Raw genomic sequence first — 56,629 nt, forward strand, 5'->3', positions numbered from 1 at the left:
CTCGGCGTGCAACTGGGCTTCAACGCCAACGATGGCGACTGAGGTCGGCACCATGCTGCGACGTCATGTGATCGGTCTGGGTAGCCTGCTGCTCGGCGCCTTGTCCTTCGGCGGCTGGAGCTTCAGCCGCCAGGGTAGCCAACCGCTGGTGCTGTCGGCGCGCGACGACGCCGATGGCCAGCATTACGCGGTGGGCTACCGCCTGGACGGCAAGTGCCAGTTCGCCACCCGCGTGGCCCAGCGCTGCCACGACATCGTCCAGCACCCGAGCCTGCCGCTGGCGCTGTTCGTCGCCCGCCGGCCAGGCACCGAAAGCTACCTGATCGACCTGAACGACGGTCGCCTGCTGCAGACCCTGGTCTCGCAGAAAGACCGCCACTTCTACGGCCACGGCGTGTTCCACCAGAGCGGCGAATGGCTCTACGCCACCGAGAACGACACTACCGATCCCGGTCGCGGCGTGCTCGGCGTCTACCGTTTCGACGGCGAGCGACTGCAGCACAGCGGCGAGATCTCTACTCACGGCCTCGGGCCGCACCAGGTTTCCTGGATGCCCGACGGCGAGACCCTGGTAGTGGCCAACGGCGGCATTCGCACCGAGGCGGAAAGCCGGGTCGAGATGAACCTCGACGCCATGGAGCCCAGCCTGGTGCTGATGCGCCGCGACGGCAACCTGCTGTCCAAGGAAACCCTGGCGCAGCAGATGAACAGCGTCCGCCACCTGGCGATCGGTCGCGACGGCACCATCGTCGCCGGCCAGCAGTTCATGGGCGATGCCCACGAACATGCCGACCTGCTGGCGATCAAGCGCCCCGGCCGTCCCTTCGAAGCCTTCCCGGTGGCCGAGGAGCAGCGCCTGGCGATGGCCCAGTACACCGCCAGCGTGGCGATCCACGACGACCTGCGCCTGGTGGCCCTGACCGCCCCGCGCGGCAACCGTTTCTTCATCTGGGACCTGGACAGCGGTGCCGTACGCCTCGACGCGCCGTTGCCGGACTGCGCCGGCGTGGGCGCGGTGAAGAACGGCTTCGTCGTCACGTCCGGACAGGGCCGTTGCCGCTTCTACGACTGCCAGGGCGAGCGCATCGCCGCGCAACCGCTGGAGCTGCCTTCCGGCCTCTGGGACAACCACCTGCACCTGGCCTGAGAGCGCGGCATCAACCTCTCGCCATACCGGTCCGCGAAAGTCGGAAGCGACCTGCAACACGCTTGAAATCTTTCGCCAATCCTGTGCTTTGACAAGCCTTGAAAGCTGCACGTAATGTGTCGGATTCGCCCCGAAACGGGGCGCTCTCGGCATACCAGGGACCAGGATTATGTTGCTCCGCCGCATGTTGATCATGCTCGCCGCGGTGATCGCCGTGGTGGCGATTCTCGCCGGCTACAAGGTCTACTCCATCCGTCAGCAGATCGCCCTTTTCAGCGCACCGAAACCGCCGATCAGCGTGACCGCCAGCCTGGCCGAAAAGCGTCCCTGGCAGAGCCGCCTGCCAGCCATCGGCAGCCTCAAGGCATTCCAGGGCGTGACCCTCACCGCCGAAGTCTCCGGCACGGTACGCGACGTACTGTTCCTTTCCGGCGACCAGGTGAAGCTGGACCAACCGCTGATCCAGCTGGAAAGCGACGTCGAGGAAGCCACCCTGCGCACTGCCGAGGCCGATCTCGGCCTGGCCAGGGCCGAGTACCAGCGCGGCCGCGAACTGATCGGCAGCAAGGCCATCTCGAAAAGCGAATTCGACCGTCTCGCCGCGCAGTGGGCCAAGACCAGCGCCACCGTCGCCGAACTGAAGGCGGCACTGGCGAAGAAGCGCGTGCTCGCGCCCTTCGCCGGGACCATCGGCATCCGCCAGGTGGACGTCGGCGACTACGTCTCGCCCGGGACGCCGATCGCCACCTTGCAGGACCTTTCCACCCTGCTCCTGGATTTCCACCTGCCCGAGCAGGACTTCCCCCTGCTCAGCCGCGGCCAGTTGGTGAAGGTCCGGGTCGCCGCCTACCCCGGCCAGGTGTTCGACGCCGAGATCGCCGCCATCAACCCCAAGGTCGACAACGAGACCCGCAACCTGCAGGTCCGCGCCGCCCTGGAGAACCCGGACGGCAAGCTGCTGCCGGGCATGTTCGCCAACCTCGAGGTGATGTTGCCTGGCGAGGAACAACGCGTCGTGGTGCCGGAGACGGCGATCACCTTTACCCTCTACGGCGACTCGATCTACGTCGTCGGGCAGAAGAAGGACGAGCAGGGCCAGGTGTCGAAGGATGACAAGGGCCAGCCGCAACGGGTCGTCGAGCGCCGCTTCGTCAGGATCGGCGAACGCCGCGAAGGCCTGGCGGTGGTGCTCGAAGGCCTGGAGGGCGGCGAGCAGGTAGTGACTTCCGGGCAACTGAAGCTCGACAACGGCGCCGCGGTGGCCATCGTCGCCGAGCGGGACCTCCAGCAAGAGCACTGAGTCGCGCGCCTTCCCGCTCCGAGGCGGAAGGCTTGCCAAGGGACTGAAACATGGCTTTTACCGATCCGTTCATCCGTCGTCCGGTCCTGGCGAGCGTGGTCAGCCTGCTGATCGTCCTGCTCGGCATGCAGGCCTTCAGCAAGCTGGTGATCCGCGAGTATCCGCAAATGGAGAACGCGCTGATCACGGTGACCACGCTCTACGCCGGAGCCAACGCGGAGACCATCCAGGGCTACATCACCCAGCCGCTGCAGCAAAGCCTGGCCAGCGCCGAAGGCATCGACTACATGACCTCGGTGAGCCGGCAGAACTATTCGACCATCTCCATCTACGCGCGGATCGGCGCCAATACCGATCGCCTGGTCACCGAGCTGCTGGCCAAGTCCAACGAAGTGAAGAGCCAGCTGCCGCCGGACGCCGAGGACCCGGTGCTGCAGAAGGAGGCCGCGGACGCCTCGGCGCTGATGTACATCAGCTTCTACAGCGAGCAGATGAACAACCCGCAGATCACCGACTACCTGTCGCGGGTGATCCAGCCCAAGCTGGCGACCCTGCCCGGTATCGCCGAGGCGGAGATCCTCGGCAACCAGGTGTTCGCCATGCGCCTGTGGCTGGACCCGGTGAAGATGGCCGCGTTCGGCGTCACCGCCGGCGAGATCAACCAGGCGGTGCAGCAGTACAACTTCCTCGCCGCCGCCGGCGAGGTGAAGGGCCAGTTGGTGGTCACCAGCGTCAATGCTTCCACCGACCTCAAGTCGCCCCAGGCCTTCGCCGCCATCCCGGTGAAGACCGACGGCGACCGCCGGGTGCTGATGGGTGATGTCGCACGGGTCGAACTGGGCGCCGCCAGCTACGACGCGATCAGTTCGTTCAATGGGATTCCCTCGGTCTACATCGGCATCAAGGGCACGCCCAGCGCCAACCCGCTGGACGTGATCAAGGAAGTGCGGGCGAAGATGCCCGAACTGGAAGAGCAATTGCCGCCCAACCTCAAGGTGTCCATCGCCTACGACGCCACGCGCTTCATCCAGGCCTCCATCGACGAAGTGGTTAAGACCCTCGGCGAGGCGGTGCTGATCGTCATCGTGGTGGTGTTCCTGTTCCTCGGCGCGTTCCGTTCGGTACTGATCCCGGTGGTGACCATTCCGCTGTCGATGATCGGCGTATTGTTCTTCATGCAGGCCATGGGCTACTCGATCAACCTGCTGACCCTGCTGGCGATGGTCCTGGCCATCGGCCTGGTGGTGGACGACGCGATCGTGGTGGTGGAAAACATCCACCGCCACATCGAGGAGGGCAAGCCGCCCTTCGAGGCCGCCCTGGAGGGCGCGCGGGAGATCGCCGTGCCGGTGGTCAGCATGACCATCACCCTCGCCGCGGTCTACGCGCCGATCGGTTTCCTCACCGGCCTCACCGGCGCCCTGTTCAAGGAGTTCGCCTTCACCCTGGCCGGCGCGGTGATCATTTCCGGGATCGTCGCCCTGACCCTGTCGCCGATGATGTGCTCGCGCCTGCTGCGCCACGAGGAGAATCCCTCGGGCCTGGCGCATCGCCTCGACCTGATCTTCGAGGGCCTGAAGCGACGCTACCAGCGCGCCCTTCACGGCACCCTGGACACCCGTCCGGTGGTCCTGGTGTTCGCCGTGCTGGTACTGGCGCTGATCCCGGTACTACTGATGTTCACCAAGAAGGAGCTGGCGCCGGAAGAGGACCAGGGCATCGTGTTCCTCATGACCAACTCGCCGCAGACCGCCAACCTCGACTACCTGAATCGCTATACCGCCGAGTTCGAAGGCATCTTCCGCAGCTTCCCGGAGTATTACTCGGCGTTCCAGATCAACGGCTACAACGGCGTCCAGGCCGGCATCGGCGGCATGCTGCTCAAGCCCTGGGACGAACGCGAAAAGAGCCAGATGGAATTGCTCCATGCGGTGCAGGCGAAGCTCAACGAGATTCCCGGCGTGCAGATCTTCGCCTTCAACCTGCCGTCGCTACCGGGCACCGGCGAGGGCCTGCCATTCCAGTTCGTGCTCAACACCGCCAACGACTACGAGTCGCTGCTGCAAGTGGCGCAACGGGTGAAGCAGCGCGCCAGCGAGTCCGGCAAGTTCGCCTTCCTCGATCTCGACCTGGCGTTCGACAAACCCGAGCTGGTGGTCGACATCGACCGCGAGAAGGCCGCGCAGATGGGCGTCTCCATGCAAGACCTGGGGGTGGCGCTGGCCAGCCTGCTCGGCGAGGGCGAGATCAACCGCTTCACCATCGACGGGCGCAGCTACAAGGTCATCGCCCAGGTCGAACGCCCCTATCGCGACAATCCCGGCTGGCTCGGCAGCTACTACGTGAAGAGCCGCAACGGCCAACTGGTCGCCCTCTCGACCCTGATCGAGACCCACGAACGGGCACGGCCGCGGCAACTGAACCAGTTCCAGCAGCTCAACTCGGCGATCATCTCCGGCTTCCCCATCGTCAGCATGGGCGAGGCCATCGAGACAGTTCAGCAGATCGCCCGCGAGGAAGCCCCGCGCGGCTTCGCCGTCGACTACGCCGGCGCTTCCCGGCAATACGTGCAGGAAGGCAGCGCATTGCTGGTCACCTTCGGACTGGCCCTGGCGATCATCTTCCTGGTCCTCGCCGCACAGTTCGAAAGCTTCCGCGATCCGCTGGTGATCATGGTCACCGTGCCGCTGTCGATCTGCGGTGCGCTGATACCGCTGTTCCTCGGCGTGTCGAGCCTGAACATCTATACCCAGGTCGGCCTGGTGACACTGATCGGCCTGATCAGCAAACACGGCATCCTGATCGTCGAGTTCGCCAACCAGTTGCGCCACGAACAGGGGCTGGAGCGTCGCGAGGCCATCGAGCAGGCCGCCGCGATCCGCCTGCGGCCAGTACTGATGACCACCGCGGCGATGGTGCTCGGGGTGATCCCGCTGATCCTCGCCACCGGCGCCGGGGCGGTCAGTCGCTTCGACATCGGCATCGTGATCGCTACCGGCATGTCGGTGGGCACCCTGTTCACCCTGTTCGTCCTGCCGTGCATCTACACCCTGGTGGCCAGGCCGGATGCCCCGCCAGGCGTGACGCAAGCGGCAAACGCACACTGATCGGAAACGGCGGATAGCGACAACAGCGCTGTCCGCCGGTGCTGTCGCCCCATCCCACAGCCCTCCGGGCGCGATCCTATGTCCGCCGGCAGCCGCCTCCAGTAGACTGCCCGCTGAAACGCAGTGGTGAGACGAGCATGGCCGAGAGCGCTTTTTCCGAACGTATCGTGCAGAACCTGCTGGATACCGACTTCTACAAGCTGACCATGATGCAGGCGGTGCTGCACAACTATCCCAACGCCGAGGTGGAGTGGGAGTTCCGCTGCCGCAACCAGGAAGACCTACGCCTGTACCTGCCGGCCATCCGCGAACAACTGGAATACCTGGCGGGCCTGGCGATCAGCGACGAGCAACTGGCCTTCCTCGAACGGATTCCCTTCCTCGCGCCGGACTTCATCCGCTTCCTCGGGTTATTCCGCTTCAACCCGCGCTACGTGCAGACCGGCATCGAGAACGACGAATTCTTCCTGCGCCTGAAAGGTCCCTGGCTGCACGTGATCCTCTTCGAAGTGCCGCTGCTGGCGATGATCAGCGAGGTGCGCAACCGCGCCCGCTACCCGGCCGCCACCGTCGAGCAGGCGCGCGAACGCCTGCAGGAAAAGTTCGATTGGCTGCGCCGGGAGGCCAGCGCCGAGGAACTGGCCGGCTTCAAGATGGCCGACTTCGGTACCCGCCGCCGCTTCTCCTATCGGGTCCACGAGGCGGTGGTGAGCGGTCTGAAGGATGACTTTCCGGGCTGCTTCGTCGGCACCAGCAACGTCCACCTGGCACGCAAGCTCGACCTCAAGCCCCTCGGCACCATGGCCCACGAATGGCTGATGGCCCACCAGCAGCTCGGTCCGCGCCTGATCGACAGCCAGAGTGCCGCGTTGGACTGCTGGGTCCGCGAATACCGTGGGCTGCTCGGCATCGCGCTGACCGACTGCATCACCACCGATGCCTTCCTGCGCGACTTCGACCTCTATTTCGCCAAGCTCTTCGACGGCCTCCGCCACGACTCGGGCGACCCGTTGCTGTGGGCGGAAAAGACCATCGCCCACTACCTCAAGCTGGGCATCGACCCGTTGACCAAGACCCTGGTGTTCTCCGACGGCCTCGACCTGCCGCGGGCCCTGAAGATCTATCGCGCGCTACAGGGCCGGATCAACGTCAGCTTCGGCATAGGCACGCATTTCACCTGCGACCTGCCGGGCGTCGAGCCGATGAACATCGTGGTGAAGATGAGCGCCTGCAACGGCCATCCGGTGGCGAAGATCTCCGATACGCCCGGCAAGGCGCAATGCCGGGACCCTGACTTCATCCACTACCTCAAGCACGTGTTCCAGGTCGCCTAGGGCAAGCCTGGCGCGCCGCGGCAAGGTGGCGCATGAGGCCTGGTCCTTATTCGGCCCATGCCTCCGACGATCTCATCGCCCATGAAAAAGCCCCGCCAAGGCGGGGCTTTTTCGACAAGGAGACTCAGCGCGACAGGCTGGCTCCCCCCTGGGAAAGACCGAACATCAGCAGCAGGATGTCCTTGTTCGGCTGGACCTCCTGGCGCGTCGGCCGCTCGGCCTTGAGCACCGAAGGCGTCGGGCAGTACTCATGACCGCCGTTCATCTGCACCACGTTCGGCGCGGGTTCGTGCCAGGCGGCAGCCGCGGCTGTAGCCACGGCGAGAGCGCCGACCAGCAACAAACCTCGAGTGATTTCTAATTTCATGTCTGCAACCCTTTGATGGCGCTGCCAAACGCCGTCTGGTAACCATAGATGAAGGCTTGCCACTGCGCGCCAGTCCACGACGAACGGCGCTTCAACTGCTTCAGGTCGTGCTGGGACGCCTTGTTCACCGTAAGGCGGCGGCGGCTCTTCTCCAGGTCGATCAGCGCTACTTCGATGGCCTCGCCCTCGACGCGGACGAAGATGTGCTTCGGATAGAGACAACCGTGCTGCCAGTGGGCGAGATTCATCCGGGCAATGGTAGCGCCGATTTGTTGCAGAATTCTTTGGTGCTTCGCTTCGCCCCAGCGGTCCTGGTCACCGCGCGCATAGCACTCGTCGAGGCTGGAGAAACCCTCCAGGGCTTCGGTCACCAGCAGCGCCTGCCATTGTCCGTCGACCTTGCGGCAGCCGGAATAGACCAGGCGCGGCACGCGAATACCAAGCGACTCGAAGGCCCGTAGCGCATCGCGCTCGCGCATGGCGGTGGGATAGCCGAAAGGGCGCTGCCAGTCGCGGTAGACGTGGCCGGTCTGCTGCTTGCGATAGAGCAGCCGTCCATCGCCGGTGTACACCCGCTGCACGCCGCTGGCCCCGCCGCGCCGCTCGTTGGGCTCCTCGACCCAGCTGCCGGGTACCTGCAACCACTGGTCGATGGCGGAGTCGCCGGAGATACGTTGCAGGGATGCCAGATCGGGAGCCATCGTTATTCCTTTCGCAAGATATAGACCCGCCACATGTGATACAGCGGGATGAAATCGAGATGCTTCTGGACGACGAAGCCGGCGTCGCGGAACTCGCGCTCGACCGTTTCGGCTGGTAACACGAAGCGGTTCTGGTAGCCGGTCTGTTCCCCGTTCGCTACCCGCCGTGCCTCCATGCGCCTACGCTTCCAGGCCTTGAAATTGCCATCGACCCAGAGGGAAAGAATCACGCTGTCCCGCGTGACCCGGTGAAACTCGCGGAGCAGGACACGTCGATCGTCCGCCTCGCCGATGTGGTGGAGCAGCCGCATGCAGAAGATATTGTCCACCGAGCTGTCCGGCAGGTCGATGGCGAAAGCGGAAGTCTGCAAGGGCCGTACCCGTTTCACCACACCGTCCGGCTGGCCGGCGCAGGCGACCGCCAGCATGTCCGCGGAATTGTCGGCGCCGATGATCACCCGGTTGTCCTTTTCCGCCAGCAGCGGCCAGAAGCGTCCGGCGCCGCAGGGCAGGTCGAGCACCAGGTTGGGCTGCCCCGCGAGCTTCAGCGCGTGCCGGGCGAGTTGGACGTCGCGCCGGTGGGAAAGTTTCCGGGCGAGGCCGTCCTGATGCTTCTTCAGGTAGGCCTCAGCATGCTCGCGATCATACTTGTGAGAAAAGTCGAGGTCGACAGGCGGATTGTTCATGACGGGAACTCCAGGATTCATGAGACGAACGGTATGAATCCAGCCGTCAAGCTCGGGTCAAGGGGTGGTGAATTTTTCGTCAAGCAACATCGAGTAAAACTTCGAACCGGCAGCCGTGCGGCTCCACCGCGCTGAGGGTTACGCTCCAGCCCTCGGCCGCGCAGATCCGCTTCACCAGCGAGAGCCCGAGGCCAAGGCCTTCGCCGCGCCCGGAGCTGGAACTGCCGCGAACGAAGGGCATGAAGATGCGTTCGCGTTGTTCTTCCGGGACGCCCGCCCCGGTGTCCTCGACGCTGAAACCATGCTCGTCGAGGGTCAGCGTGATGCTCCCGGCATCGGTGTAGTGGGTCGCGTTGCGCAACAGGTTGCCCATCACCGCGCGCAGCAGTGGCGCGTTGAACTGGCCGGCGCAGGCACCTTCGTTGCGGTAGTGCAGGGTCAGTCCTCGCGCCTCGACCTGTTCGCGCCAGACCTGGACCAGGTCGTCGGCGATGCTCTCCAGGCTACCGTGGGGCGCCAGGCTTTCCTCGCCCTTCTGCGCACGCGCCAGCAACAGGAAGGTTTGCACCAGGTCGCGCATCTCCTCGGTGGCCTTGGTCATCCGCTCCAGTTGGCCACGGGCGCGCGGGCCGAGGCTGGGTTCTTCGGCCAGCAGTTCGCACGAGGTGGCGATGACCATCAACGGCGTACGCAACTCATGACTGACGTCGCTGGTGAACAATTGCTCGCGCTTGAGCGCGTCGCGCAGGCGGCCAAGGGTCTCGTCGAAGGAAGCGGCCAGCTCGCCGACCTCGTCGTTGGCGTAGTCCGGCGCCAACGGCGGCGCCAGACCGAGCAACTGTTCGCGATGCCGCACCTGGCGCGCCAGGCGCACCACCGGCTCCATCACCTTGCGCGCGAGCATCCAGCCAAGCAGGCCGGCCAGGGCGATGCTCAGCACGTAGCCGGTCAGCACCGAGGCGTAGAGCACCTGCTCGCGCGCTTCGAAATCGCTCTGGTCCTGCAGCAGGACGAAACGGCGACCATCGATATCGCGCACCAGCGCATGGAACGACAAGTCGCCCTCGAACACTTCGTGGAAACCGACATCCAGTTGGTCCAGCGCCGGCGGCATGGCGTAGGAGCCCTGGCCGTCGCTGATGAAGAAGCGCATGCCGGGATCGAGCACCGGGTTGCGTCCCTGGGCCAGGTCGTCGCGCAGGATGCGCTCCAGTTCGCCGCCCAGGTCGCGGGAAATCAGGCGCTCCTCGATGATGTGGACCACGCCGACGATGCCGGCGGAGAACAGTCCCCCCACGGCGACCGTCATCAACATGAAGGCGATGACGATCCGGCGGGCGAGGCTCTGCTTATACTCCATTCGGCTCCTCCGCCAGGCGGTAGCCAACGCCATGCACCGTATGCAGCAAGGCCACGGAGAATGGCTTGTCGATCACCTGACGGAGTTGATGGACGTGGCTGCGCAGGCTGTCGCTGTCCGGGCAGTCGTCGCCCCAGACCGCTTCCTCCAGGGCATCCCGGCGCACCACATGGGGGCTCTTCTGCATCAGCACGGCGAGCAGCTTGAGGCCGATCGGGTTGAGCTTGAGCGACTTGCCCGCGCGCTTGACCTCCAGGGTGTCCAGGTCATAGCTCAGATCGGCCACGCTCAGCTCGCGGCGGCCGCCACCCTGGGCGCGACGCAGCACCGCCTCGATGCGTGCGGAAAGTTCGGAAAGGGCGAAGGGCTTGACCAGGTAATCGTCGGCGCCGGAACGAAACCCCTGCAGGCGGTCGTCCAACTGGTCGCGGGCGGTGAGCATGATCACCGGCGTATCGCGCCGTGCGTCTTCGCGCAGGCGCCGGCACAGGGCATAGCCGTCGATTCCCGGCAGCATCACGTCGAGCACGATCAGGTCGTAGTGCTCGGTGGCCGCCAGGTGCAGGCCGGACAGCCCGTCCTGCGCGCAATCCACGGTATAGCCCTTGAGCGACAGGTAATCGGCCAGGTTGGCCAGGATGTCGCGGTTGTCTTCGACCACCAGTATTCGCATGTCCCACTCCTTCGCAGGAAGACCGATCGAGCGCCTCTCGCGCATTTACGGATTCTTCACCGGCGATTCACACCGGCTCTACGCTCGCCACCAGAGACTGCATGGTGTCTTCCATGGCCGCCGATCATAGCGGCTTTGCGGATGCGCACGAACCCCGGCGGTGGATTTAACCAGCGTCGAAGTCAAGAGAACGTCAACGCCAGCGTTGGAGATCGCATGACCCAGGCCGCCGTCCATTCCCCTTCCCGTCCATTCAACCCCTGGCTGTTCCTCGCCCTGCCGCTGGGCCTGGCGGCACTGCTGCTGGCCTTCGAGCCGGTGACCCTCGACCTCGCCCTGGCCAACTTGATGTACGACCCGGGCGCCGGCTTCATCGGCCGGCACAGCTGGTTCCTGGAGAACATCCTGCACGACCGGGTCAAGCAACTGGTGATCGCCATCAGCGTCCTCGGCCTGCTGGTCTCCATCGCCGGACTGTTCCACCGGCCATGGCGCGCACTGAGCAGGCCGCTGGCCTATGTGTTCCTCGCCATGAGCCTTGCAGCCAGCATAGTCACTCCGCTCAAGGCGCTCACCGCCGTGCAGTGCCCCTGGAGCCTGGCGCAGTTCGGCGGCGAGGAAACCTACAGTTCGCTGCTCAGCCCGCGGCCGCCGACCGAGCACCCCGGACGCTGCTGGCCGGGCGGGCACGCATCGTCCGGATTCGTCCTGTTCGCGCTGTTCTTCGCCCTGCGCGACCGCAAGCCCAGGCTGGCGCGCTACGCCCTGGCCTTCGCCTTCGCCATGGGCTGCCTGCTGTCGCTGTCGCGCATGCTGCAAGGTGCGCACTTCCTCTCGCACAACCTGTGGACGATGCTGTTCGACTGGCTGATCTGCCTCGGCCTGTACCGCCTGATGCTCTACCGACCGGAGAAGCGAGGACAGCGCAACGGCGGCGCCGACGAAAACCGCGTTCAGGGAGACGGTTCGTCCGCTCCCAGCACGCCGAACTCGATGGGCACCTTCATGTAGAACAGCCGCACGCCGGCCTGGCGGATCGACTCGAACAGCCGTTCTGCCTGCTCGGGATCGACCGCCATGAGGATTTCCTGCGGCTGGTCGGCCAGCTCGAAGAAATGCATCGAATGCAGCCGGCCGCTCTGGCCGAAGCCTTCGCTGGCAGCCAACGCGGTGGCACCGCGCACGCCCAGGCGGCGCGCCTCTTGCAGCAGCCAGTCGCAGATCGGCTGGCCCTGGTGGCAGCGCCCCTGCTGGGTGATGAAGGTCAGTTGATAGCCTTGCATGGTCGGTCCTCCCGCTGCGCTATTTGCCCAGCATCCAGTTCATCGAGAACAACCCCAGCAGAGTCATCAGCAACGAGCCGCTGACGTGCGTCGCGATGGCCCCGGCGGCCCAACCCAGGCGGCCCTCCTGAAGCAGGCTGACGACCTCGGCGGAAAAGGTGGAGAAAGTGGTCAGGCCGCCGCAGAACCCGGTGATGATCAGTAGCCGCCATTCCGGAGCGATGCCCGGCGCCTGGGCGAAATAGGCAATCGCCGCACCGATGACATAGCCGCCGACCAGGTTGGCCAGCAGCGTGCCGGGGGGAATGCTGGACAGCAGGCTGTTCAGCTTGAGCCCGAGGAACCAGCGCAGCAACGCCCCCAGGGCGGCGCCGAGGGCGATGGCGAGAATGGATTTCCACATAGTCCTGTCCTTGTAGGAGCGATTCGGACAGGCGGCAGGCGAGCGCCTACGCGCCTTTCCAGGTTCATGCGTAGGCATCATCAGCCCCAGGGGCGGTTGAAGGAGGAATGCCATCTCCTGTCGGCAAGATTGGCACAAAGCGAGGCACCTATCAAAGGCCGGAGTACGCCGGATCGCCCGAAGCGTGCCAGTCTAGGGAACCTTTCCCCTTCCTTCGCCGGAGTCCCCCATGCGCCCAGCCCTGCTGCTTTGCTGCCTGTTCCTGTCCGCCACCGCCCAGGCCGAGGATTGCTCGCCGCAAACCTCTGTCGGTAGCTGGTGCGAGCTGCCGCTCGCGGCCCTCCACCCGACCCAGCAGAATGTCGGCCTGCTGCAGGTCGAGGATGACCAGGCCAAGCTCGCCGGGAAGAAGCCCAAGGCTCTCGAGCGCTACTTGCGCAAGAAGGAGATTCCGGTGGTGATCGGCCCCGGCGGCCGCTTCTACCTCACCGATCGCCATCACCTGAGTAGCGCGCTCTGGCGCCTGGACCCGAAACAGGGCGTACCGGTGAAGGTGATCGGCCGGCTACCCCAGGCCACCGACTTCTGGAAGAAGATGCAGGAAAACCACTGGGTCTGGCTGCACGATGCGCGTGGCGCGGAGATCCCGCCCGAGGCGCTGCCGGACGCTCTCGCCGGGCTTGGCGACGATCCCTACCGCGCCCTGGCCGGCTACGCCGAGGACGAGAACGCCTTCGACAAGGATCGGCAGAGCTATTTCATCGAATTCCACTGGGCGCGCTATTTCGGCGAACGCATGCACTGGCGGCCGATCAGCCGCGCCACTCTGCCCGACGACCTGAAGCAGGCGCTGCGCCTGGCCTGCGAACCGGCGGCAAAGGAGCTGCCGGGCTACCGCCAGGACTGCCCGCGCTGAGGAATAAAAAAAGCCCCGCCGAAGCGGGGCTTTTCCAACCACAGGGGCCGGTCGGCTGTCGGGTAAGAAACGGCCATTACTGACCGTCCCTCCCCTAAGAACTGTACGTGCGAGTTTCCCCGCATACAGCTCAAGCCTTTGTAAGCCCTTTCTCAGTTGAAAGAGCCGGTGCCGCACTGTGTAACTGTCGATGACAGTTGGGATGCAACAACACCAGATTGCCCAGCTCGTCGCATCCGCCCTTGTGCCGCTCGATAACATGGTGAATGTTCCACCCGCTTTCGAACGTAATCAACTGCTTGCACATCGGGCAGCGCTTGCTCTGGCCAAGCCACAGCGTCAGCGTCTTCCGCTTCCCCTCGTCCGAGCTTCGCCACGCATATTCCAGCCGTTGCTCGAAGTACATCTCGTCCTCTGGGGCGTATGGGTTAGCCTCCGCCTTGATCTTGGTGTGCCGCTTGATCGGCGTATCGCTGGCGTACAACAAGTGGAGCAGTTTGCCGCTGGGGTGTAGCCCGGAGAATACCCAACTACGTGTTCCCACGCGCTTGAAGTATTTTTCCTTGATCCAACGTTTGCAGCGATTCAGATGTCGCCGCCTGCACCATCGCCATAGCAATTTCCAGATCCTGTAATCCACGTAGTTGAAGGTCTGCTTGGCGACAATCGGCCGATGATAATTGGCCCAACCCCGAATAACTGGATTGAGCTGCTTGATCAACAGGCTGGCCGGTGCCGCTTTGTTCGCTTCAACCAACGCCTTAACCTTGGCCAGAAATGCTTTCACGTTCTTGTGGGCTGGCTTTATCAGCAGCTTGTCACCGTACTTGCGAATATTCTGACCGAGGAAATCGAACCCATCCGATACATGCGTGAACAACGTTTTCTCCACCGCAAGGCTCAACCCCCGCTCGGCCATGAAGGCTTCGACGAGTGGCTTCACCTCGTTTTCCAGCAGCTCTTTCGAGATGCCGGTGATGACGAAATCATCTGCGTATCGCACATAGTTGACCTTGGTCTTGTAGCTGGCTTTGGTATTACGCTGCCCGAACCGAGATTCGAGCTCCTTTTCCAGTCCATCAAGGGCCAGGTTGGCCAATACGGGCGAGATGATCCCTCCTTGCGGAGTTCCCGCCCCTGTCGGATTCAATCGACCGGATTCCAAATATCCCGCTTTCAGCCATTTCCTTAGAACCACTTTGTCCATCGGGACGTTAGTGATCAGCCAGTCGTGACTGATGTTGTCGAAACATCCCTTTATATCGCCCTCCATGACCCACTGCGCAGAATGCTTGCGACCGAGATTGACGAACAATTGCTCGATTGCATCTGCCGTGGAACGGTGAGGGCGAAAGCCATAGGAATTTCGGTCGGCTGTGGTCTCAGACACCGGTTCAAGTGCCAGCAGGTATAACGCCTGCATCGCTCGATCCAGCATCGTCGGAATCCCCAGCGGTCTACGCTGGCCATTTGCTTTGGGAATGTAAATCCGCCGCAGTGGCCGGGGCTTGTAGCCCCTGCGCTCTAACCGAAAAACTGCCTTCCATTTGCTTTCAGGCGTGCTCCAGGTTTCCCCATCGACGCCGGGAGTCCTGCGACCCCGGTTTTCAGTGACCCGTTTAACCGCCAATACCTTGGCGGCAAACGAGCGAACCAGCATACGCTGCAAGGTTTTCACCTGCCGCCATTGCTGATTCTTGGCTGCCTTCGCGATCCGTACCTGTAGCCCTCGCACCTGTCGATGACCTGTTTCCCAGTCTATCGAATGCCAACTGATGGCCAGATGGGAGGACGCAGGTACTTCTATTTCAGACGCACTCATCTTGCTTTTCCTCCAGAGAAGATTTCCCCAGAGGGCAGTAGACGCACGTCGCCCTTGTGGGGGAGTGAGTACACTGCCCCGCAAGGGATTTCTATGAGTTAGACGCAGCCGGTCAAACCGACAAACGTCTGTTCTTGATGGCTTTACAGGCCTTCTCGCGATCAAAGACCAGTCGGAAGTCAGCACCGTTTCCAGTCAGGGCAGAGCCCTTATCCAACCCCATTACAGGGAGGCATTCGCTTTATCCGACATCCTCTACCCGCATTTTCAACAGTCTTCCTCACGGTCGACCTGCCTTGCCATACAGGCCAATGGCGAAAATACGGGCTTACCGAGTTCCATAACCGTCACAAGGATGGGTTAGGCCCTGCCTATTCACCGATGACTCAATGTCAGCGTGCCCCCAGATGTAAAAGGGACAACCAGTCATGCACCATTTTGGTCAAAGCCTATCAGCAACTTTGGCTCCATGCGGTTGACGGTGTTTATCAGCAGTTCACTTACGTTGGCCATACCAACCAGCCTAGCGTCTCACCCGCGTGTTGCTCGCAGGGTCTGCATGGTGCCTCGCGGCGACCACACACCACAGAATCATGGGACTACATTGTCAGGAAGCTTCGCACCCCGCCGTTACCAGCGACGCACTATCCCTAGGCTACTTTTGGCTGAACAAAAGGTCTCGCGCCCCTCTACCTTGCGGTTTCCGGGTGAGACAATGACAGCTATGGCTTGCGCCCTATAGATAGGAGCAGGCCAGCTCTTTGGACACGATTTCCCATACCTCCCTCGCAGTGATTCAAAATCTGCAAGCTCAGTACGCATATCGTTCTGATGATTTCCAGAGAGAAAATCACGATATATAGGCGACATTACGCCGAATTCTAAGCACCTTGTGAGTGCCGGAAATCCGGGTTTTGACGCCCGGACTTCGGGTTTTTTAAGCTGTTTCTGCGGGAAAGTGATCACCGGTTCAACCGGTGATCACCTAAGATGTAGCCCGCTAGGTGCTTCTACCTATAGCGACTCTCGTCGCACTACATCATGCCGCCCATGCCGCCCATGCCGCCCATGTCAGGCATGCCGCCCATGGCCGGCTTGTCTTCCACGATCTCGGCAACCATGGCTTCGGTGGTGATCATCAGACCGCCGATGGAGGCCGCAGCCTGCAGAGCGGAACGAGTGACCTTGGCCGGGTCCAGGATGCCCATCTCGATCATGTCGCCGTACACGCCGGTAGCAGCGTTGAAGCCGTAGTTGCCGGAACCCTGCTTGACCTTGTCGACCACTACGCTCGGCTCGTCGCCGGCGTTGGCCACGATCTGGCGCAGCGGCGATTCGACGGCGCGACGCAGCAGGGCGATACCGACGTTCTGCTCCTCGTTGTCACCCTTCAGGCCTTCGATGGCTTGCAGGGCACGAACCAGGGCTACGCCGCCGCCGGGAACCACGCCCTCTTCCACCGCCGCACGGGTAGCGTGCAGGGCGTCTTCGACGCGGGCTTTCTTCTCTTTCATCTCGACTTCGGTGGCAGCGCCTACCTTGATCACGGCAACACCGCCGGCCAGCTTGGCCAGGCGCTCTTGCAGCTTCTCGCGGTCGTAGTCGGAAGTGGTTTCCTCGATCTGCTTGCGGATCTGCAGGACGCGGGCTTCGATATCAGCCTGCACACCGGCGCCATCGATGATGGTGGTGTTTTCCTTGTTGATCACGACGCGCTTGGCGTTGCCCAGGTGCTCCAGGGTAGCGCCTTCCAGGCTCAGGCCGACTTCTTCGCTGATCACGGTACCGCCGGTGAGGATGGCGATGTCCTGCAGCATGGCCTTGCGGCGGTCGCCGAAGCCCGGAGCCTTGACGGCCGCGACCTTGACGATGCCACGCATGTTGTTCACCACCAGGGTGGCCAGGGCTTCGCCCTCGACGTCCTCGGCGACGATCAGCAGCGGACGGCCGGCCTTGGCGACGGCTTCCAGCACCGGCAGCATTTCGCGGATGTTGGAGATCTTCTTGTCGACCAGCAGCAGCAGCGGGCTATCCAGCTCGGCAGCCATGGTGTCCGGCTTGTTCACGAAGTAGGGGGACAGGTAGCCGCGATCGAACTGCATGCCTTCGACGACGGACAGTTCGTTTTCCAGGCCCGAGCCTTCCTCGACGGTGATCACGCCTTCTTTACCGACTTTTTCCATGGCTTCGGCAATGATCTGGCCGATGGACTCGTCGGAGTTGGCGGAGATGGTGCCTACCTGGGCGATGGCCTTGGTGTCGGCGCAGGGCTTGGCCAGCTCTTTCAGCTGGGCGACGATGGCCACGGTGGCCTTGTCGATGCCACGCTTCAGGTCCATCGGGTTCATGCCGGCGGCAACGGCCTTCAGGCCTTCGTTGACGATGGCCTGGGCCAGGACGGTCGCGGTGGTGGTGCCGTCACCGGCAGCATCGTTGGCCTTGGAGGCAACGTCTTTCACCAGTTGCGCGCCCATGTTCTCGAACTTGTCTTTCAGCTCGATTTCCTTGGCGACGGAAACGCCATCCTTGGTGATGGTCGGAGCGCCGAAGGACTTGTCCAGAACCACGTTGCGGCCTTTCGGGCCGAGGGTGGCCTTGACGGCATCGGCCAGCACGTTCACGCCGACCAGCATTTTCTTGCGAGCGGAATCGCCGAACTTAACTTCTTTGGCAGCCATGTTCTCTTTCCTCTAAATCGAATTCGGTGAAAACGGAGTGGTGAGACCGATCAGTCTTCCAGGACGGCGAGGATTTCGGACTCGCCCATCACCAGCAGTTCCTCGCCATCGACCTTGATGGCGTTGCTGCCGGAGTAAGGCCCGAAGACCACCTTGTCGCCCACCTTCACTGCCAGAGCGCGCACTTCGCCGTTGTCCAGTACACGACCGGTACCTACGGCTACCACTTCACCGCGGTTCGGCTTCTCGGCGGCGGAACCCGGCAGCACGATGCCGCCTGCGGTCTTGGTCTCTTCCTCGCTGCGACGGATAACGACGCGATCATGCAGAGGACGAAGCTTCATAGTCGTAACTCTCCCAAACAGTGGTTTCCAACGGCCGGATCGAAGTCCGGCGGGTTTTGTTGAAGCCGGCGTTGCCGGGTTGCGACTCGACGCGCGAGCCGCGTAAGACAGCCTGCCCTTGTGGCAGGGACCTTGCGGTGACCGTTACATAAGGTCGCTACAAGCCATTTCAAGGGCATGCAGTGAAAATTTTTTTCAGTTGCGCGAATCGTCGCGGCGCTCGTACTCGCCCTCGATGACGTTCGGCCGCGACGGACCCTGTCCGTAGCGGGCGTTCAGGTCGTCGGCAAAGGCGCGCCGGCGCAGCGCCTGCTGTTCGACGCGGCGGCGCAGGCCGCCGAGCATCAGGCGACGGGTGAAAGGAATCAGGCAGAGGATGCCGAAGATGTCGCTGATGAAACCCGGCAGCATCAGCAGGCCGCCGCCGACGGCGATCAACAGGCCTTCGAGCATTTCCTGCTCCGGCAGTTCGCCACGGGCCAGTCGTTCGCGGGCGCGCCAGGCGGTGGCCACACCGGCCACGCGCAACAATGCGGCACCGATGAAGGCGCTGGCGACGATCAGGAACAGGGTCCAGCCGACCCCGATGACACTGCCGACCTTGATCAGGACGGCCAGCTCGACCAGCGGGAAGAGCAACAGCAGAAAGAGGAAAACGCGCATTTCAGAGTCCTTGGCGGGGCCCGTTTGCCCCCGGTACCACCAGTAGTTGGCGCCAGCCGGGGAAGAATTCAACCCTGCTCCGGCTCGACGGTCGGCCAGCGCTCGGCCCTGGCCAGTTGCACCAGCGCCTGGCGCACGGCCCCGGGGTTGCCGCAGGCGGCGGGGAACGGCAGCCAGTGCAGGCCCTGGCCGATGCGCAGGTGGAAACCTTCTGTATCAATTCCCGCCAGCTGCGCCGCGGCATGCGCCGGCAGTCCGGCCAGTTCCACATAGTGGGCGATGGCGGCGGCGTGGTCGCTGTTCATGTGCTCGACCATGCCGCGCTCGGCTTCTCCGGCGAACGGATTGGCCAGCGGCACGCGCTCGGCGGCCAGCCAGTGGATCGCGCCGAAACCGCCGATGAAACGCCACTGGACCGGCTGCAGCACCCAGAAATCGAAATCGTGGACCCGATGGTAGTCGGCGGACTCGGGGAAATAGCGGTAATAGCGCTCGGCCGCCGCGGCGACCTCCTCCTCCGCCAATTGCCGCGCCTCGGCCAGCAGGGTGAGGCGGCCGACAGCCTGGATATCCTCGGCGCCGCGCTCGCCTACCAGCATCGAGCAGCGCGGGTCCGCCTGCAGGTTGTGGGTGTGCTGGGCGATCCGGCTGATCAGGATCAGCGGCCGGCCTTCAGCATCCAGGCAATAGGGAACCACCGAGCCGAAAGGAAAGCCCGGCCATTTCTTCGAGTGGGTGGAAAGGACCGCACGGTATTCCTTGAGCAGCAATTCTCGGGCATTCTTTGCAGCTTCAACGCTCAATTTATGACTCCTTGCATAGAATCCGTCGTAAACGGACGGGCATATCAAAGTACGTTCGCAGGTGCCGGCAAGGTCCGCTTCCAGAAACTGCTCGTGGGGTTCCAAGCAATGCAATTGAAAGACAAGGTCATCATCATCACCGGCGGCTGCCAGGGGCTCGGTCGGGCAATGGGCGAATATCTCGCCGGCAAGGGCGCCAGGCTGGCCCTGGTCGATCTCAACCGCGAACGTCTCGACGAAGCCGTCGCTGCCTGCAAGGCCGCCGGCGGCGACGCTCGCGCCTACGTGTGCAACGTGGCGGACGAGGAACAGGTTACCCACATGGTGGCCCAGGTCGCCAGCGACTTCGGCGCGATCAACGGCCTGGTCAACAACGCCGGCATCCTCCGCGACGGCCTGACCATCAAGGTCAAGGACGGCCAGTTGAGCAAGATGAGCCTGGCCCAATGGCAATCGGTGATCGACGTCAACCTCACCGGTGTGTTCCTTTGCACCCGCGAAGTGGCGGCGAAGATGATCGAGCTGAAGAACGAAGGCGCGATCGTCAACATTTCCTCGATCTCCCGCGCCGGCAACATGGGCCAGGCCAACTACTCGGCAGCCAAGGCCGGGGTCGCCGCGGATACCGTGGTCTGGGCGAAGGAACTGGCGCGCTACGGCATCCGCGTGGCCGGCGTGGCGCCGGGCTTCATCGAGACCGAGATGACCGCCGGGATGAAACCCGAGGCGCTGGAGAAGATGACCGCCGGCATCCCCCTCAAGCGTATGGGCAAGCCGGTGGAGATCGCCCACTCGGTGGCCTACATCTTCGAGAACGACTACTACACCGGCCGCGTTCTCGAACTGGACGGCGGCCTGCGCCTGTAGGCCCCGGCCCCGCAAGGAAAAAGCCCCGCTATCGCGGGGCTTTTTCGTGCAGGCCGGCTTACCAGCCGACCCCGAGGCCGAAGGTATAGCGGCGCTGGTTGACGTTGCCGTCGTTGCCGCTGAACTTGTCCCATTCCGCCTTCATGCTCAGCGAAGCCCAGCTGGTCAGCTTGTAGCGGATCCCCGCCTCGGTCTGCAGCTCGTAGTCCAGGCCGGATTGCAGCGGCTTGCTGACCTCGCCGTTGGTGAACAGCTCGAACTGCTTGGCCAGCAGGTAGCGGTTGTAGTCCCACTTGAAGCTCGACGAATAGAAGTGCTCCTTCTCGCCATCGGCGAACTCGTAGTCGTTGCGGTTGACCAGGGTGGCGATGGAGAACGCGCCCAGCTCGTTGTCCCAGAACTGGTAGCCGGGGCCGGTACCGACGGTACGCTTCTTCGCCAGGTCCTCGATCATGTCGCGCTTGTAGGCGACCTGGCCCTGCCAGAACCAGTGGTCGTCGATGAAGCGGTCCAGCGCGTACTGGCCGGAATAATTGTCGGTGCTGACCTGGCCGTTCTTCTTCTCGCGGTTGTACTCGCCCTGCACGTTGTGGCGCCAGAGTCCGTGGCGGGCGTTGGTCTTGAAATCGATGTCGTAGTCGGACACATCGTTCTCGGCCTGCTTGCGGTCCAGCGAGAAATCGACGTTGCCGTTCCATACCCAGTCCTGGAGGATCGGCTTGGGCGGCATCATCTGCTGGATGCTGGCCAGCTCCACGGTCTTCGGCTCGCCGTTGACCAGGGTCACCTGGCCCGGCCCGGCGGCCTTGATGCCCTTGGAGTGCTCGCCAGTCTCGGCATCCTGCTTGACCAGCAGGTTCTGCTCGCTCTCGAAGGTGGAGATCTTGTCCCACTTGAGCGTGATGTCGCCGCCATAGTCGGTCTTCAGCAGCAGCTTGCCGCCGTCGAACAGGGTGATCTTGCCGGTAAGGCGGTCACCGTTCTTCATCCAGACCGTATCGGCAAGGGCAGAGGTGGAACTTGCAAGGGCAGCGAGGCACAGCAGGATTCTCGACAACATGAGCACAAATCAACTGAGTTGGGTTCGAAGAGGCCGGCATTATCCAAATGCCGGGCGGCAGAGCAAGGACCGGGGCACGGGCGGTAAAGTTCAGCCGGATCGACCGAAAGGTGAGCCGCGTCACCAGCCGACGCCGACCCCGATCAGGTAATGCCGGTCGGACTGGGTGCCCCCCTCGGTGCGCAACTGGTCCAGTTCATAGAGGAACGAAAGACGCGCCCAACTGTTCAGGCGATAGCGCAGGCCGTATTCGCTGTCGAGCAGGTAGTCGATCCGCTCGATGCCGGGAACCAGCACGGTCCCCTTGCTGTACAGCTCCAGCCGGGTGCCGGCGAGCAGCCGCTTGTAGTCCCACTCCAGCGAATAGGAGGTGAAATCCTCGCGCGGCTGATCGCGCCACTCCAGTTGCCAGCGACTGATCTCGGCGACCAGGTCGAAACGCCCGAGTTCGTCGTCCCAGAACTGGTAGCCGGGGCCGGTTCCCAGCGCACTCTGGCGATCGAGGTTGTCGATCGCATCGTGCTTCTGCGAATAGCTGCCGCGCCAGAACCAGTGTTCGTCGAAGAAGCGATCGAGGTCGTAGTCCAGCTCCCAGTTGTCCTCGACCTTGCGCCCGTCCTTCTTTTCCCGCTCCACTTCCCCCGCCAGCACGTGGCGCCAGGCACCGTGGCGAAGCCGGGTATCGCCCTTGAGCTTCCATTCGTCCTTGTCGCTGTCGTTGCGCTTGCTATCCAGCTTGACGTCGAGATTGCCCTCCCAGACCAGGTCCTCCACCAGCGGTCGCGGCGGCACCATCTGGCGAATACTGGCCAGCGGGACGGTATGGCTGCCGCCATCGACGATCCGCACCATGCCCTTGCCCGCCGCCTCCAGGGTTCGGCTACGCTGCCCGGATACGCCCTGCTGCTTGATCAGCAGGGGTTTGTCGGAACTGATGGTGTCGATATCCTTCCAATCGATCAGCACCTGGCCGGCATAACGGGTCTTCAGCGCCAGCTTGCCGCCGTCCATCAGCACGATCTCGCCGGACAGGCGGTCACCGTTGTCCAGCCATACGGTGTCGGCCAGCACGGGGCCGGCCAGGAGCATCACGACGATTGAACAGAGGGCTCTGAGCGACATGGGCGTTCACAAGGCGGACAGGAAAGGGAAAACCGATGAGCATGCCTGGGCCGGCAGCGACCCGGCAAGTGCCCAGGCGCGCCGCGAGGCCCTGTACCTGGTGCTGGCGCAGGTGCCGCCGGGGCAGGTGGTCAGCTACGGGCAACTGGCCGAACTGGCCGGCCTCGGCCGCGCCGCCCGCTGGGTCGGCAGGACGCTCAGCCAGTTGCCGGTGGATACCCGCCTGCCCTGGCATCGGGTTCTCGCCGCCGGCGGTCGCATCAGCCTGCCGGCGGACAGTCCCGGCGGTCGCGAACAACGCGCACGCTTGCGCGAGGAAGGCGTTCTCCTGCACAACGACAGGGTGGACATACGTCGGCATGGCTGGCTTACAGCGAAGTAGAGCGGTTAGAGTGCGCGTTATTTTTTGCGGAACGGTTACCCCATGACTCAGCAATCCTGGCGAGAGGCCCTGGTCGCCTACAAGTCTCCCGCCAGCCTGGCCCTCCTGCTGCTCGGCTTCGCCGCCGGCCTGCCGACCATGCTGGTGTTCAACACCCTGTCGGTGTGGCTGCGCGAAGCCGGCGTGGCGCGGGATACCATCGGTTTCGCCAGTTGGCTGGGGCTGGTGTACGCCTTCAAGTGGGTCTGGTCGCCGATGCTCGACCAGTGGCGCCTGCCCTTCGTCGGCCGTCTCGGCCGGCGCCGTTCCTGGCTGGTGTTCTCGCAGGTGCTGATCGCCCTGGGACTGCTCGGCATGGCCCTGTGCAATCCGCAGAGCCACCTGCCCTGGCTGATCGGCCTGGCCCTGCTGGTGGCGTTCGCCTCCGCCACCCAGGACATCGCGATCGACGCCTACCGCCTGGAAATCGCCGAGGATAGCCGCCAGGCCGCCCTCGCTGCCTGCTACATGACCGGCTACCGCGCGGCGATCCTGCTGGCCAGCGCCGGCGCGCTGATTCTCGCCGAATGGTTCGGCTCCACCAGCCTCAACTACAGCCAGTCGGCCTGGGGCCTGACCTATGCATTGTTCGCCCTGCTGATCCTGCCTGGGCTGGTCACCAGCCTGCTGATCCGCGAGCCGGCGGTGGACGTGCCGATCCACGTCAACCCGTCGCGTTTCGACTTCAACCACCAACTGCTCTCGGTGCTCCTGCTGCTGATCCTGCTGATCTCGCTGCCGGCGATGATCACCGCCCTCCTCGACCGCGCCTGGCCGCGCGCCGGCCTCTACGCGCTGCTCATGGGGATCTGCCTGTCGCCGTGGGGACGCCAGCAGATCCGCCCGGTCCGCGAACTGCTCGCCACCGTGCGCAGGCCGCTGCTGGTGGCGGCGCGCGGCAAGGAAGTGCCGCTGTTCGATTTCGTCCACCAGGCGGTCTCGGTGATGGTGCTGATCATCCTCCTCGTCACCGTCACCGCCATGTGCCGCGCCTACTACTCCGGTGCCTGGCCGCGCGGCACGCTGTTCCTGCTGATCGCCGCGTCCTGCCTGTCGGCACCCGGACGCCTGCTGATGGCCCCGGTGCTGACGCCGATCACCGAGTTCGTCCAGCGCTATCGCTGGCAGGCCCTGCTGCTGCTCGGCCTGATCTCCACCTATCGCCTGTCGGACACGGTGATGGGGGTGATGGCCGGGGTCTTCTACATCGACATGGGCTTCTCCAAGGAAGTCATCGCCAGTGTCAGCAAGGTCTTCGGCGTACTCATGACCCTGATCGGCGCCGCCGCCGGCGGGGTGCTGATCGCCCGCTTCAGCATCCTCTCCATCCTGTTCATCGGCGGTGCCGCTTCGGCTGCCACCAACCTGCTGTTCGCCATGCTCGCCCAGCTCGGCCCGCTGCACGCCGAGGCCCTGCCCAGCCATGACGTGATCAGCCTGGTGATGGCGCTCGAGCCGCACGTGCTGATGCTGGTGATGACCATCACCCTCGACAACTTCAGCGGCGGCCTCGCCGCCTCGGCCTTCGTCGCCTACCTGTCGAGCCTGACCAACCTGAAGTTCTCCGCCACCCAGTACGCCATGCTCAGCTCGACCATGCTCCTGCTGCCGCGCTTCATCGGCGGCTACTCCGGAACCATGGTCGAGAGCCTCGGCTACGAGCACTTCTTCTACGTCACCGCGGTGATGGGCATTCCCACCCTGCTGCTGATCGGCTGGTTGTGGCTGCGCCGCGCGCCGTCCAGCGAGACGCCGGCGCCGGGCCACCAGAACGCCGAGCAGCACTGAGGCAAGAATGAAAAAGGCCGGCATTCGCCGGCCTTTTTCGTGGATCGTGCGGGCCTCAGTCGGCCATCGCGCCCTGCACAACCTTGACCACCCGCTGCGGGAAGGGAATGCCGATACCTTCCTTGCCCAGCGCGTCGCGGGCCTTTTCGTTGAACATGAACATCACGTCCCAGTAGTCGGCGTTCTTCACCCAGACCCGCAGGGACAGGGTAATCGCGCTTTCGCCGAGATTGGAAACCACCGCCACCGGTGCCGGGTCCTTCAGAACCCGCGGATCGTCGGCCATGGCCAGGAGAATGTTCTGCGCATTCTTCAGATCGGCGTCGTAGTCGATGCCGACGTCGAAGATCACCTTGCGCAGCGGCTCGGCGGAGTAGTTGGTCACCGTTCCGTTGGACAGCGCCCCGTTGGGCACGATGATCCGCTTGTTGTCGCCGCTACGCAGCACGGTGTGGAAGATCAGGATCGAATCCACGGTACCGGCCACGCCCTGCGCCTCGATCCAGTCGCCGACCTTGAACGGGCGGAACAGCAGGATCAGCACGCCGCCAGCGAAGTTAGCCAGGCTGCCCTGCAGGGCCAGGCCGATGGCCAGGCCGGCGGCGCCGATGGCGGCGACGAAGCTGGTGGTCTGGATGCCGATCATGGAAGCCACGCTGACCACCAGCAGGATCTTCAGGACGATGCTCACCAGGCTGCCGACGAAGCCCTGCAGGGTGCGGTCGACGCTGCGCCTGGCGAGCAGGCCGCCGACCCGGCCGGTCAGGGTGTTGATCAGCCACCAGCCGATCGCCAGGGTCAGCAGCGCCAGGGCGACCTTGCCGCTGTACTCCAGCACGATCGGCAGCCAGGACTCGGTCTGCTGCACCAGTCGGTCGTAGTTCAATTCCATGCATTACCTCCATTTCTCGAAAAAACACCCCTCCCTTCCGCAACGGAAACGGGACGGGCTTGCAGATTCCTGCCCGGACGCCGTGGGCCGACGTTCCCGGGCCTGGATACGAATCGGCGCAGCGCGGACGAACCGACGCTGCGCCGACAGGGGCGGACAACGCGGGAGAGGTCGCGGCGGCGCTACTCCCTATTGCGATGCCCGGGATGGCGAGAGGTTCCGAAAAACCTCGTCAATCGCGGAAGTTGGTGAACTGCAGCGGCATGCCGAGGGATTCGCCGCGCAGCAGGGCGATGGCCTCCTGCAGATCGTCGCGCTTCTTGCCGGTGACGCGCACCTGCTCGCCCTGGATGGCGGCCTGGACCTTGAGCTTGCGCTCCTTGATCAGGCCGACGATCTTCTTCGCCAGGTCCTTGTCGATGCCCTCGCGGAAGTTCACTTCCTGCTTGACCACCTTGCCCGACGGGTAGGCATCCTTGATCTCCATGCACTGGCTGTCGACCTTGCGCTTGACCAGGTTGGAACGCAGGATGTCGAGCATCTGCTCGAGCATGAAATCGGCTTCGGCGGTGAGGGTCACCGACTTGTCCTTGGCTTCGAAACTGCATTTGCCTTTCAGGTCGAAACGGCGATCCAGTTCCTTGATGGCGTTGTCCACGGCGTTGGTCAACTCGTGTTTGTCCAGTTCGGACACCACGTCGAACGAACGCATGTCATCTCTCCAGATGGACGGCGCGACAGGGTTCACAGACGGAACCGCGCCTGGCTTGACGGTAAAAAATGCCCGCCCATTATAACCGAGCCCTCGCGAGCGAATGCCCGCCGGTGTGGCGGAGACCGACGATTTCTTCCCGATGGCGCGCGCGATCGCGGCCGGGACCCGGCCTCCCGCGACGAACCGGGCCCTTGCCGGCAGCGTACCGGCGCCCATCCTCTTCTCGAGTCCGTTCATGCCCAACCCCGATCTCAGCATCCTGGTCGTCGACGACGCCAAGTTTTCCAGCGCCATGATCGGCCGCGCCCTCAGCCAGGCCGGCTACCAGGACATCCGCTTCGCCAGCAGCGCCAGCGAGGCCCTGCAGCAGCTCGAACAACGCCCGGTCAGCGTGCTCCTGGCCGACTGGCTGATGCCGGAGATGGACGGCCTGGAACTGACCGCCCGGGTCCGCCAACTGGACGAAAGCATCAACCACTACACCTACATCGTCCTGCTCACCGGCAAGGAAGGCGAGAACGTCCTCGGCGAGGCCTTCGACCGCGGCGTCGACGACTTCGTCAGCAAGGCCGCAATGAACGAGCAACTGGTGCCGCGCATCTACGCAGCCGACCGCCTGTGCAACACCCTGCAACGGTTGCTGGTGGAAAACCGCCTGCTCACCGAAAACATCGCGCGGATGGAAGAACGCAACCTGGTGGATACCCTCACCGGCCTCGGCAATCCCCGCTACCTGCGCCAGAAGCTGGCCGACAGCCTGCGCCAGGTGGAAACCCGCGGTGGAGCGCTGTGCTACCTGCTGGTCGGCATGCCCGAGGCACCGGTCCTGCGCCAGCGGCACGGCGAGGCCTTCCATCGCGAGCTGCTGCTCGGCGTGGCCAGGCGCCTGCAACAGCTGGTCCGGCCGCTGGACGTGCTGGTGCGCCTGGACGAGCAGCATTTCGCCCTGATCACCCTGGTGGAGGACCTGCACGAATGCTCGTCGAGCAGCTTCAAGCGGCTGCACGACGGGCTCAACCTGAAGGCCTTCAAGACCAGCGAAGGCTTCATCAGCCTGAAAGCCGGCATCGCCATGCTCGGCCTCGACAGCGGGGCATTGCCGCTGGGCATCGACGAACTGCTGCAGCGCACCGAGGCCCTGTTGCCCGATGCCTATGCCAGCGGCAGGATCGCAACCTGCCGGCTACCGGCACTGCGCTAGACTTCGCTCTATCGTCAGCCATTCGCAGTAGCCACCATGACCTGGCATATCCTCGGCGCCGGTAGCCTCGGCAGCCTCTGGGCCGCGCGCCTCGGGCGCGCCGGCCTGCCCGTCCGCCTGATCCTGCGCGACCGACAGCGCCTGCGCCGCTACCAACAGGCCGGCGGACTGAGCCTGGTGGAAGACGGCCAGGCCAGCCTCTACCCGATCGCCGCGGAAACCCCGGACGGCGGGCAACCCATCCAGCGCCTGCTGCTGGCCTGCAAGGCCTACGACGCGGAGGAAGCCGCCTCCAGCGTGGCCCATCGCCTGGCCGGAAACGCCGAACTGCTGTTGCTGCAGAACGGCCTGGGCAGCCAGCAGGCGGTCGCCGCCCGCCTGCCGCGCAGCCGCTGCCTGTTCGCCTCCAGCACCGAAGGCGCGTTCCGCGATGGCGATTTCCGCGTGGTCTTCGCCGGCCGCGGGCACACCTGGCTCGGCGATCCGCGCGACACAAGCGCCCCCGCCTGGCTGACGCAGCTGTCCCAGGCCGGGATCCCGCACAGCTGGAGCGACGACATCCTCGAACGCCTGTGGCGCAAGCTGGCCCTGAACTGCGCGATCAACCCACTGACCGTCCTCCACGATTGCCGCAACGGCGGCCTGCGGCAGCACCCGGAAGAGATCGCCGCGCTTTGCGACGAACTCGGCCAGTTGCTCCACGCCAGCGGCTACGACGCCGCCGCCAGGAGCCTGCTGGAGGATGTCCGGGCGGTGATCGACGCCACCGCAGCCAACTATTCCTCGATGCATCAGGACGTCACCCGGGGCCGGCGCACGGAAATCGGCTATCTGCTCGGCTACGCCTGCCAGCACGGGCAGCGCCTGGGACTACCGTTGCCGCGCCTGGGAACCTTGCTCGCCCGCCTCCAGGCCCATCTGCGCCAGCGCGGTTTGCCCGACCGCTAAAGCGCGTTACCCTGCCCGCCATTCCTTTTCGCCGCGGACCGCCAGAGCCCATGAACCTGCGCCAGCGCCTCGACAACCTGCCCGTAGGGCAGAAACTGCTCGCCGCCCTGCTGATCCTGCTGGCCACCGTGCTGCTGGTGGCCAACCTGGCGTTCATCAGCGCCGCCTACTGGATTTCCCAGGAAAGCGTCGCCCCCCAGGCGATGCAGACCATCGGCCGGCTGATCGCCAACCCGGCGCTCAGCCAGCCGGCGCTCAGTTCGCCGCAGACCGCCGAGGTCCTGCTGCGCCAGCTCAACGATTACCAGCCGTTGCGCGCCGCGGCCCTGTACGACAGCAATGGGCTGATGCTAGCCGACCTGCAACGCGGCGACACCCTCAAGCTGCCGGCCCGCCTGGACCGCCTGGAGCACTGGAGGCGCGGCGAGTACCGCCTCAACGCGCTGATCGAACTGCCCCAGGAAAACGCCCGCCCCGGCTACCTGCTGCTGGTGGCCAGCGGCGAACTGCCGAGCGCGTTCTACACCGGAACCCTCACCGCCAGCCTGGCGATCCTCGGCGTCAGCGTGCTGCTCTGGCTGCTGGTGGCGCAGCAGATACGCCGCCTGATCACCCGGCCGATCCGCGATCTCGAGGAACTGTCGCGACAGGTCACCCGCGAGGAGAACTACGCCCTCCGCGCCCAGCGCGGCAACGGCGACGAAATCGGCCGCCTGGCCGACGCGTTCAACACCATGCTGACCCGCATCGAGGCCCGCGAGCAGCAGCTCAAGCGCGCCCGCGACGATGCCCAGGAAGCGGTCGAGCAGGCCCAGAGCCTGGCCGAGGAAACCCGCCGCTCGAACCGCAAGCTGGAACTGGAAGTGCAGGTGCGCAGCAAGATCGAGAAGAAGCTTACCGGTTTCCAGCACTACCTCAACAGCATCATCGACTCCATGCCTTCGGCGCTGATCGCGGTGGACGAGCAACTCTACGTCACGCAGTGGAACCAGGAGGCCAGCCAGCTTTCCGGCACCAGCCTGGACGATGCGGTCAACCAGCCGGTGTTCCTCGCCTTTCCCTCGCTAAAGCCGTTCCTTCCGCAGCTCACCCGGGCTGCCGAGAAGCACAGCGTGGAGCGTGTCGAACGGGTCACCTGGGCGCTGATCGACACGCCACGCCACTACGCCCTGACCTTCTACCCGCTGATGGGCGGCACCGGCCGCGGCGCGGTGATCCGCATCGATGACATCACCCAGCGGCTGAGCCTGGAAGAAGTGATGGTGCAATCGGAGAAGATGCTCTCGGTCGGCAGCCTCGCCGCCGGCATGGCCCACGAGATCAACAACCCGCTCGGCGCGATCCTGCACAACGTGCAGAACATCAAGCGGCGCCTGTCCCCGGAGCTGGCGAAGAACGTCGAGCTGGCGGCCGAGGTCGGAGTGCCGCTGGAAGACATCAATCACTACCTCGACGGCCGCGACATCCCGCGCCTGCTGGAAGGCATCCAGCACGCCGGCTCGCGGGCAGCGAAGATCGTCACCCACATGCTCGCCTTCAGCCGCCGCAGCCACCGGCAGATGACCGCTTGCGAACTGCCCGCACTGCTCGAACAGGCGGTGGAAATCGCCGGCAACGACTTCGACCTGGCCGAAGGCTTCGACTTCAAGTCGTTGCAGATCGTCCACGAGTTCGATCCCAACCTCGGCCCGGTGCCGGTGATCGCCAACGAGGTCGAGCAGGTCCTGCTCAACCTGCTGAAGAACGCCGCCCAGGCCATCCACCAGCGCGACGACGAAGAGGAAGGCGAACAGGGTCGGATCGTCCTGCGCACGCGCCTGACGCCGCCCTGGGCGGAAGTCCAGGTGGAAGACAACGGCAGCGGCATGCCCGAACTGGTGCGCAAGCGTATCTTCGAGCCGTTCTTCACCACCAAGGAAGTCGGCCAGGGCACCGGTCTCGGCCTGTCCGTCTCGTATTTCATCATCACCAACAATCACAAGGGCCAGATGGAAGTACGTTCGGAACTGGGCCGCGGCACCTGCTTCAGCATCCGCCTGCCGCTGGAAAGCTCCGAAGCGGTCGCCCCGGCACAAGCCAAGGCCCTGCCGCCCGCTCTGCCGCAACCCGGTAGCAGCCTGCGGCGGGGCGACGAAGAGGAAGGTTGAAACCATGGGCAATCGATTGTCGAAGATCTACACCCGTACCGGCGACCGCGGCGAGACCGGCCTGGCCGGCGGACGCCGGGTGCCCAAGAGCCATCCACGCATCGAGGCGATCGGCGCGGTGGACGAATTGAACAGCCAGTTGGGCCTGCTCCTTGCCGAGCTGCTGGAAGCGCGTGGCGCACATCCCGGCCTGGAGGAGATCGTCCAGGCGCTAGCGCCAGTGCAACACCGCCTGTTCGACCTCGGCGGGGAGCTGGCGATGCCGGAGTATCGGGCCCTGGACGAGACGGAAGTGGCACGCCTGGAAAGCTGCATCGACCGCTGGAACGACGAGCTGGGCCCGCTGAAGAATTTCATCCTCCCCGGCGGTTCCCGCCTGGTCGCCCAGGCCCATGTCTGCCGCAGTCTGGCGCGCAGCGCCGAACGGCGCTGCCAGGCGCTGGACCAGGAGGAAACGCTGGAGGGCGTCGGCCTGCGCTACCTGAACCGGCTCTCCGACCTGCTGTTCGTCGCCGCCCGCGCCATCGCTCGGCGCCAGGGCGTGGCGGAGATTCTCTGGGAGGCGGCGGCAAAACCGGACTGACGGCGAGCGAGGGCTCGGCATCGAGACGAAAAAAGGAGGCCGAAGCCTCCTTTTTTCTTCATTCCACCGTCAAAGGCCGCCCGGCCAGAACGCACGGATACCCGCCACGCCCTGGGCTCCATGCTCCCAAGCCTGCTCGGCTTGCTGCGGACCGACGCCACCCAGCAGGTAGACCGGCTGGTTGAAGCCGGCGATCAGTTCGGCGGCCTTGTCCCAACCCAGCGCCGGCTCGCCGGGATGGCTCTCGGTCGGCTGTACCGGCGAAAGGGTGACGAACTCCACTCCCATCGAGGCGGCCAGGGCCAGTTCCTCCGCGTCGTGGCAGGAAGCGGCCAGCAGGCGCCCTTCGGGGAACGGCCGACCGGCGCTGGCGTATTTGCGCAGTTGAGCGGAGGTCAGGTGCCAGCCGGCAGCCGGGAAGTCGCCCAGCCACTCCAGCGGGCCTTTCAGCATCAGTTGCGCCTTGCCGGCGCAGAGTCCCTGGATATCGATGGCGAGATCGCGGTATTCGGGACTGAACATGTTCGGCGCGCGCAACTGGATGAGGCGGATGCCCGCCTCCACCGCCTTGCGTACGCCGCTGATCAGCTCGCCCGGCTCCAGGCCGTCCGGGGTGATCAGATAGTGCGCCGGCAGGCGCGCGGCCTGGACGATCGGCGCGTTGGCGGCGGGGAACTCGTAGTCCGCCAGCTCGCGCGGCTCCACCCAGGCCAGCGGTTGGCCCTCGACGCCGTGGGCTTCGCCGGAAAACCCGTCGACCTCCCAGACATCGAGCAGGACGTGCTTGTCGGCATAGTCGTGACGGACCTGGATCAGCGGCCGGGCCCGCTCGACACGGATGCCCAGTTCCTCTTCCAGCTCACGGGCCAACGCCGCGCGCACCGGCTCGCCGTCCTCCACCTTGCCCCCGGGAAACTCCCACAGGCCGCCCTGATGCTTGTCTTCCGGCCGCCGAGCGATCAGCACCCGGCCATCGGAGCCACGAATCACGGCCGCGGCGACATGTACTCGTTTCACGGATCATCTCCTCGCTACTGCCGTCACGCACCGCCGGAAGCGGCGGACGGCCATCAACTACCGGCCTGCTCGCGCAATGCCGCGTCGTACCAGGTGCGGAACGCAGGCCACTGATAAATCGTCTCGACATAGGTCCGGGCGATATCCGGCAACTCCACCGCATAACTGCGGAAACGCGCCGCCACCGGTGCGTAGAACGCATCCGCCAGGCTGGCGTGGCCGAACAGGAACGGACCGTCCTGGCCGAAGCGCCGCCGGCAATCCGCCCAGGCTTCGCAGATACGTTGAATATCCTGTCGTGTCGCCTCGGACAATTCCACCAATGGCTGCTGGCGCCGCAGGTCCATCGGCAGCTCGCCGCGCAACGCGGCGAAACCGCTGTGCATTTCCGCGCAAACCGAACGGGCCAGCGCCCGCGCCGCCTCGCCGCGCGGCCACAGGTGGGCCTCGGGGAAGCGCTCGGCGAGGTACTCGGCGATGGCCAGGGAATCCCAGATGTCGCCATCCTCGCTTTTCAGCAAGGGCACCTTGCCGGTCGGCGAATATTGCAGGATCCGCTCCCGGGTATCGGGCCGCCCCAGCGGGACGAGTATCTCGTCGAACGCCGCCCCGCTCATGCGCAGGGCCAGCCAGCCCCGCAGCGACCAGGACGAGTCATTGCGATTGCCAATCACGATGGTCAGGGCCATGCGCCTCTCCTCTTCGGCCGCCCGACGCGGACGGCCATGCACCAGAGAACTTAAGAGGCGCACGGACCGATGGCAAATTCCCGATTTTCATCCATCGATGAAGGATCGGAATGCCTGGCTTCAGGTGCGGTACTCTGCGTTGATCTTCACGTATTCGTGGGACAGGTCGGTGGTCCAGATGGTCTCGCTGCAGGTGCCGCGTCCCAGTTCGATGCGGATGCCGATCTCGGCCTGGGCCATCACCGCCGCGCCCTGCTCCTCGGTGTAACTGGCCGCCCGGCCGCCACGGCTGGCGATACAGACGTCGCCAAGGAACACGTCGATCTTGCTCACGTCCAGATTGGCCACGCCGGCACGTCCGACCGCGGCGAGGATGCGTCCCCAGTTCGGGTCGGAGGCGAACAGCGCGGTCTTGATCAGCGGCGAGTGGGCCACGGCGTAGCCGACATCCAGGCACTCCTGGTGAGTGGCGCCGCCGTTGACCTGGACAGTGACGAACTTGGTCGCGCCCTCGCCGTCGCGAACGATGGCCTGGGCCAGCTCCATGGAAACCTCCAGTACCGCTTGCTTCAACGCGGCGAACAGCGCGCCGCTGGCCTGGGTGACTTCCGGCAGCGCCGCGCGACCGGTGGCGATCAGCATGCAGCAGTCGTTGGTGGAGGTATCGCCGTCGATGGTGATGCGGTTGAAGGACTTGTTGGCGGCGTCGCGCAACAGATCCTGCAGCACGCCCTGGGCGACCTTGGCGTCGGTGGCGATATAACCGAGCATGGTCGCCATGTTCGGCTTGATCATCCCGGCGCCCTTGCTGATCCCGGTGACGGTGACGGTCACGCCATCGTGCACGAACTGGCGGCTGGCGCCCTTGGGCAGGGTATCGGTGGTCATGATCCCCGCGGCAGCTTCGGCCCAGCGGTCCTCGGCCAGGTCGGCCAGGGCCGCAGGCAACGCCGCCTCGATCTTGGCCACCGGCAGGGGCTCGCCGATCACCCCGGTGGAATATGGCAGCACCGAAGTCTCGGCGACCCCGGCCAGTTCGGCGAGCTTGGCGCAGGTTTGCGCGGCGGCGGCGAGGCCGGCCTCGCCGGTACCGGCGTTGGCGTTGCCGGTATTGGTCAGCAGGTAGCGCACCTCACCGAGGAAACGCTGCTTGGCCAGGGTCACCGGCGCGGCACAGAACGCGTTCAGGGTGAACACCCCGGCCACGCTGGAGCCTTCGGCGCAGCGCATGACCACCACGTCTTTGCGCCCCGGTCGCTTGATGCCGGCGGAAGCGATGCCGAGTTCGAAACCGGGGACCGGGTGCAGGGTGGACAGGGGGCCAAGACCGACAGCCATGGGAACGCGCTCCTTTACCAAACAGTGGACTCGATGCCGTCTGCGACGGCGTGACGGAAAACGCATCGGCGCCGGTCTGGCGCCAATTCGAACAAACGCCGCGAGCGGCAGGACCGGTCGCGGCGTTGGTGAACCAGGCGGGAAGCTTAGTCCAGCTGCCCGTGGCAGTGCTTGTATTTCTTGCCGGAACCGCACGGGCAAGGCTCGTTGCGGCCGATCTTCTGCTCGTTGCGCACAGGCTCGAGCGGCACGACCGGAGCCGGGCCCTCGGGAAGCTCTTCTTCCTCGCCGGCCACGGCCTGCTCCATCGAGGGAGCCTCGGCGTGCTGGAACTGCATGCGCTTGGCCAGTTCCTCCGCCTCGCGACGCAGGCGGGCCTCCTCTTCGGCCGGGTCTTCGCGACGGACCTGGACGTGGGACAGCACGCGGATGGTGTCGCGCTTGATCGAGTCCAGCAGCTCCTGGAACAGGGTGAAGGACTCGCGCTTGTATTCCTGCTTCGGATTCTTCTGCGCGTAGCCACGCAGGTGGATGCCGTGCCGCAGGTGGTCCATGGTCGACAGGTGGTCCTTCCACAGGTCGTCCAGTACCCGCAGCAGCATCTGCTTCTCGAAGGCGCGCAGGGCTTCGGCGCCGGCCAGCTCTTCCTTCTCGTAGTAGGCGGCGACGATCTGCTCGAGGATCTTGCTACGCAGGGTTTCCTCGTACAGCTTGTCGTCTTCGTCCAGCCACTGCTGGATCGGCAGGCGCACGGCGAAGTCGCTGTACAGCGCAGCCTCCAGGCCTTCGATGTCCCACTGCTCGGGCAGCGACTGCGGGGGAATGTGCTGGTTGATGGTGGCGCTGAGGGTTTCCTCGCGGAACTCCTTGATGGTCTCGCCCACGTCCTCTGCCGACAGCAGGGTGTTGCGCATGTGGTAGATCACCTTGCGCTGCTCGTTGGCTACGTCATCGAATTCCAGCAGTTGCTTGCGGATGTCGAAGTTGCGCCCTTCGACCTTGCGCTGGGCCTTCTCGATGGCGTTGGTCACCATGCGGTGCTCGATCGCCTCGCCGGACTGCATGCCCAGCGCCTTCATGAAGTTCTTCACCCGGTCGGAGGCGAAGATCCGCATCAGGTTGTCTTCCAGCGACAGGTAGAAGCGGCTGGAACCCGGGTCACCCTGACGACCGGCGCGGCCGCGCAACTGGTTGTCGATCCGGCGGGATTCGTGGCGCTCGGAAGCGATCACGTGCAGGCCGCCCGCCTCGATCACCTGCTGGTGGCGCTTCTGCCATTCGGCCTTGATCTGGGCGATCTGCTCCTCGGTGGGGTTCTCCAGGGCCGCGACTTCGACTTCCCAGTTGCCGCCGAGGAGGATGTCGGTACCGCGGCCGGCCATGTTGGTGGCGATGGTCACCGAACCGGGCGCGCCAGCCTGGGCGATGATCTCGGCTTCCTTCTCGTGGTACTTGGCGTTGAGCACCTTGTGCTCGATGCCTGCCTCTTGCAACAGCTTGGAAACGTACTCGGAACTCTCGATCGACGCGGTGCCGACCAGGATCGGCCGGCCGAGGGCCTGGCACTGCTTGATGTCGGTGATGATCGCCGCGTACTTCTCTTCCTGGGTCAGGTAGACCAGGTCGTTGAAGTCCTTGCGCGCGATCGGCCGGTGGGTCGGGATCACCACCACGTCGAGACCGTAGATCTGGCGGAACTCGAAGGCCTCGGTATCGGCGGTGCCGGTCATGCCGGCCAGCTTGTTGTACAGGCGGAAGTAGTTCTGGAAGGTGGTGGAGGCCAGGGTCTGGCTCTCGGCCTGGATCGGCAGGCCTTCCTTCGCCTCGATGGCCTGGTGCAGGCCCTCGGACAGGCGACGGCCAGGCATGGTGCGGCCGGTGTGCTCGTCGATCAGGAGGATCTGGTCGCCCTGGACGATGTACTCGACGTTGCGGTGGAACAGGGTGTGCGCGCGCAGCGCTGCGTAGACGTGGGTCAGCAGGCTCAGGTTGTGCGCCGAGTAGAGGCTCTCGCCTTCGCCGAGCAGGCCGTTCTGGCTCAGCAGGTCCTCGATGAACTGGTGGCCCTGCTCGTTGAGTTCGACCTGGCGGGTCTTCTCGTCGATGCTGTAGTGGCCTTCCTCGGTCGGCTTGCCCTCGACCTCTTCGACCTGGCGCTTGAGACGCGGGATCAGCTTGTTGATCTTGATGTACAGCTCGGAGCTGTCTTCGGCCTGGCCGGAGATGATCAACGGGGTACGCGCCTCGTCGATGAGGATCGAGTCCACTTCGTCGACCACGGCGAAGTTCAGCTCGCGCTGGAACTTGTCGTCCAGGCTGAAGGCCATGTTGTCGCGCAGGTAATCGAAGCCGAATTCGTTGTTGGTGCCGTAGGTGATGTCGGCGGCGTAGGCGGCGCGCTTGTCTTCCGGCGGCTGGAAGGGAGTGACCACGCCGACGCTGAGGCCGAGGAACTCGTACAGCGGGCGCATCCAGTTGGCGTCGCGGCGCGCCAGGTAGTCGTTCACCGTGACCACGTGCACGCCCTTGCCGGACAGCGCGTTGAGGTAGACCGGCAGGGTGCCCACCAGGGTCTTGCCCTCGCCGGTACGCATTTCGGCGATCTTGCCGTCGTGCAGGGTCATGCCGCCGATCAGCTGGACGTCGAAGTGGCGCATGCCCATCACCCGCTTGCCAGCCTCGCGAACCACGGCGAAGGCTTCGGGCAGCAATTGGTCGAGCGTTTCGCCCTTGGCGTAGCGCTGCTGGAATTCAGCCGTTTTCGCCTTCAACTGCTCGTCGGAGAGCGCCACCATCTGGGGCTCGAGCGCATTGATGGCCTGTACAGCCTTGGCCATGCGCTTTACATCACGCTCGTTCTTGCTTCCAAAGAGTTTCTTCAACAAAGGCGCAAACATATCGACTTGGTCATCCACACGTGGGGAATGGAAGGCTCACCCATCCGGCGGCCCGTGCCGATCAACGGCATGAAAGGGAACATTCTACCCGGAAACGGGTATGAGAAAAGTACAGCAGATCAATGCGCGTCGCTCACTCGGAAACAGACGCGCGTGCGATAAAGCTTTGCGGATTCATTACCCGGCCATCCTTCATCACTTCGAAATGTACGTGGTAGCCGGTGGAGCGTCCGGTGCTGCCGACCTTGGCCAGCACCTGGCCGCGCTTGACCAGGTCACCGACCTCGACCAGGTTCTTCTGGTTATGGGCATACAACGTGGTGTAGCCATCGGCGTGCCCGACCTCAACCACGTTGCCATAGCCGTTCTTGCGCCCGGACCAGGTCACCACCCCCGCCGCCACGGCCACCACGTCGCTGCCGGCCGGCGCGGCGAAGTCGATGCCCTTGTGCATGCTCAGGCGGCCGCTCACCGGATTGACCCGGCGCCCGAACGGCGAGGAGATGTAGCCCTGGCGCACCGGCTGGCCGGCCAGGTAGGTCGACTGGCTGATGTGCTTGTCGGCGAGCAGTTGCTCCAGCACCTCGAGCTGCTGCTCGCGGGTATCCAGGCGTGCCGCCAGTTCGTCCAGCGTCGCCATGAACGACGGCGGGGCATAGGCGCTGCCCTCCAGCGGTTCGTCGACGCCACCCTGGCCGACGCTCAGGGAGAAGTCGAACTCGTCGGGGTCGACGTCGGCCAGCTCGGTGAGACGTTCGCCGAGGGCATCCAGCCGAACCAGGCGCGCCTGCAGTTCGCCGAGATGCACGCTCAGTGCGTCCATCTGCCGCTGCGCGTCCTCGCGGGCGCTGCTGATCTCGGCGCTCTGCGCCTGCAGCGCGGCATCGACTTCGATGCCGGCCACCGGAGCCGGCGCGCGGAACAGCCAGGCGCCCATGAAGCCCCCGGCCAACAGGCTGGCACCGACCACGCAGGCCCCGGCCAGCATCAGCAACCGCGGCTGCAGATGGACGGAGCGAGCGGCCCCATGGTGCCGGCTCAGAAAAATGATGTGCATGACTTATCCTTCATACGGGCCGGCAGTAGCGAAACGCTTTCTGCTACCATTCCGACTCAGTAACCCCCAGGCTTCCCGCCATGTCTTTTCGTCCCTTGCCCGCCCAGGCATCGACCCAGTTGCTGCGCCAGGCCAGGCCGCTGCAGATGCTGTTCGCCGAAGCCCAGCGCATCTGCCGCCTGCAGCAACTGCTGGAAAGCCAGTTGCAACCGGCGGCGCGCCCGTACTGCCATGTGGCTTCGTGGCGCGGCGGTTGCCTGCTGCTGATCGTCACCGATGGCCACTGGGCCACACGCCTGCGCTATCAGCAGCGGCGCCTGCAGCGGCAGCTGCAGGCTTTCGAAGAATTCGCGAACTTAGCGAAAATCCTTTTCAAGGTGCAACCCACCACGTCCACACAACGTGCGGCACGTCGCAGCTTGACCCTGTCTGCCGTCGCGGCGGAAAACCTTCGCGAATCCGCCGACATCGTCGGCAATCCACGCCTGCGGGAAGCGCTCGAGCGGTTGGCAAGCCGCGCCGAGAAAAGCCGGCAAGAATAAATCCCGAAATAAAAAGAGGCCACCCTGAGGTGGCCTCCAAATATGGAAAGGAGAGTTTTCCTACACTGCCGCCGCCGGGCGCATATAGGAAATAGGCGCGGTACGCGCGTCTTCGAAGGTCACCACTTCCCAAGCATCCTTGTCTGCGATCAACGTACGCAGCAGTTGGTTGTTCAGGGCATGGCCGGACTTGAAGCCACGGAACTCGCCGATAAGACTGTTGCCGAGCAGATACAGGTCGCCGATGGCATCCAGGATCTTGTGCTTGACGAACTCGTCCTCGTAACGCAGGCCGTCTTCGTTGAGCACGCGGTTCTCGTCGACCACGATCGCGTTCTCCACGCTACCGCCGAGTGCCAGGTTCTGCGAACGCAGGTACTCGATGTCGCGCATGAACCCGAAGGTACGGGCGCGGCTGACCTCCTTGACGAAGGAAGTACTGGAGAAATCGACCGAGGCCTGCTGGGTGCGACCACGGAAGACCGGATGATCGAAATCGATCTCGAAGCTGACCTTGAAGCCGTCGAACGGAACGAAGACGGCGCGCTTGTCGCCCTCTTCCACGCTGACTTCGCGCTTGATGCGGATGAACTTCTTGGCAGCTTCCTGCTCTTGCAATCCGGCGGACTGGATCAGGAATACGAACGGACCAGCGCTGCCATCCATGATCGGCACTTCCGAAGCGGACAGCTCGACGTAGGCGTTGTCGATACCCAGGCCGGCCATGGCCGAGAGCAGGTGCTCCACCGTATCCACTTTGACGTCACCCTTGACCAGGGTGGTCGACATGGTGGTTTCGCCGACGTTCTCGGCCCGGGCCGGGATTTCCACTACCGGATCCAGGTCGGTGCGGCAGAACACGATACCGGTGTCCACCGGCGCCGGTTTCAGGGTCAGGTAAACCTTTTCCCCCGAGTGCAGACCGACGCCAGTAGCCCGGATGATGTTCTTCAAGGTGCGTTGTTTGATCATGGCTTTGGCCGCTTAAGCGCTGACTGCGAACTGTTTTCAACAATGGCCGGCGATGATAGCAGAACCGGCCTTTGCTGAACACCAATCACATCTCTACTCCTGATTAATTACTTCAATCGGCCTGACGACGCAGGAACGCCGGGATATCCAGGTAATCCAGGTCATCCTGCGGGTTCAGCTTGGCCGCGGTCGCCGCGCTGCCGTGAGACTGGTTGCGCATCACGGTAGGACGGTCGAGGTCGCGGTAGTTCACCGACTGCTGCTCGCGCTGGGCCGGAGCGGCTGCCTGGGCTGCACTGCCCTGCACGGTGTTGTCGACGACCTTCACCGGTTTCTCCAGGCGCGCGCCCAGGCCGGTGGCGACTACGGTGACGTGCAGTTCATCGCGCATGTCCGCGTCGATCACGGTGCCCACCTTCACAGTGGCGTGCTCGGAAGCGAACTGTTCGATGATGTTGCCGACATCGGAGTACTCGCCCAGGGACAGGTCCGGACCCGCGGTGATGTTCACCAGGATGCCGCGCGCGCCCTGCAGGTTGACGTCTTCCAGCAGCGGGTTGCGGATTGCCGCCTCGGTGGCCTCGCGGGCACGGTTCGGACCGCTGGCGCAGCCGGTACCCATCATCGCCATGCCCATTTCGCTCATGACGGTCTTCACGTCGGCGAAGTCGACGTTGATCATGCCCGGACGCTTGATGATGTCGGAGATACCGCGCACGGCACCGGCCAGCACGTCATCGGCCTTGGCGAAGGCAGCCAGCAGGCTGGCATCCTTGCCGAGGATGGTCAGCAGCTTCTCGTTCGGGATGGTGATCAGCGAATCGACGCTCTCGGCCAGCGCGCGGATGCCCTCGTCGGCGATCTGCATGCGCTTGCGACCTTCGAACGGGAACGGACGGGTCACCACCGCGACGGTGAGGATGCCCATTTCCTTCGCCACTTCGGCGATGATCGGCGCGGCGCCGGTACCGGTGCCGCCACCCATGCCGGTGGTGATGAAGACCATGTCGGCGCCTTCCAGCACTTCGGAAATGCGCTCGCGATCTTCCAGAGCCGCCTGACGACCGACTTCCGGATTGGCGCCGGCACCCAGCCCCTTGGTGACGCCCGGGCCGAGTTGCAGAACGGTGCGCGCCGCGATGTTCTTCAGCGCTTGTGCGTCGGTGTTGGCGCAGATGAACTCGACGCCCTCGACGTTGTTCTTGGCCATGTGATTGACGGCGTTGCCGCCACCACCACCTACACCGATCACTTTTATGACGGCGGTTTGTGCGATGTTATCGACCAGTTCAAACATTTCCCCTCTCCTTCCTTTCTAGTTTTGTCGCCTACTGTTACCGCGTTGAATCAGAAATTGCCCTGGACCCAGCGTTTGAGCCGCTCCAGGACAGGTGCCTTGGGTTCGTCGCTGCTGTAGCTGCTGCCTGACACAGACATCGACATGCCATCGGACTGCTTCTGCAGTCCGTACATCAGCAGGCCGACGCCCGTCGAATAGATCGGGTTGCGCACCACGTCGGTGAGGCCCTTCACGCTATACGGCACGCCGAGGCGTACCGGCATGTGGAAGATTTCCTCGGCCAGCTCGACCGCGCCTTCCATCTTCGAGGTGCCGCCGGTGAGGACGATCCCGGCCGGGATCAGGTCCTCGTAGCCGCTGCGGCGCAGCTCGGCCTGGACCAGGGTGAACAGCTCGTCGTAACGAGGCTCGACCACTTCGGCCAGGGCCTGGCGCGACAGTTCGCGCGGCGGCCGATCGCCGACGCTGGGCACCTTGATGGTCTCGCCGGCACCGGCCAGCTTGGCCAGGGCGCAGGCGTAGCGGATCTTGATCTCTTCCGCGTACTGGGTCGGCGTCCGCAGGGCCATGGCGATGTCATTGGTGACCTGGTCGCCGGCGATCGGGATCACCGCGGTATGGCGGATCGCACCTTCGGTGAAGATCGCGATATCGGTGGTGCCGCCGCCGATATCCACCAGGCACACGCCCAGTTCCTTCTCGTCCTCGGTCAGCACCGAATAGGCCGAGGCCAACTGCTCGAGGATGATGTCGTCGACCTCGAGGCCGCAGCGGCGCACGCACTTCTCGATGTTCTGCGAGGCATTCACCGCGCAGGTCACCACGTGCACCTTGGCTTCCAGGCGCACCCCGGACATGCCCAGCGGCTCGCGCACGCCTTCCTGGTTATCGATCACGTAATCCTGGGCCAGGGTATGCAGCACCCGCTGGTCCGCCGGGATCGCCACCGCCTGGGCGGCATCCAGTACCCGTTCGATATCCGCCGGGTTCACCTCGCGATCGCGGATCGCCACGATGCCGTGGGAATTGAGGCTGCGGATGTGGTTGCCGGCGATGCCGACGAACGCCGAGTGGATACGGCAACCGGCCATCTGCTGGGCCTCGTCGATGGCGCGCTGGATCGACTGCACGGTGGACTCGATGTTCACCACCACGCCCTTCTTCAGGCCGCGGGACGGATGAGTACCGATGCCAACGACCTCCAGCTGGCCATCGGCCGTCACCTCGCCCACCAGCGCCACCACCTTGGAGGTACCGATGTCGAGGCCGACGATCATCTTGCCGCTCTGCACGCTTGCCATGGTTATTACTGTCTCCTCAACTCACTGCACGGCGCTGGCCGTGGCCACCGTCGCGGGCGTGACCGGCTCGCGCCACGCAACGGCGAGGCCGTTGGGGTAACGCAGGTCGATCCGCGCAATGTTCGAAATCTGATCTTTGAGTGCCTTGTCGTAGATGCTTACGAAGCGGCGAATCTTGTCTACCACGTGGTCGCGCCCGATCTGGATCTCGACGCCCTGGGCCGTGGTCAGCGCCCAACCGCCGCGATCGCTCATTTCCAGGCGGGCAATGGAGAACCCGAGGGGACGCAGCAACTGGCTGAGCAACTGGTATTGCTGCATCACCTGCTGTTGCGCCCGCTGTGGACCATGCAAGCGGGGCAGATGTTCATAATTCGCCAGCTCCTTTGGCGTAAAAGCCTGTCCCTGGTTGTTCAGCAGCGCTTCGTCGCCCCACCGGGCGATCGGCAGTTGCTCGTCCAGGCGGATCACCACCTGGTCCGGCCACACCCGACGCACCTCGGCGTGGGCGATCCAGGGCATCTGTTCCAGTTGCCCGCGCATGCCCGCCAGGTCGATGGTGAAGAAGCTCGCCGCCAGGTACGGGGAAATCCGCTGCTGCACCGCGCGCTGGCTGATGTAGCTGAGGTCGCCCTCGACACTGACCTTGGCGATCGGCCGGTCGGCGTACGGCAGGATGTACTCGGCGCCGCGATAGGCGCCATAGCCGAGAACGGCCAGCAACAGCGGCCAGGCCAGGTACTTGAGGAAACTGAAGTCGGCTTTCGGCAGGCGCACGCTCAGCGGTTCCTTGGCCACCAGACGGCTGGCGCCGCGCGGCATCGGCTTGCGCGGAGCGCGGCCGAGTCCACCGGGTTGCTGATGACGGAGCAGTACGCCGTTCATGGCTTATCCCCTCGCCTCGCGGCTATCGGCCAGGATCGCCAGCACCAGTTGCTGGAAATCCAGGCCGGCGGCCCGAGCGGCCATAGGCACCAGGCTGTGGTCGGTCATGCCTGGTGCGGTGTTGACTTCAAGCAGCCAGAAACGCCCTTCGGCGTCCTGCATCACGTCCGCCCGCCCCCAGCCCTGGATGCCCAGGGCGTCGCAGGCGCGCGCGGTGAGTTCCTTCAGCTCGCGTTCCTTGGCCTCGTCGAGACCGCAGGGCACCTGGTAGCGGGTATCGCTGGCCAGGTACTTGGCGTCGTAGTCGTAGAAGGTGTGCGGCGTGCCCAGGCGGATCGCCGGCAGCACCTGCCCGCGCAAGGTCGCCACGGTGAATTCCGGGCCGCTGATCCACTGCTCGACCAGCACCTGCGAGTCGTAGCGGACCGCTTCGCGCCACGCCGCGATCAATTCGTCGAGCCCGCCGACCTTGGCCATGCCGATGCTCGAGCCTTCGTGAGCCGGCTTGACGATCAGCGGGAAACCCAGTCGCTGCGCCGCGTCGCGGCAGTCATCCTCGCTGGCCAGCACCGCGTAGTCCGGGGTCGGCAGGCCGAGGCTGAGCCAGACCCGCTTGGTCCGCAGCTTGTCCATCGCCAGCGCCGAGGCCAGCACGCCGCTGCCGGTGTAGGGAATGCCCGCGCACTCGAGCAGGCCCTGCATGCTGCCATCCTCGCCGCCACGACCGTGGAGAATGATGAAGGCGCGGTCGATCTTCTCCTCGACCAGGCGTTGCAGCAGGTCTTCGCCGACATCGATGCCGAAGGCATCGACCCCGGCGGCCAGCAGGGATTGCAGGACCATCGCGCCGGACTTCAGCGACACCTCGCGCTCGGCGCTCTTGCCACCGAACAGCACGGCGACACGGCCGAACGCCTTGGGATCCTGGGTGCCGTTCAGCAGGCTATCGAGGCAAAGGTTCATGCGCCCTTCCCTCCCTTGCCGGCGAACAGCGGGTTCTTGATCAGTTGCGGGGCCAGGCCGCCGACATCGCCAGCGCCCTGGCAAAGCAGGATGTCGCCAGCGCGCAGCAGCGGCTTGACCAGCGGCGCCAGGTCGGCGTCGCGCTCGAAGTAGATCGGGTCGAGCTGACCGCGCTGGCGGATGCTGTGGCACAGCTGGCGGCTGTCGGCTCCCGGGATCGGCTCTTCGCCGGCCGGATAGACCTCCATCAACAGCAGCACGTTGGCTTCGCCCAGCACCTGCACGAAGTCTTCGTACAGGTCGCGGGTACGGGTATAGCGATGCGGCTGGTAGACCATCACCAGGCGACGCTCCGGCCAACCGCCACGGATCGCCTTGATCACCGCGGCGACTTCGCGCGGATGGTGGCCGTAGTCGTCCACCAGCATCACGCTGCCACCCTCGACCTGCAGCTCGCCGTAGACCTGGAAGCGCCGGCCCACGCCCTGGAAGCCGGACAGCCCCTGGACGATGGCTTCGTCGGAGATGCCCTCGTCGGTAGCGATGACGATGGTCGCCAGGGAATTCAGCACGTTGTGCAGGCCGGGCATGTTCACCGAGACGTCCAGCGGCTCGCGCTCCGGGCGCAACACGGTGAACCAGGTGCGCATGCCTTCCTGGCGGATGTTGATCGCGCGCACGTCGGCGTCTTCGCTGAGGCCGTAGGTCACGGTCGGGCGGGCGATCTGCGGGAGGATCTCACGCACAACCGGATCATCCACGCACATCACCGCCAGTCCGTAGAACGGCAGGTTGTGGAGGAACTCGACGAAGGTCTTCTTCAGCTTGTTGAAGTCGCCGCCGTAGGTCGCCATGTGGTCGGCGTCGATATTGGTGACCACCGCGACCATCGGTTGCAGGTGCAGGAAGCTGGCGTCGCTCTCGTCGGCCTCGGCCACCAGGTAGCGGCTGGCGCCAAGCTGGGCGTTGGTCCCGGCGGCGTTCAGTCGGCCGCCGATGACGAAGGTCGGGTCCAGGCCGCCGGCGGCGAACACCGAGGCGATCAGGCTGGTAGTGGTGGTCTTGCCGTGGGTGCCGGCTACCGCGATGCCGTGCCGGTAGCGCATCAGTTCGGCGAGCATCTCCGCACGCGGCACCACCGGAATCCGCCGTTCCAGGGCCGAGGCCACTTCCGGGTTGGCCCGGTTGATGGCACTGGACACCACCAGCACGTCGGCGCCGTCGGCGTTTTCCGCCTGGTGGCCGATGAAGATCTGCGCGCCGAACTTCTCCAGGCGCTCGGTCACCGCCGAGGCCTTGAGGTCCGAGCCGGATACCTCGTAGCCGAGGTTCAGCAGCACTTCGGCGATTCCGCACATGCCGGCGCCGCCGATGCCGACGAAATGGATACGGCGGATACGGCGCATGGTCCGGGTGACGCCATTCGGTTCTTTAACCACGGGCCACCTCCAGGCAGGCATCGACCACCGTCCGGGTAGCCTCGGGTTTCGCCAGGCTGCGTGCCTGGTCTGCCATGGAGCGCAGGGTTTCGGGATGCATCAGGACCTCGGACAGCTGCGCGGCCAGTTCGGCCGCGCCGGTAGACTTTTGCGGCAGCAGGCGGCCGGCGCCGCTGCGTACCAGGAATTCGGCATTGCGGGTCTGGTGATCGTCGATCGCGTGAGGCAACGGCACCAGGAAGGCGGGCAAACCCGCCGCCGTCAGCTCGCTGACGGTCAGCGCGCCGGCGCGACAGATCACCAGGTCGGCCCAGGCATAGGCCGCGGCCATGTCGCTGATGAAGGGCGCGACGTCCGCTTCGACCGCCACTGTGCGATAACGCTCGGCGGTAATCTCGGCATGCTGACGACCGGCCTGATGGCGGATTGCCGGACGGATTTCCAGCGGCACCTGCGCCAGGGCCTCTGGCAACAGCTTGTTCAGCGGTTCCGCGCCAAGGCTGCCGCCGAGCACCAGCAGATTGACCCGACGGCCGGTCAGCGGCGCGCGGGCATGCGCGTCGAGGAACAGCTCGGCGCGCACCGGATTGCCGGTGGTCAGACGCTTGTCGCTGGCCGGGAAGGTATCCGGGAATGCCTCGCAGACGCGCCTGGCGATCGGCGCCAGGCTGCGGTTGGCGGTGCCGGCCACGGCGTTCTGCTCGTGGATCACCAGCGGCACGCCGTTGAGGCGCGCGGCCAGGCCGCCCGGGCCGGTGACATAGCCACCCAGGCCGAGCACGCAGACCGGCCTCAGCTGGCGGATCAGCCGCAGCGCCTGGAACAGCGACTTGAGCAGTTCCAGCGGCGCCTTGACCAGCGACTTCAGGCCCTTGCCGCGCAGCCCGCTGACCTGGATCAGGTGCAACGGCAGGCCGGCCTTGGGTACCAGGTCATTCTCGATGCCGCGCGGCGTCCCCAGCCAGTGCACGGCATAGCCGCGCGCCTGGAACTCCCGCGCACAGGCGAGCGCCGGGAACACGTGTCCGCCGGTGCCACCCGCCATGATCAGGACATTACCTTTCATCGGCAAAGTCCTCTTCGTTGAACTCATATTCCTCGCTACCCAGGTGGGTTCGCCGTTCCCATTCGATGCGCAGCAACATCCCCAGACAGGCACAGCAGATCACCAGCGAACTGCCGCCGTAGCTGAGGAACGGCAGGGTCAGGCCCTTGGTCGGCAGCAGGCCGACGTTCACCCCGATGTTGATCAGGAACTGGCCGATCCAGAGGAAGGCCAGGCCGTAGGCCACGTAGGCGGAGAAGAACTGCTTGGCCTGCTCGGCCCAGATGCCGATGTACAGCGCGCGCAGGCTGACGAACACGAACAGGGCGACGGTCGCCAGGGCGCCGACGATGCCCAGCTCCTCTGCAAGCACGGCGAAGACGAAGTCGGTGTGCGCCTCCGGCAGGTAGAACTGCTTCTGGATGCTGTTGCCCAGTCCCATGCCCAACCAGCCGCCGCGGCCGAAGGCGATCAGCGCCTGGCTCAACTGATAGCCGGCGCCGAACTGGTCGGCCCAGGGGTCGGTGAAGTTGGTCAGGCGTGCCATCCGGTAGGGCTGGGTCTGGATCAGCAGGACCACCGCGCCGACCGCCAGCAGCACCATCAGGCCGAAGCGGAACAGCCCCACCCCGCCGAGGAACAGCATGGCCGCGGCAGCGCCCATCATTACCACGGTGGCGCCGAAGTCCGGCTCACGCAGCAGCAGGCCGGCCATCGGCAGCAACACCACGAAGGGCTTGAAGAAGCCCATCCAGCTTTCCCGGACCTCCTGCTGGCGGCGGATCAGGTAGCCGGCCATGAAGATCACCACGCAGACCTTGGCGATCTCCGAAGGCTGGATGTTGAACAGGCCGAAGCCGATCCAGCGCATCGAGCCGTTCACCTCGCGGCCGATACCGGGGGTGATCACCAGCACCAGCAGGCCGAAGGCGACCAGCAACAGCTTCCAGCCCCAACGCTGCCAGGTGGCCATCGGGACCATCATGGTCAGGCCGCAGGAAATCAGGCCGATCACCAGGTAGATCAGGTGACGGACGGAGAAGTACAGCGGGTTGCCCGACTGCGCCGCCGCCACCTCGGAAGAGGCGGAAGTCACCATCACCAGGCCGAGGCCGAGCAGCGCCAGGCAACCCGCCAGCAGCGGGAAGTCCAGGTCGATGCCGTGCCGGCTCAACAGCGGCGACGGGAAGGGGCGCAACACCGACAGCATCACGCTAGCTCCTCTACGGCTTTGGCGAACAGGCGTCCGCGTTCTTCGAAGTTCTTGAACATGTCCAGGCTCGCGCAGGCCGGCGACAACAGCACCGCATCGCCTTCGCGGGCCAGCTCGGCGGCCTGCCGGACTGCTTCGTCCAGCGTTGCGACGCGCACCAGCGGTACCGCGTTGCCCAGTGCCTGGGCAATCAGCCCGGCGTCACGGCCAAGCAGTACCACCGCCCGGCAGAAGCGCGCGACCGGCTCGCGCAGGTCATGGAAATCGGCGCCCTTGCCGTCTCCGCCGGCGAGCAGCACCAGCTTGCCGTCGATGTCGGCACCCAGCCCCTCGATCGCCGCCAGGGCGGCGCCGACGTTGGTGGCCTTGGAATCGTCGTAGTAGCTCACGCCCTGCCGCTCGCGTACCCACTGGCAGCGATGAGCCAGGCCGGAAAACGCCTTCAGCGCGCCGAGCATGGCGTCGAACGGCAGGCCGACCGCATGGCCCAGCGCCAGCGCGGCGAGCGCGTTGGAATAGTTGTGGGCGCCACGGATCTTCAGTTCGCCAACCGGCAGCAGCTTGTCGAACTGGAACGCCAGCCACTTCTGGCCGTCTTCCTCGATCAGGCCGAAAGCCTTGAAGTCCGGCTTGTTCAGGCCGAACGACCAGCACGGCACGGTATCGGCGATCAGCGGTCGGGTCAGGGCATCGGCGCGATTCACCACGACCTGGCGGGCACCGCGGAAGATCCGGTGCTTGGCCAGGTGGTAGTCAGCCATGCCGTCGTAGCGATCCATATGGTCTTCGCTGACGTTCAGCACGGTCGCCACCTCGGCGTTGAGGCGATCGCAGGTTTCCAGCTGGAAGCTCGACAGCTCCAGCACGTACAGCTCGATGTCGTCGGCCAGCAGGTCGAGCGCCGGGGTGCCGAGGTTGCCGCCGACGGCGACACGCTTGTCCGCGGCCACCGCCATTTCGCCCACCAGGGTGGTCACGGTGCTCTTCGCGTTGGAACCGGTGATGGCGACGATCGGTGCCTTCGCCTCGCGGGCGAAGAGATCGATGTCACCGGAGATGCGCACGCCTTTCGCGGCGGCCTGTACCAGCGCAGGGGTGCGCAGCGACAAGCCGGGGCTGACGTAGAGTTCGCGGGCGGAGCAGAGGAACTCGGCGTCGAGTTCGCCGCAACGCACTTCCACCTGCGGATACTGGGCACGCAGGGTGGCCAGCTCCGGCGGGTTCTCTCGGGTATCGACCACGGCGAAAGGCAAGCCGCGGCGCGCCAGGTAGCGCACCAGGGACATGCCGCTCTTGCCGAGGCCGACAACGATGCGGAAGTGGTCGGAGGCGATCAGGCTCATGCTCTCTTCGTCCTCAACGCAGCTTCAAGGTGGCGAGGCCGATCAGCACCAGGATCACGGTGATGATCCAGAAGCGCACGATCACGCGCGGCTCCGGCCAGCCTTTCAGTTCGAAATGGTGATGGATCGGCGCCATACGGAAGACGCGGCGTCCGGTCAGCTTGAAGGAAGCGACCTGGATCATCACCGAGAGGGTTTCCATGACGAACACCCCACCCATGATGAACAGCACGATCTCCTGGCGCACGATCACCGCGATGGTGCCCAGCGCGGCGCCCAGCGCCAGCGCGCCGACGTCGCCCATGAAGACCTGCGCCGGATAGGTGTTGAACCAGAGGAAGCCGAGGCCGGCGCCGACCAGCGCGGCGCAGAACACGATCAGCTCGCCGGCGCCCGGTACGTTGGGAATCAGCAGGTACTCGGCGAACTTCACGTTGCCCGACAGGTAGCAGAAGATGCCCAGCGCGCCGGCAACCATTACCGTCGGCATGATCGCCAGGCCGTCGAGACCGTCGGTGAGGTTCACCGCATTGCTCGAACCGACGATGACGAAGTAGGTCAGGACCACGAAGAAGATGCCCAACTGGATCTCGACGCTCTTCAGCATCGGCACGATCAGGGTAGTCTCGATCGGGGTTTCGGCAGTCATATAGAGGAACACGGCGGCGCCGATGCCGAACACCGACTGCCAGAAGTACTTCCAGCGGCTCGGCAGGCCGCGGGAGTTCTTCTCGATCACCTTGCGGTAGTCGTCCACCCAGCCGATGGCACCGAACAGCAGGGTAACGACCAGCACCACCCACACGTAGCGGTTGGAAAGATCCGCCCACAGCAGCGTGCTGATGGCGATGGCGGTAAGGATCAGGGCGCCGCCCATGGTCGGGGTGCCCTTCTTCGACAGGTGCGACTGCGGACCGTCGTTGCGCACGGCCTGGCCGATCTGGCGGATCTGCAAGGTACGGATCATCCAGGGCCCCAGCCACAGCGACAGCGACAGCGCAGTGAGCACGCTGAGAATGCCGCGCAGGGTCAGGTACTGGAAGACGCCGAAGCCCTTGTAGAACTGTTGCAGGTATTCGGCCAGCAGCAGGAGCATTAGTGACTCTCCTCGGAGGAACCGCACAGCGCCGCGACGACTTTGTCCATCGCCGCGCTGCGGGAACCCTTGATCAAAATGGTGGTTGTCGGTTGTTCGGTGGCCAGCGCCCCGATCAGGCTGGCCTGGTCGGCGAAGTGCCGGCCCGTGGCGCCGAACGCCTGTACGGCGTGGGCCATCAGCGGTCCGACCGCATAGAGCGCGGACACCTTGCCAGCGGCGTAGGCGCCCACCTCGCGGTGGGCCTGCTCGGCCCAGGAACCGAGTTCGCCCATGTCTCCGAGGACCAGGACGGTGCGCCCGGAAAAGCCGCTCAGTATATCAATCGCCGCCAGCATTGACGCGGGGTTGGCGTTGTAGCTGTCGTCTATCACACGCAGCCCGCTGGCGGTCAGTTGCGCTACCGCGCGGCCCTTGACCGGCTGCAGCGCCTGCAGCCCGGCGACGATCCCATCCAGCGGCACGCCCAGTGCATGGGCGGCAGCGGCGGCAGCCAGGGCATTGGCGACATTGTGCCGCCCCAGCAGGTTGAGCTGGACCTGCGCTTCACCCGCTACGCCCTGCAGCCTGAAGCCCATGCAGCCGCGCGCATCGCGCTGCAGATCGGCGGCGCGGAAATCGGCCTGGGGCCGGTCGAGGGAGAAAGTCAGCAACGGACGGCCGCTGGCACGGGCCTTCCAGGTGTCGAAGGCCTTGTCGTCCAGGTTCAGCACGGCGGTGCCGTCGGCGGCCAGCCCTTCGAGTATCTCGCCCTTCGCCTCGACGATCTTCTCCGGTCCGCCGAACTCGCCGACATGGGCGGTGCCGGCATTGGTGATGATCGCCACGTGCGGGCGGGTCAGCTCGACCGTGTAGGCGATCTCGCCGATGCGCGAGGCGCCCAGTTCGATCACTGCGCTACGGTGCTGCGGCGCCAGTTGCAGCAGGGTCAGCGGTACGCCGAGGTCGTTGTTCAGATTGCCACGGGTAGCCAGCACCGACTCGGCATCGCCGGCCTGGGTACGCAGGATGCTGGCGAGCATCTCCTTGACCGTGGTCTTGCCGCTGGAGCCCGTCATGGCCGCCAGCGGGCCGGTGAACTTGCGCCGGTTCAGCGCGCCCAGTCGCCCCAGGGCCGCACGGGTATCGCGCACCAGCAATTGCGGCAGGGGCGCGTCGGCGACTTCGCGCTCCACCAGCGCAGCCACCGCGCCCTTGGCGGCAACCTCGGAGAGATAGTCGTGGCCGTCGAAACGCGGCCCACTCAGGGCAATGAACAGTTGGCCGGGCCCGATGGCGCGACTGTCGGTAGAAACCGCCGAAAAGACGGCGTCCTCGCCGATCAGGCGGGCGTCCAGCGCGACCGTCAACTGGCTGAGGCGAAGAGGCTCAAGCATGCGGCACCTCCCAGGCGGCCAGGGCGCGCTCGGCCTGCTCGATGTCGGAGAACGGATGGCGTACGCCGTCGATCTCCTGATAATCCTCGTGACCCTTGCCAGCCAGGAGCACCACGTCATCCACCGCAGCGGAAGCGATCAGATGGGCGATCGCCTCACCGCGCGACGGCAGGAAGGTAACCTTGTCAGCGGCAGCGAAGCCTTTGCGGATATCGGCGATGATCGCCGCACTGGCCTCGGTGCGCGGGTTGTCGTCGGTGACCAGCACCCCATCCGCCAGGCGTTCGGCGATCGCAGCCATCAACGGACGCTTGCCGGCATCGCGATCGCCACCGCAGCCGAACAGGCACAGCAGGCGCGCGGCCGCGTGCGGACGCAGGGCCTCCAGGACTTTTTCCAGGGCGTCGGGAGTATGCGCGTAGTCCACCACCACCAGCGGCTTGTCGCCGCCTCCCAGGCGCTGCATGCGGCCGACCGGCCCCTGCAGTTGCGGCAAGGTGCGGAGGATATCGCCCAAGGGATAACCCAGGCCAAGCAACGCACCGACCGCCGCCAGCAGGTTGCTCAGGTTGAAGCGGCCGAGCAATGGGCTGCGCAGCAGGCCCTCGCCGTGCGGAGTGACCAGTGCCGCCTCGATGCCGGCGTCGCCGAAGCGCGCTTCGCGGCAATAGAGGAACGCCGAGCTGTCGGTGAGGCTGTAGGTGATCAGCTCCGAGTCCTGTTCCTCGCCGGCCAGTCGACGGCCGAAATCGTCGTCCAGGTTGATCACCCGGCAGCGCAGGCCCGGCCAGGCGAACAGCTTGGCCTTGGCGGCGGCATAGGCTTCCATCGAACCGTGATAGTCGAGGTGGTCGCGGGACAGATTGGTGAACACCGCGATATCGAAACCGAGCGCCGCCACGCGGCCCTGGTCGAGGCCGTGGGAAGACACTTCCATCGCTACCGCGCGGGCGCCGGCCTGCTTCAGCGTGGCCAGCGTGGCTTGCACCGCAAGCGGGTCCGGCGTGGTGTGCCGGCCGCTCTCCAGGGCGCCGTAGAAACCGGTGCCGAGGGTGCCGACGATGCCGCAGCGCTCGCCGAGCAGATCCAGGGCCTGGGCCACCAGTTGGCTGACGCTGGTCTTGCCGTTGGTGCCGGTGACGCCGATCAGGTCCAGCCCGCGGCTCGGTTCGCCGTAGAAACGCCCGGCGACCGCCGACAGTTGTGCGGCCAGCCCCTTCACCGCGATCAGCGGCGCATCGCTGGGCGGAAGATCTCCGGCGCCTTCCGCCTCGTAAGCCACGGCAGCCGCGCCCTTGGCCAGGGCATCGGCGATGTGCGCACGACCATCCTGGCGCCCGCCCGGCACCGCCAGGAACAGGTCGCCCGGACGAACGCCGCGGCTATCCAGGGTCAGCTCGCGGATCAGCAGATCGCGCTCGGCCTGGGGAAACAGTTGGTTCAGGCTCATAGGCATCAGCCACGCCCTCCTTTTGCGGGCGCAGCATTGACCTGCTGCTGTTCGGTGGCCGTCGGCAGGTTATCCGGCGGCACGTTCATCAGGCGCAGCGCGCCAGCCATGACCTTGCTGAACACCGGCGCCGACACCAGGCCGCCGAAGTAGCCCGCCTTGCTCGGCTCGTCGATCACCACGACCATCGCGATGCGCGGATCGGTGGCCGGGGCGAAACCGGCGAACAGCGAGCGATAGGCGTTTTCCCGGTAGCCCTTGGTGCCGACCGAGACCTTGCGCGCGGTCCCGCTCTTGCCGGCGGCGTGGTAACCCGGCACCTGGGCGCGGAACACCCCGCCCTGGGCCTCGACCACTTGTTGCAACATGCCCTGCACGGTGGAAGCCACTTCCGGCGAAATCACCTGCACGCCATCCGGCACGCGGTCGACTCGGGTCATGCTCAGCGGCACGCTCTTGCCGTCGTTGGCCAGGGCCGCATAGGCATGCGCCAACTGGATCGCGGTTACCGAGAGACCGTAGCCGTAGGCCAGGGTCGCGGTTTCCGCCTTCGGCCACTTGCGGTGGTTGGGCAGGTTGCCGACGCGCTCGCCGGGGAAACCCAACCCCGTGTCCTGCCCGAGGCCGACCTGTTGCATGACCGAGTAGATGGATTCGGCGCCGATGTCGAAGGCGATCTTGCTGATGCCGACGTTGCTCGACTTGATCAGGATGCCGGTGAGATCGAGTTGCCGCGAATTGCGCGATACGTCGCGAATGGTGTAGCGGCCGATCTGCAGGGTGCCCGGGTAGACGTCGACGATATCGCTGGGTTTCCAGCGCCCGCTGGCCAGCGCCGCGCTCATCGAGAACGGCTTGACCGTCGAGCCCGGCTCGAACACGTCGATCATCGCCCGGTTGCGCATGGCCGCCGGCTGCAGGTTACGACGATTGTTCGGGTTGTAGGTCGGCTGGTTGGTCATGGCCAGGATCTCCCCGGTCTTCACGTCCATGATCACCAGGCTGCCGGCCTTGGCGCCGTTCTCCAGCAGAGCGTTGCGCAGTTCGCGATGAGCCAGGTACTGCAGGCGCAGGTCGATGGACAGCGCCAGGGTCTTGCCCGGCTTGGCATTCTTGGTGACCTGCACGTCCTTGATCACGCGGCCACGGCGATCCTTGAGCACCTGGCGCTTGCCCGGCACGCCGGCCAGCCATTCGTCGAAAGCCAGCTCGATACCTTCGCGACCGCGGTCGTCGACATCGGTGAAGCCGACCGCATGGGCCACCACTTCGCCAGCCGGGTAGAAACGCCGAAACTCCTCGATGGAGTACACGCCGGGCACCTTCAGGGCGATCACGCCTTCGCCCTGCTCCGGGGTCAGCCCACGGACCAGGTAGATGAACTCGCGCTCGGCGTTCTGCTCGATGCGGTCGGCGAACAGCTTGGTATCCTGCCCGAGCGCCGCCGCCAGTTGCGGCCAGCGTTCCTTGGCGGTCATCAGCTCCTTGGGGTTGGCCCACAGGGTGGTGACCGGGGTGCTCACCGCCAGCGGTTCGCCGTTGCGGTCCGTGATCAGGCCCCGGTGCGCAGGGATGGCGATATGCCGCACGCTACGCGCATCGCCCTGGCCTTTGAGGAAGTCATGGTCGATCACGTGCAGGTCGACGATTCGCCAGACGATGGCGCCAACCATCGCCAGCAGCAGGCCGACGATCACGCAGAACCGCCATGGGTAGAGGGCGCCCTGGAAATAATTCAGTTTCATGGCGCCACCATCCTGACCTCGGCCGGGTCGGGAACGCGCATGCGCAACTGTTCCACCGCCAGGCTTTCGATGCGGCTATGGGCGGTCCAGGTGCTCTGCTCGAGAATCAACCGGCCCCACTCGGCCTGCGCCTTGTCGCGCACGCTCAGCTCGGAATACAGCGAGTTGAGCAGTTGCCGGTTCCAGTAGGTGCTGTAGGCCACGGCAATCGCCGAGAGCAACAGACCTATATAAAGCAGCAACATGAGGAAGCTGCCGGTAGGCAGGCGCTTGACGAAGAGACGGCTCATCTCAGCTTCTCCGCCACGCGCATGACCGCGCTGCGCGAGCGCGGGTTGGCCTTGAGTTCTTCTTCCGAAGCGTACTGCGGCTTGCCCAGCAGCTTCAGGCGCGGCTCGAAGACCTTGGAACGGATCGGCAGGTCGCGCGGCAGGTTGTCCGCCTCGCCCTTGGCGTGCTTGCGCATGAACAGCTTGACGATGCGGTCTTCCAGGGAATGGAAACTGATCACCACCAGGCGGCCGCCGACGGCCAGCGATTCGAGCGCGGCGTCAAGGCCGCGCTCGAGATCGCCCAATTCATTGTTCACATGGATGCGCAGGCCCTGGAATGCGCGGGTCGCCGGATTCTTGCCCTTCTCCCAGGCGGGGTTGGCAACCGTGATCACTTCGGCGAGATCAGCGGTCCGTTCGAACGGCCGCTCCTGACGGCGCTGCACGATGGCGCGGGCCATCCGCTTGGCGAAGCGCTCTTCGCCATATTCCTTGAAGACCCGGGCGATTTCCTCTTCGGTGGCGTTGGCGATGAACTCCGCTGCGCTGATGCCCTGGCCGGGATTCATGCGCATGTCCAGGGGACCATCGTTGAGGAAGCTGAAGCCGCGCTCGGGATCGTCGAGTTGCGGCGACGACACGCCAAGGTCGAGCAGGACGCCATCGACCCGACCTTCGAGACCGCGTGCGCGCACCTCATCGCCCAGTTCGGCGAACGAGCGCTGCACAATGACGAAGCGGCCGTCTTCGGCCGCCAATGCTTTTCCTGTCTGGATGGCCTGGGGATCTTTGTCGAATCCGAGCAGGCGTCCCCCGGTGCCCAGTTTCTCGAGCAAGGCTCGACTATGGCCCCCTCTTCCGAAGGTACCGTCCAGATAGCAGCCGTCCTCCCGCGGGGCCAGTGCGGAAACGGCCTCCTCGAGCAGAACGGTGATATGGCGGTAGGTGGCATTCATAGTCAAAGGATCAGATCGCGTAGTTCGTCCGGCAGCCCACCGGGTTGTTTGATTGCCGCCAGGTCGGCTTCAGCCATGGCGTTCCAGGCATCCTCATCCCACAACTGAAACTTGTTCAGTTGCCCCACCAGCATCGCCCGCTTGTCCAGCTTGGCGTACTCGCGCAGGCGCGGCGGAATCAGGAAACGCCCGTTTCCGTCCAGTTCCAGATCGACGGCATTACCGATCAGCAGCCGCTGCAGGCGCCGCGTTTCTTCTCGCAAAGAAGGCAGCTCGCGCAGCTTGGCTTCGATCAGTTCCCATTCGGGCAAGGGGTAAACGGTGAGGCAGGGGTCGACCGCGTCGATAGTGACGATGAGCTGGCCGGCACAACGCGAAACGAGCTCGTCACGATACCGACTC

At 65.0% G+C, this 56,629-nt stretch carries 52 protein-coding genes and 1 riboswitch (2 of these 53 running past the window's edge); of the genes, 15 read left to right on the forward strand and 37 right to left on the reverse strand.

From position 1 onward, the window contains the following. From M6E97_RS28935 to pncB, 5 genes are all read left to right on the forward strand, one after another. Positions 1–42, forward strand: partial view of an imelysin family protein gene (locus M6E97_RS28935; protein WP_003094017.1) — the end only. The gene continues 1,023 nt to the left of window position 1, outside the view; the window shows 42 of its 1,065 coding nt (coding positions 1,024–1,065); its start codon lies off the left edge, out of view; it ends in the stop codon at positions 40–42. 10 nt (positions 43–52) lie between these two features. After that, on the forward strand, positions 53–1,147 hold the full coding sequence (locus M6E97_RS28940; RefSeq protein ID WP_003094019.1) for a DUF1513 domain-containing protein: 1,095 nt from the start codon (positions 53–55) through the stop codon (positions 1,145–1,147). Between the two features lie 169 nt (positions 1,148–1,316). Continuing rightward, positions 1,317–2,447: a multidrug efflux RND transporter periplasmic adaptor subunit MexV gene (mexV, locus tag M6E97_RS28945; RefSeq protein ID WP_003102651.1), complete on the forward strand. Its 1,131-nt coding sequence runs from the start codon at positions 1,317–1,319 to the stop codon at positions 2,445–2,447. 50 nt (positions 2,448–2,497) lie between these two features. Then, complete coding sequence (mexW, locus tag M6E97_RS28950) at positions 2,498–5,554, forward strand: multidrug efflux RND transporter permease subunit MexW (protein ID WP_003110732.1); 3,057 nt, start codon at positions 2,498–2,500, stop codon at positions 5,552–5,554. Positions 5,555–5,691: 137 nt separating this feature from the next. Further along, on the forward strand, positions 5,692–6,888 hold the full coding sequence (gene pncB / locus M6E97_RS28955; protein ID WP_003094025.1) for a nicotinate phosphoribosyltransferase: 1,197 nt from the start codon (positions 5,692–5,694) through the stop codon (positions 6,886–6,888). A 124-nt stretch (positions 6,889–7,012) separates the two neighbouring features. On the opposite strand, the gene M6E97_RS28960 is transcribed toward pncB, so the two are convergent. The 5 genes from M6E97_RS28960 to M6E97_RS28980 form a co-directional block, all read right to left on the reverse strand. Beyond that, positions 7,013–7,255 (reverse strand): hypothetical protein, encoded by a 243-nt coding sequence (locus M6E97_RS28960; protein ID WP_003134699.1) that lies wholly within the window; start codon positions 7,253–7,255, stop codon positions 7,013–7,015. Then, a complete protein-coding gene (locus M6E97_RS28965; protein WP_003094029.1) occupies positions 7,252–7,956 on the reverse strand; it encodes a lipopolysaccharide kinase InaA family protein in 705 nt (234 codons plus the stop codon). The genes M6E97_RS28960 and M6E97_RS28965 overlap by 4 nt, the downstream gene beginning before the upstream one ends. A gap of 2 nt (positions 7,957–7,958) precedes the next feature. Continuing rightward, positions 7,959–8,642, reverse strand: coding sequence for a class I SAM-dependent methyltransferase (locus M6E97_RS28970; RefSeq protein ID WP_003094031.1), 684 nt, complete (start codon positions 8,640–8,642; stop codon positions 7,959–7,961). A gap of 79 nt (positions 8,643–8,721) precedes the next feature. Continuing rightward, entirely contained in the window at positions 8,722–10,002 is a 1,281-nt protein-coding gene (locus M6E97_RS28975) for a sensor histidine kinase (protein WP_003094037.1), read from the reverse strand. After that, on the reverse strand, positions 9,992–10,675 hold the full coding sequence (locus M6E97_RS28980; RefSeq protein ID WP_003094039.1) for a response regulator transcription factor: 684 nt from the start codon (positions 10,673–10,675) through the stop codon (positions 9,992–9,994). The genes M6E97_RS28975 and M6E97_RS28980 overlap by 11 nt, the downstream gene beginning before the upstream one ends. Before the next feature lie 216 nt (positions 10,676–10,891). On the opposite strand from M6E97_RS28980, the gene M6E97_RS28985 reads away from it, so the two are divergent. Beyond that, entirely contained in the window at positions 10,892–11,686 is a 795-nt protein-coding gene (locus M6E97_RS28985) for a phosphatase PAP2 family protein (protein WP_003094044.1), read from the forward strand. Here M6E97_RS28985 and M6E97_RS28990 read toward each other — a convergent pair. Next, entirely contained in the window at positions 11,629–11,958 is a 330-nt protein-coding gene (locus tag M6E97_RS28990; RefSeq protein WP_003094048.1) for a DUF190 domain-containing protein, read from the reverse strand. The genes M6E97_RS28985 and M6E97_RS28990 overlap by 58 nt on opposite strands. A gap of 19 nt (positions 11,959–11,977) precedes the next feature. After that, on the reverse strand, positions 11,978–12,361 hold the full coding sequence (gene crcB, locus M6E97_RS28995; protein WP_003141258.1) for a fluoride efflux transporter CrcB: 384 nt from the start codon (positions 12,359–12,361) through the stop codon (positions 11,978–11,980). Between the two features lie 64 nt (positions 12,362–12,425). After that, a riboswitch (Fluoride riboswitch) is annotated at positions 12,426–12,488 on the reverse strand. 102 nt (positions 12,489–12,590) lie between these two features. On the opposite strand from crcB, the gene M6E97_RS29000 reads away from it, so the two are divergent. Beyond that, positions 12,591–13,277: a ParB-like protein gene (locus tag M6E97_RS29000; RefSeq protein ID WP_003094054.1), complete on the forward strand. Its 687-nt coding sequence runs from the start codon at positions 12,591–12,593 to the stop codon at positions 13,275–13,277. Between the two features lie 130 nt (positions 13,278–13,407). On the opposite strand, the gene ltrA is transcribed toward M6E97_RS29000, so the two are convergent. From ltrA to M6E97_RS29025, 5 genes are all read right to left on the reverse strand, one after another. After that, positions 13,408–15,099: a group II intron reverse transcriptase/maturase gene (ltrA, locus tag M6E97_RS29005; RefSeq protein WP_071534438.1), complete on the reverse strand. Its 1,692-nt coding sequence runs from the start codon at positions 15,097–15,099 to the stop codon at positions 13,408–13,410. Between the two features lie 1,034 nt (positions 15,100–16,133). Then, positions 16,134–17,777: a chaperonin GroEL gene (groL, locus tag M6E97_RS29010; protein ID WP_003094059.1), complete on the reverse strand. Its 1,644-nt coding sequence runs from the start codon at positions 17,775–17,777 to the stop codon at positions 16,134–16,136. 50 nt (positions 17,778–17,827) lie between these two features. Next, on the reverse strand, positions 17,828–18,121 hold the full coding sequence (locus tag M6E97_RS29015; RefSeq protein WP_003094064.1) for a co-chaperone GroES: 294 nt from the start codon (positions 18,119–18,121) through the stop codon (positions 17,828–17,830). Positions 18,122–18,316: 195 nt separating this feature from the next. Further along, positions 18,317–18,784: an FxsA family protein gene (locus M6E97_RS29020; RefSeq protein WP_023100212.1), complete on the reverse strand. Its 468-nt coding sequence runs from the start codon at positions 18,782–18,784 to the stop codon at positions 18,317–18,319. 68 nt (positions 18,785–18,852) lie between these two features. After that, positions 18,853–19,587, reverse strand: a complete 735-nt coding sequence (locus tag M6E97_RS29025) for a HugZ family protein (protein WP_003112758.1) — start codon at positions 19,585–19,587, stop codon at positions 18,853–18,855. A 108-nt stretch (positions 19,588–19,695) separates the two neighbouring features. Here M6E97_RS29025 and M6E97_RS29030 point away from each other — a divergent pair, with 108 nt between their 5' ends. After that, on the forward strand, positions 19,696–20,454 hold the full coding sequence (locus M6E97_RS29030; protein WP_003094072.1) for an SDR family oxidoreductase: 759 nt from the start codon (positions 19,696–19,698) through the stop codon (positions 20,452–20,454). 58 nt (positions 20,455–20,512) lie between these two features. On the opposite strand, the gene M6E97_RS29035 is transcribed toward M6E97_RS29030, so the two are convergent. Both M6E97_RS29035 and M6E97_RS29040 read right to left on the reverse strand, forming a co-directional pair. Beyond that, positions 20,513–21,520: a DUF481 domain-containing protein gene (locus tag M6E97_RS29035; protein WP_003120892.1), complete on the reverse strand. Its 1,008-nt coding sequence runs from the start codon at positions 21,518–21,520 to the stop codon at positions 20,513–20,515. Between the two features lie 114 nt (positions 21,521–21,634). Continuing rightward, the gene (locus M6E97_RS29040) at positions 21,635–22,636 is read right to left on the reverse strand and encodes a DUF481 domain-containing protein (protein ID WP_034005141.1); all 1,002 of its coding nucleotides are present in this window, start codon (positions 22,634–22,636) and stop codon (positions 21,635–21,637) included. On the opposite strand from M6E97_RS29040, the gene M6E97_RS29045 reads away from it, so the two are divergent. Beyond that, a complete protein-coding gene (locus M6E97_RS29045) occupies positions 22,635–23,018 on the forward strand; it encodes an MGMT family protein (RefSeq protein WP_003094074.1) in 384 nt (127 codons plus the stop codon). The genes M6E97_RS29040 and M6E97_RS29045 overlap by 2 nt on opposite strands. A 42-nt stretch (positions 23,019–23,060) precedes the next feature. Then, positions 23,061–24,845: an MFS transporter AmpG gene (ampG, locus tag M6E97_RS29050; protein ID WP_003094076.1), complete on the forward strand. Its 1,785-nt coding sequence runs from the start codon at positions 23,061–23,063 to the stop codon at positions 24,843–24,845. Positions 24,846–24,900: 55 nt separating this feature from the next. Here ampG and M6E97_RS29055 read toward each other — a convergent pair whose 3' ends face one another. Beyond that, entirely contained in the window at positions 24,901–25,737 is an 837-nt protein-coding gene (locus M6E97_RS29055; RefSeq protein ID WP_003094078.1) for a mechanosensitive ion channel family protein, read from the reverse strand. Between the two features lie 232 nt (positions 25,738–25,969). After that, entirely contained in the window at positions 25,970–26,449 is a 480-nt protein-coding gene (locus M6E97_RS29060) for a YajQ family cyclic di-GMP-binding protein (RefSeq protein ID WP_267262439.1), read from the reverse strand. A 103-nt stretch (positions 26,450–26,552) separates the two neighbouring features. On the opposite strand from M6E97_RS29060, the gene M6E97_RS29065 reads away from it, so the two are divergent. From M6E97_RS29065 to M6E97_RS29080, 4 genes are read left to right on the forward strand one after another with little or no spacing between them, the layout of a single operon-like run. Then, the gene (locus M6E97_RS29065) at positions 26,553–27,653 is read left to right on the forward strand and encodes a response regulator (RefSeq protein ID WP_003110161.1); all 1,101 of its coding nucleotides are present in this window, start codon (positions 26,553–26,555) and stop codon (positions 27,651–27,653) included. A gap of 36 nt (positions 27,654–27,689) precedes the next feature. Continuing rightward, positions 27,690–28,601, forward strand: coding sequence for a putative 2-dehydropantoate 2-reductase (locus M6E97_RS29070; protein ID WP_023092847.1), 912 nt, complete (start codon positions 27,690–27,692; stop codon positions 28,599–28,601). A 50-nt stretch (positions 28,602–28,651) separates the two neighbouring features. Then, on the forward strand, positions 28,652–30,748 hold the full coding sequence (locus tag M6E97_RS29075) for a sensor histidine kinase (protein ID WP_003106517.1): 2,097 nt from the start codon (positions 28,652–28,654) through the stop codon (positions 30,746–30,748). 4 nt (positions 30,749–30,752) lie between these two features. Further along, positions 30,753–31,331: a cob(I)yrinic acid a,c-diamide adenosyltransferase gene (locus M6E97_RS29080; protein WP_003094089.1), complete on the forward strand. Its 579-nt coding sequence runs from the start codon at positions 30,753–30,755 to the stop codon at positions 31,329–31,331. 69 nt (positions 31,332–31,400) lie between these two features. Here the strand turns inward: M6E97_RS29080 and M6E97_RS29085 are convergent, their stop codons facing one another. From M6E97_RS29085 to M6E97_RS29105, 5 genes are all read right to left on the reverse strand, one after another. After that, positions 31,401–32,348: a Nudix family hydrolase gene (locus tag M6E97_RS29085; protein WP_003110158.1), complete on the reverse strand. Its 948-nt coding sequence runs from the start codon at positions 32,346–32,348 to the stop codon at positions 31,401–31,403. Between the two features lie 53 nt (positions 32,349–32,401). After that, on the reverse strand, positions 32,402–33,037 hold the full coding sequence (locus M6E97_RS29090; protein WP_009315946.1) for a glutathione S-transferase family protein: 636 nt from the start codon (positions 33,035–33,037) through the stop codon (positions 32,402–32,404). 120 nt (positions 33,038–33,157) lie between these two features. After that, on the reverse strand, positions 33,158–34,375 hold the full coding sequence (argJ, locus tag M6E97_RS29095) for a bifunctional glutamate N-acetyltransferase/amino-acid acetyltransferase ArgJ (protein ID WP_003110156.1): 1,218 nt from the start codon (positions 34,373–34,375) through the stop codon (positions 33,158–33,160). 146 nt (positions 34,376–34,521) lie between these two features. Continuing rightward, positions 34,522–37,272: a preprotein translocase subunit SecA gene (gene secA, locus M6E97_RS29100; protein WP_003112752.1), complete on the reverse strand. Its 2,751-nt coding sequence runs from the start codon at positions 37,270–37,272 to the stop codon at positions 34,522–34,524. A gap of 133 nt (positions 37,273–37,405) precedes the next feature. Continuing rightward, positions 37,406–38,329 (reverse strand): M23 family metallopeptidase, encoded by a 924-nt coding sequence (locus tag M6E97_RS29105; RefSeq protein ID WP_003094103.1) that lies wholly within the window; start codon positions 38,327–38,329, stop codon positions 37,406–37,408. Positions 38,330–38,409: 80 nt separating this feature from the next. Between M6E97_RS29105 and M6E97_RS29110 the strand changes: the two genes are divergently transcribed. Then, the gene (locus M6E97_RS29110; RefSeq protein ID WP_003094105.1) at positions 38,410–38,871 is read left to right on the forward strand and encodes a DciA family protein; all 462 of its coding nucleotides are present in this window, start codon (positions 38,410–38,412) and stop codon (positions 38,869–38,871) included. 60 nt (positions 38,872–38,931) lie between these two features. On the opposite strand, the gene lpxC is transcribed toward M6E97_RS29110, so the two are convergent. From lpxC to mraZ, 16 genes are all read right to left on the reverse strand, one after another. Continuing rightward, the gene (gene lpxC / locus M6E97_RS29115) at positions 38,932–39,843 is read right to left on the reverse strand and encodes a UDP-3-O-acyl-N-acetylglucosamine deacetylase (RefSeq protein WP_003094111.1); all 912 of its coding nucleotides are present in this window, start codon (positions 39,841–39,843) and stop codon (positions 38,932–38,934) included. A 112-nt stretch (positions 39,844–39,955) separates the two neighbouring features. Next, complete coding sequence (gene ftsZ, locus M6E97_RS29120) at positions 39,956–41,140, reverse strand: cell division protein FtsZ (RefSeq protein WP_003094113.1); 1,185 nt, start codon at positions 41,138–41,140, stop codon at positions 39,956–39,958. 50 nt (positions 41,141–41,190) lie between these two features. After that, complete coding sequence (gene ftsA, locus M6E97_RS29125) at positions 41,191–42,444, reverse strand: cell division protein FtsA (protein WP_003094115.1); 1,254 nt, start codon at positions 42,442–42,444, stop codon at positions 41,191–41,193. 21 nt (positions 42,445–42,465) lie between these two features. Then, the gene (locus M6E97_RS29130) at positions 42,466–43,329 is read right to left on the reverse strand and encodes a cell division protein FtsQ/DivIB (protein ID WP_003094118.1); all 864 of its coding nucleotides are present in this window, start codon (positions 43,327–43,329) and stop codon (positions 42,466–42,468) included. A gap of 3 nt (positions 43,330–43,332) precedes the next feature. Beyond that, on the reverse strand, positions 43,333–44,292 hold the full coding sequence (locus M6E97_RS29135; RefSeq protein ID WP_034005143.1) for a D-alanine--D-alanine ligase: 960 nt from the start codon (positions 44,290–44,292) through the stop codon (positions 43,333–43,335). Then, positions 44,289–45,731, reverse strand: coding sequence for a UDP-N-acetylmuramate--L-alanine ligase (gene murC / locus M6E97_RS29140; protein ID WP_003094121.1), 1,443 nt, complete (start codon positions 45,729–45,731; stop codon positions 44,289–44,291). Before murC ends, M6E97_RS29135 begins: the two co-directional genes overlap by 4 nt. After that, positions 45,724–46,797, reverse strand: coding sequence for an undecaprenyldiphospho-muramoylpentapeptide beta-N-acetylglucosaminyltransferase (gene murG / locus M6E97_RS29145; protein ID WP_033939188.1), 1,074 nt, complete (start codon positions 46,795–46,797; stop codon positions 45,724–45,726). The genes murC and murG overlap by 8 nt, the downstream gene beginning before the upstream one ends. Next, the gene (gene ftsW / locus M6E97_RS29150) at positions 46,787–47,986 is read right to left on the reverse strand and encodes a putative lipid II flippase FtsW (protein ID WP_003094125.1); all 1,200 of its coding nucleotides are present in this window, start codon (positions 47,984–47,986) and stop codon (positions 46,787–46,789) included. Before ftsW ends, murG begins: the two co-directional genes overlap by 11 nt. Further along, entirely contained in the window at positions 47,986–49,332 is a 1,347-nt protein-coding gene (gene murD, locus M6E97_RS29155; RefSeq protein WP_003103104.1) for a UDP-N-acetylmuramoyl-L-alanine--D-glutamate ligase, read from the reverse strand. The genes ftsW and murD overlap by 1 nt, the downstream gene beginning before the upstream one ends. Before the next feature lie 13 nt (positions 49,333–49,345). Next, complete coding sequence (gene mraY, locus M6E97_RS29160) at positions 49,346–50,428, reverse strand: phospho-N-acetylmuramoyl-pentapeptide-transferase (protein WP_003094129.1); 1,083 nt, start codon at positions 50,426–50,428, stop codon at positions 49,346–49,348. Beyond that, positions 50,428–51,804 (reverse strand): UDP-N-acetylmuramoyl-tripeptide--D-alanyl-D-alanine ligase, encoded by a 1,377-nt coding sequence (locus M6E97_RS29165; protein WP_003094130.1) that lies wholly within the window; start codon positions 51,802–51,804, stop codon positions 50,428–50,430. Before M6E97_RS29165 ends, mraY begins: the two co-directional genes overlap by 1 nt. Further along, positions 51,797–53,260, reverse strand: a complete 1,464-nt coding sequence (locus M6E97_RS29170; protein ID WP_003134735.1) for a UDP-N-acetylmuramoyl-L-alanyl-D-glutamate--2,6-diaminopimelate ligase — start codon at positions 53,258–53,260, stop codon at positions 51,797–51,799. Before M6E97_RS29170 ends, M6E97_RS29165 begins: the two co-directional genes overlap by 8 nt. Beyond that, positions 53,260–54,999, reverse strand: coding sequence for a peptidoglycan D,D-transpeptidase FtsI (gene ftsI, locus M6E97_RS29175; protein ID WP_003094139.1), 1,740 nt, complete (start codon positions 54,997–54,999; stop codon positions 53,260–53,262). Before ftsI ends, M6E97_RS29170 begins: the two co-directional genes overlap by 1 nt. Then, positions 54,996–55,289, reverse strand: a complete 294-nt coding sequence (ftsL, locus tag M6E97_RS29180; RefSeq protein ID WP_003094142.1) for a cell division protein FtsL — start codon at positions 55,287–55,289, stop codon at positions 54,996–54,998. The genes ftsI and ftsL overlap by 4 nt, the downstream gene beginning before the upstream one ends. Continuing rightward, positions 55,286–56,227 carry a 16S rRNA (cytosine(1402)-N(4))-methyltransferase RsmH gene (gene rsmH / locus M6E97_RS29185; RefSeq protein WP_003134737.1) on the reverse strand — a complete coding sequence of 314 codons (942 nt, stop codon included), beginning with the start codon at positions 56,225–56,227 and terminating at the stop codon, positions 55,286–55,288. Before rsmH ends, ftsL begins: the two co-directional genes overlap by 4 nt. A gap of 2 nt (positions 56,228–56,229) precedes the next feature. Beyond that, a protein-coding gene (gene mraZ / locus M6E97_RS29190) for a division/cell wall cluster transcriptional repressor MraZ (protein WP_003103101.1) crosses the window boundary here: on the reverse strand, positions 56,230–56,629 show its 3' portion. The gene runs 56 nt beyond the window's last position; the window shows 400 of its 456 coding nt (coding positions 57–456); its start codon lies beyond the right edge, outside the window; it ends in the stop codon at positions 56,230–56,232.

The sequence above is a fragment of the Pseudomonas sp. B111 genome, from assembly GCF_026428275.1.
Classification (GTDB): Bacteria; Pseudomonadota; Gammaproteobacteria; order Pseudomonadales; family Pseudomonadaceae; genus Pseudomonas; species Pseudomonas aeruginosa.

Excerpts from the sequence above, each read along its gene's own strand:
- M6E97_RS28940 (WP_003094019.1), top strand. The coding sequence starts at position 53 with ATGCTGCGACGTCATGTGATCGGTCTGGGTAGCCTGCTGCTCGGCGCC.
- mexV (WP_003102651.1), top strand. The coding sequence starts at position 1,317 with ATGTTGCTCCGCCGCATGTTGATCATGCTCGCCGCGGTGATCGCCGTG.
- mexW (WP_003110732.1), top strand. The coding sequence starts at position 2,498 with ATGGCTTTTACCGATCCGTTCATCCGTCGTCCGGTCCTGGCGAGCGTG.
- pncB (WP_003094025.1), top strand. The coding sequence starts at position 5,692 with ATGGCCGAGAGCGCTTTTTCCGAACGTATCGTGCAGAACCTGCTGGAT.
- M6E97_RS28960 (WP_003134699.1), bottom strand. The coding sequence starts at position 7,255 with ATGAAATTAGAAATCACTCGAGGTTTGTTGCTGGTCGGCGCTCTCGCC.
- M6E97_RS28965 (WP_003094029.1), bottom strand. The coding sequence starts at position 7,956 with ATGGCTCCCGATCTGGCATCCCTGCAACGTATCTCCGGCGACTCCGCC.
- M6E97_RS28970 (WP_003094031.1), bottom strand. The coding sequence starts at position 8,642 with ATGAACAATCCGCCTGTCGACCTCGACTTTTCTCACAAGTATGATCGC.
- M6E97_RS28975 (WP_003094037.1), bottom strand. The coding sequence starts at position 10,002 with ATGGAGTATAAGCAGAGCCTCGCCCGCCGGATCGTCATCGCCTTCATG.
- M6E97_RS28980 (WP_003094039.1), bottom strand. The coding sequence starts at position 10,675 with ATGCGAATACTGGTGGTCGAAGACAACCGCGACATCCTGGCCAACCTG.
- M6E97_RS28985 (WP_003094044.1), top strand. The coding sequence starts at position 10,892 with ATGACCCAGGCCGCCGTCCATTCCCCTTCCCGTCCATTCAACCCCTGG.
- M6E97_RS28990 (WP_003094048.1), bottom strand. The coding sequence starts at position 11,958 with ATGCAAGGCTATCAACTGACCTTCATCACCCAGCAGGGGCGCTGCCAC.
- crcB (WP_003141258.1), bottom strand. The coding sequence starts at position 12,361 with ATGTGGAAATCCATTCTCGCCATCGCCCTCGGCGCCGCCCTGGGGGCG.
- M6E97_RS29000 (WP_003094054.1), top strand. The coding sequence starts at position 12,591 with ATGCGCCCAGCCCTGCTGCTTTGCTGCCTGTTCCTGTCCGCCACCGCC.
- ltrA (WP_071534438.1), bottom strand. The coding sequence starts at position 15,099 with ATGAGTGCGTCTGAAATAGAAGTACCTGCGTCCTCCCATCTGGCCATC.
- groL (WP_003094059.1), bottom strand. The coding sequence starts at position 17,777 with ATGGCTGCCAAAGAAGTTAAGTTCGGCGATTCCGCTCGCAAGAAAATG.
- M6E97_RS29015 (WP_003094064.1), bottom strand. The coding sequence starts at position 18,121 with ATGAAGCTTCGTCCTCTGCATGATCGCGTCGTTATCCGTCGCAGCGAG.
- M6E97_RS29020 (WP_023100212.1), bottom strand. The coding sequence starts at position 18,784 with ATGCGCGTTTTCCTCTTTCTGCTGTTGCTCTTCCCGCTGGTCGAGCTG.
- M6E97_RS29030 (WP_003094072.1), top strand. The coding sequence starts at position 19,696 with ATGCAATTGAAAGACAAGGTCATCATCATCACCGGCGGCTGCCAGGGG.
- M6E97_RS29045 (WP_003094074.1), top strand. The coding sequence starts at position 22,635 with ATGGGCGTTCACAAGGCGGACAGGAAAGGGAAAACCGATGAGCATGCC.
- M6E97_RS29040 (WP_034005141.1), bottom strand. The coding sequence starts at position 22,636 with ATGTCGCTCAGAGCCCTCTGTTCAATCGTCGTGATGCTCCTGGCCGGC.
- ampG (WP_003094076.1), top strand. The coding sequence starts at position 23,061 with ATGACTCAGCAATCCTGGCGAGAGGCCCTGGTCGCCTACAAGTCTCCC.
- M6E97_RS29055 (WP_003094078.1), bottom strand. The coding sequence starts at position 25,737 with ATGGAATTGAACTACGACCGACTGGTGCAGCAGACCGAGTCCTGGCTG.
- M6E97_RS29060 (WP_267262439.1), bottom strand. The coding sequence starts at position 26,449 with ATGCGTTCGTTCGACGTGGTGTCCGAACTGGACAAACACGAGTTGACC.
- M6E97_RS29065 (WP_003110161.1), top strand. The coding sequence starts at position 26,553 with ATGCCCGCCGGTGTGGCGGAGACCGACGATTTCTTCCCGATGGCGCGC.
- M6E97_RS29070 (WP_023092847.1), top strand. The coding sequence starts at position 27,690 with ATGACCTGGCATATCCTCGGCGCCGGTAGCCTCGGCAGCCTCTGGGCC.
- M6E97_RS29075 (WP_003106517.1), top strand. The coding sequence starts at position 28,652 with ATGAACCTGCGCCAGCGCCTCGACAACCTGCCCGTAGGGCAGAAACTG.
- M6E97_RS29080 (WP_003094089.1), top strand. The coding sequence starts at position 30,753 with ATGGGCAATCGATTGTCGAAGATCTACACCCGTACCGGCGACCGCGGC.
- M6E97_RS29090 (WP_009315946.1), bottom strand. The coding sequence starts at position 33,037 with ATGGCCCTGACCATCGTGATTGGCAATCGCAATGACTCGTCCTGGTCG.
- argJ (WP_003110156.1), bottom strand. The coding sequence starts at position 34,375 with ATGGCTGTCGGTCTTGGCCCCCTGTCCACCCTGCACCCGGTCCCCGGT.
- secA (WP_003112752.1), bottom strand. The coding sequence starts at position 37,272 with ATGTTTGCGCCTTTGTTGAAGAAACTCTTTGGAAGCAAGAACGAGCGT.
- M6E97_RS29105 (WP_003094103.1), bottom strand. The coding sequence starts at position 38,329 with ATGCACATCATTTTTCTGAGCCGGCACCATGGGGCCGCTCGCTCCGTC.
- M6E97_RS29110 (WP_003094105.1), top strand. The coding sequence starts at position 38,410 with ATGTCTTTTCGTCCCTTGCCCGCCCAGGCATCGACCCAGTTGCTGCGC.
- lpxC (WP_003094111.1), bottom strand. The coding sequence starts at position 39,843 with ATGATCAAACAACGCACCTTGAAGAACATCATCCGGGCTACTGGCGTC.
- ftsZ (WP_003094113.1), bottom strand. The coding sequence starts at position 41,140 with ATGTTTGAACTGGTCGATAACATCGCACAAACCGCCGTCATAAAAGTG.
- ftsA (WP_003094115.1), bottom strand. The coding sequence starts at position 42,444 with ATGGCAAGCGTGCAGAGCGGCAAGATGATCGTCGGCCTCGACATCGGT.
- M6E97_RS29130 (WP_003094118.1), bottom strand. The coding sequence starts at position 43,329 with ATGAACGGCGTACTGCTCCGTCATCAGCAACCCGGTGGACTCGGCCGC.
- M6E97_RS29135 (WP_034005143.1), bottom strand. The coding sequence starts at position 44,292 with ATGAACCTTTGCCTCGATAGCCTGCTGAACGGCACCCAGGATCCCAAG.
- murG (WP_033939188.1), bottom strand. The coding sequence starts at position 46,797 with ATGAAAGGTAATGTCCTGATCATGGCGGGTGGCACCGGCGGACACGTG.
- ftsW (WP_003094125.1), bottom strand. The coding sequence starts at position 47,986 with ATGCTGTCGGTGTTGCGCCCCTTCCCGTCGCCGCTGTTGAGCCGGCAC.
- murD (WP_003103104.1), bottom strand. The coding sequence starts at position 49,332 with ATGAGCCTGATCGCCTCCGACCACTTCCGCATCGTTGTCGGCCTCGGC.
- mraY (WP_003094129.1), bottom strand. The coding sequence starts at position 50,428 with ATGCTCCTGCTGCTGGCCGAATACCTGCAACAGTTCTACAAGGGCTTC.
- M6E97_RS29165 (WP_003094130.1), bottom strand. The coding sequence starts at position 51,804 with ATGCTTGAGCCTCTTCGCCTCAGCCAGTTGACGGTCGCGCTGGACGCC.
- M6E97_RS29170 (WP_003134735.1), bottom strand. The coding sequence starts at position 53,260 with ATGCCTATGAGCCTGAACCAACTGTTTCCCCAGGCCGAGCGCGATCTG.
- ftsI (WP_003094139.1), bottom strand. The coding sequence starts at position 54,999 with ATGAAACTGAATTATTTCCAGGGCGCCCTCTACCCATGGCGGTTCTGC.
- ftsL (WP_003094142.1), bottom strand. The coding sequence starts at position 55,289 with ATGAGCCGTCTCTTCGTCAAGCGCCTGCCTACCGGCAGCTTCCTCATG.
- rsmH (WP_003134737.1), bottom strand. The coding sequence starts at position 56,227 with ATGAATGCCACCTACCGCCATATCACCGTTCTGCTCGAGGAGGCCGTT.